General features: G+C 72.7%; 56 protein-coding genes and 1 pseudogene (2 of these 57 only partly in view). 29 read left to right on the top strand and 28 right to left on the bottom strand.

Annotated features, from left to right (window positions below):
* The 3 genes in view from ACIBBA_RS10425 to ACIBBA_RS10415 are tightly spaced (each overlapping or abutting the next) and all read left to right on the top strand, a layout consistent with a single transcriptional unit that may run on beyond the window.
* Positions 1 to 687: the 3' portion of a sugar phosphate isomerase/epimerase family protein gene (locus ACIBBA_RS10425; protein WP_396695788.1), read on the top strand. The gene continues 141 nt to the left of window position 1, outside the view; the window shows 687 of its 828 coding nt (coding positions 142–828); the start codon falls outside the window, past its left edge; its stop codon occupies positions 685 to 687.
* Positions 684 to 1733, top strand: coding sequence for a Gfo/Idh/MocA family protein (locus ACIBBA_RS10420; RefSeq protein WP_396695786.1), 1050 nt, complete (start codon positions 684 to 686; stop codon positions 1731 to 1733). The genes ACIBBA_RS10425 and ACIBBA_RS10420 overlap by 4 nt, the downstream gene beginning before the upstream one ends.
* The gene (locus ACIBBA_RS10415; protein WP_396695783.1) at positions 1730 to 2599 is read left to right on the top strand and encodes a sugar phosphate isomerase/epimerase family protein; all 870 of its coding nucleotides are present in this window, start codon (positions 1730 to 1732) and stop codon (positions 2597 to 2599) included. Before ACIBBA_RS10420 ends, ACIBBA_RS10415 begins: the two co-directional genes overlap by 4 nt.
* A 42-nt stretch (positions 2600 to 2641) precedes the next feature.
* Here the strand turns inward: ACIBBA_RS10415 and ACIBBA_RS10410 are convergent, their stop codons facing one another.
* On the bottom strand, positions 2642 to 3721 hold the full coding sequence (locus ACIBBA_RS10410; protein WP_396695781.1) for a LacI family DNA-binding transcriptional regulator: 1080 nt from the start codon (positions 3719 to 3721) through the stop codon (positions 2642 to 2644).
* A 483-nt stretch (positions 3722 to 4204) separates the two neighbouring features.
* Between ACIBBA_RS10410 and ACIBBA_RS10405 the strand changes: the two genes are divergently transcribed.
* The gene (locus ACIBBA_RS10405; RefSeq protein ID WP_396695779.1) at positions 4205 to 5428 is read left to right on the top strand and encodes a D-alanyl-D-alanine carboxypeptidase family protein; all 1224 of its coding nucleotides are present in this window, start codon (positions 4205 to 4207) and stop codon (positions 5426 to 5428) included.
* 31 nt (positions 5429 to 5459) lie between these two features.
* Here ACIBBA_RS10405 and ACIBBA_RS10400 read toward each other — a convergent pair whose 3' ends face one another.
* Positions 5460 to 6035: a hypothetical protein gene (locus ACIBBA_RS10400; protein ID WP_396695777.1), complete on the bottom strand. Its 576-nt coding sequence runs from the start codon at positions 6033 to 6035 to the stop codon at positions 5460 to 5462.
* A gap of 205 nt (positions 6036 to 6240) precedes the next feature.
* Here ACIBBA_RS10400 and ACIBBA_RS10395 point away from each other — a divergent pair, with 205 nt between their 5' ends.
* On the top strand, positions 6241 to 7296 hold the full coding sequence (locus ACIBBA_RS10395) for a zinc-dependent alcohol dehydrogenase family protein (RefSeq protein WP_396695775.1): 1056 nt from the start codon (positions 6241 to 6243) through the stop codon (positions 7294 to 7296).
* Positions 7297 to 7471: 175 nt separating this feature from the next.
* Here ACIBBA_RS10395 and ACIBBA_RS10390 read toward each other — a convergent pair whose 3' ends face one another.
* On the bottom strand, positions 7472 to 7885 hold the full coding sequence (locus tag ACIBBA_RS10390) for a nuclear transport factor 2 family protein (protein ID WP_396695773.1): 414 nt from the start codon (positions 7883 to 7885) through the stop codon (positions 7472 to 7474).
* Positions 7886 to 7964: 79 nt separating this feature from the next.
* Complete coding sequence (locus ACIBBA_RS10385; protein ID WP_396695771.1) at positions 7965 to 8720, bottom strand: SDR family NAD(P)-dependent oxidoreductase; 756 nt, start codon at positions 8718 to 8720, stop codon at positions 7965 to 7967.
* Positions 8721 to 8847: 127 nt separating this feature from the next.
* On the opposite strand from ACIBBA_RS10385, the gene ACIBBA_RS10380 reads away from it, so the two are divergent.
* On the top strand, positions 8848 to 9282 hold the full coding sequence (locus tag ACIBBA_RS10380; protein ID WP_396695769.1) for an Rrf2 family transcriptional regulator: 435 nt from the start codon (positions 8848 to 8850) through the stop codon (positions 9280 to 9282).
* 118 nt (positions 9283 to 9400) lie between these two features.
* Here the strand turns inward: ACIBBA_RS10380 and ACIBBA_RS10375 are convergent.
* Both ACIBBA_RS10375 and ACIBBA_RS10370 read right to left on the bottom strand, forming a co-directional pair.
* Positions 9401 to 9637 (bottom strand): annotated as a pseudogene (locus tag ACIBBA_RS10375) (transposase); the annotation flags it as partial.
* 102 nt (positions 9638 to 9739) lie between these two features.
* Positions 9740 to 10792 carry a LacI family DNA-binding transcriptional regulator gene (locus ACIBBA_RS10370; RefSeq protein ID WP_396695767.1) on the bottom strand — a complete coding sequence of 351 codons (1053 nt, stop codon included), beginning with the start codon at positions 10790 to 10792 and terminating at the stop codon, positions 9740 to 9742.
* A 267-nt stretch (positions 10793 to 11059) separates the two neighbouring features.
* Here ACIBBA_RS10370 and ACIBBA_RS10365 point away from each other — a divergent pair, with 267 nt between their 5' ends.
* The 5 genes from ACIBBA_RS10365 to ACIBBA_RS10345 all read left to right on the top strand — a co-directional run bounded on the left by ACIBBA_RS10365 (position 11060) and on the right by ACIBBA_RS10345 (position 17652).
* The gene (locus ACIBBA_RS10365) at positions 11060 to 13030 is read left to right on the top strand and encodes a GH32 C-terminal domain-containing protein (protein WP_396695765.1); all 1971 of its coding nucleotides are present in this window, start codon (positions 11060 to 11062) and stop codon (positions 13028 to 13030) included.
* 174 nt (positions 13031 to 13204) lie between these two features.
* Positions 13205 to 14953 carry an ATP-binding cassette domain-containing protein gene (locus ACIBBA_RS10360; protein WP_396695763.1) on the top strand — a complete coding sequence of 583 codons (1749 nt, stop codon included), beginning with the start codon at positions 13205 to 13207 and terminating at the stop codon, positions 14951 to 14953.
* On the top strand, positions 14943 to 15356 hold the full coding sequence (locus tag ACIBBA_RS10355) for a hypothetical protein (RefSeq protein WP_396695761.1): 414 nt from the start codon (positions 14943 to 14945) through the stop codon (positions 15354 to 15356). The genes ACIBBA_RS10360 and ACIBBA_RS10355 overlap by 11 nt, the downstream gene beginning before the upstream one ends.
* Positions 15350 to 16417, top strand: coding sequence for an aminotransferase class V-fold PLP-dependent enzyme (locus ACIBBA_RS10350; RefSeq protein WP_396695759.1), 1068 nt, complete (start codon positions 15350 to 15352; stop codon positions 16415 to 16417). The genes ACIBBA_RS10355 and ACIBBA_RS10350 overlap by 7 nt, the downstream gene beginning before the upstream one ends.
* Before the next feature lie 104 nt (positions 16418 to 16521).
* Positions 16522 to 17652 carry a hypothetical protein gene (locus tag ACIBBA_RS10345; RefSeq protein WP_396695757.1) on the top strand — a complete coding sequence of 377 codons (1131 nt, stop codon included), beginning with the start codon at positions 16522 to 16524 and terminating at the stop codon, positions 17650 to 17652.
* 13 nt (positions 17653 to 17665) lie between these two features.
* Here the strand turns inward: ACIBBA_RS10345 and ACIBBA_RS10340 are convergent, their stop codons facing one another.
* Positions 17666 to 18649, bottom strand: a complete 984-nt coding sequence (locus tag ACIBBA_RS10340; RefSeq protein ID WP_396695755.1) for a TolB family protein — start codon at positions 18647 to 18649, stop codon at positions 17666 to 17668.
* Complete coding sequence (locus tag ACIBBA_RS10335) at positions 18649 to 19932, bottom strand: MFS transporter (RefSeq protein WP_396695753.1); 1284 nt, start codon at positions 19930 to 19932, stop codon at positions 18649 to 18651. Before ACIBBA_RS10335 ends, ACIBBA_RS10340 begins: the two co-directional genes overlap by 1 nt.
* A gap of 252 nt (positions 19933 to 20184) precedes the next feature.
* Between ACIBBA_RS10335 and ACIBBA_RS10330 the strand changes: the two genes are divergently transcribed.
* On the top strand, positions 20185 to 21534 hold the full coding sequence (locus ACIBBA_RS10330) for a DNRLRE domain-containing protein (protein WP_396695751.1): 1350 nt from the start codon (positions 20185 to 20187) through the stop codon (positions 21532 to 21534).
* 94 nt (positions 21535 to 21628) lie between these two features.
* Here ACIBBA_RS10330 and ACIBBA_RS10325 read toward each other — a convergent pair whose 3' ends face one another.
* Positions 21629 to 22912 carry a multidrug effflux MFS transporter gene (locus ACIBBA_RS10325; RefSeq protein WP_396695749.1) on the bottom strand — a complete coding sequence of 428 codons (1284 nt, stop codon included), beginning with the start codon at positions 22910 to 22912 and terminating at the stop codon, positions 21629 to 21631.
* A 215-nt stretch (positions 22913 to 23127) separates the two neighbouring features.
* Entirely contained in the window at positions 23128 to 23538 is a 411-nt protein-coding gene (locus ACIBBA_RS10320; protein WP_396695747.1) for a hypothetical protein, read from the bottom strand.
* A 76-nt stretch (positions 23539 to 23614) separates the two neighbouring features.
* Here ACIBBA_RS10320 and ACIBBA_RS10315 point away from each other — a divergent pair, with 76 nt between their 5' ends.
* The gene (locus ACIBBA_RS10315) at positions 23615 to 23998 is read left to right on the top strand and encodes a hypothetical protein (protein ID WP_396695745.1); all 384 of its coding nucleotides are present in this window, start codon (positions 23615 to 23617) and stop codon (positions 23996 to 23998) included.
* A 58-nt stretch (positions 23999 to 24056) separates the two neighbouring features.
* Here ACIBBA_RS10315 and ACIBBA_RS10310 read toward each other — a convergent pair whose 3' ends face one another.
* The gene (locus tag ACIBBA_RS10310) at positions 24057 to 24521 is read right to left on the bottom strand and encodes an ArsI/CadI family heavy metal resistance metalloenzyme (protein WP_396695743.1); all 465 of its coding nucleotides are present in this window, start codon (positions 24519 to 24521) and stop codon (positions 24057 to 24059) included.
* 125 nt (positions 24522 to 24646) lie between these two features.
* Here ACIBBA_RS10310 and ACIBBA_RS10305 point away from each other — a divergent pair, with 125 nt between their 5' ends.
* From ACIBBA_RS10305 to ACIBBA_RS10290, 4 genes are read left to right on the top strand one after another with little or no spacing between them, the layout of a single operon-like run.
* Complete coding sequence (locus ACIBBA_RS10305; protein WP_396695741.1) at positions 24647 to 25027, top strand: ArsR/SmtB family transcription factor; 381 nt, start codon at positions 24647 to 24649, stop codon at positions 25025 to 25027.
* Complete coding sequence (locus ACIBBA_RS10300; protein WP_396695739.1) at positions 25024 to 25761, top strand: aquaporin; 738 nt, start codon at positions 25024 to 25026, stop codon at positions 25759 to 25761. The genes ACIBBA_RS10305 and ACIBBA_RS10300 overlap by 4 nt, the downstream gene beginning before the upstream one ends.
* A complete protein-coding gene (locus ACIBBA_RS10295) occupies positions 25758 to 26273 on the top strand; it encodes a GNAT family N-acetyltransferase (protein WP_396695737.1) in 516 nt (171 codons plus the stop codon). Before ACIBBA_RS10300 ends, ACIBBA_RS10295 begins: the two co-directional genes overlap by 4 nt.
* Positions 26274 to 26287: 14 nt before the next feature.
* Positions 26288 to 26689, top strand: coding sequence for an arsenate reductase ArsC (locus ACIBBA_RS10290; protein WP_350874842.1), 402 nt, complete (start codon positions 26288 to 26290; stop codon positions 26687 to 26689).
* Positions 26690 to 26719: 30 nt separating this feature from the next.
* Here ACIBBA_RS10290 and ACIBBA_RS10285 read toward each other — a convergent pair whose 3' ends face one another.
* Positions 26720 to 28207, bottom strand: coding sequence for a PLP-dependent aminotransferase family protein (locus ACIBBA_RS10285; RefSeq protein WP_396695735.1), 1488 nt, complete (start codon positions 28205 to 28207; stop codon positions 26720 to 26722).
* A gap of 74 nt (positions 28208 to 28281) precedes the next feature.
* On the opposite strand from ACIBBA_RS10285, the gene ACIBBA_RS10280 reads away from it, so the two are divergent.
* The gene (locus ACIBBA_RS10280; protein ID WP_396695733.1) at positions 28282 to 28893 is read left to right on the top strand and encodes a LysE family translocator; all 612 of its coding nucleotides are present in this window, start codon (positions 28282 to 28284) and stop codon (positions 28891 to 28893) included.
* Between the two features lie 9 nt (positions 28894 to 28902).
* On the top strand, positions 28903 to 29637 hold the full coding sequence (locus tag ACIBBA_RS10275) for a B3/4 domain-containing protein (protein ID WP_396695731.1): 735 nt from the start codon (positions 28903 to 28905) through the stop codon (positions 29635 to 29637).
* Position 29638: 1 nt separating this feature from the next.
* Here ACIBBA_RS10275 and ACIBBA_RS10270 read toward each other — a convergent pair whose 3' ends face one another.
* Positions 29639 to 30241 carry an MBL fold metallo-hydrolase gene (locus ACIBBA_RS10270; protein ID WP_396695729.1) on the bottom strand — a complete coding sequence of 201 codons (603 nt, stop codon included), beginning with the start codon at positions 30239 to 30241 and terminating at the stop codon, positions 29639 to 29641.
* 54 nt (positions 30242 to 30295) lie between these two features.
* Between ACIBBA_RS10270 and ACIBBA_RS10265 the strand changes: the two genes are divergently transcribed.
* Positions 30296 to 30724, top strand: a complete 429-nt coding sequence (locus tag ACIBBA_RS10265) for an archease (protein ID WP_396695727.1) — start codon at positions 30296 to 30298, stop codon at positions 30722 to 30724.
* A 10-nt stretch (positions 30725 to 30734) separates the two neighbouring features.
* Here ACIBBA_RS10265 and ACIBBA_RS10260 read toward each other — a convergent pair whose 3' ends face one another.
* The 4 genes from ACIBBA_RS10260 to ACIBBA_RS10245 all read right to left on the bottom strand — a co-directional run bounded on the left by ACIBBA_RS10260 (position 30735) and on the right by ACIBBA_RS10245 (position 35084).
* Positions 30735 to 32153: an RtcB family protein gene (locus ACIBBA_RS10260; RefSeq protein ID WP_396695725.1), complete on the bottom strand. Its 1419-nt coding sequence runs from the start codon at positions 32151 to 32153 to the stop codon at positions 30735 to 30737.
* A 111-nt stretch (positions 32154 to 32264) separates the two neighbouring features.
* Positions 32265 to 32744 carry a DUF5818 domain-containing protein gene (locus tag ACIBBA_RS10255; protein WP_396695723.1) on the bottom strand — a complete coding sequence of 160 codons (480 nt, stop codon included), beginning with the start codon at positions 32742 to 32744 and terminating at the stop codon, positions 32265 to 32267.
* Between the two features lie 58 nt (positions 32745 to 32802).
* Entirely contained in the window at positions 32803 to 33891 is a 1089-nt protein-coding gene (locus ACIBBA_RS10250) for a winged helix DNA-binding domain-containing protein (RefSeq protein ID WP_396695721.1), read from the bottom strand.
* Positions 33892 to 33965: 74 nt separating this feature from the next.
* On the bottom strand, positions 33966 to 35084 hold the full coding sequence (locus tag ACIBBA_RS10245; RefSeq protein ID WP_396695719.1) for an epoxide hydrolase family protein: 1119 nt from the start codon (positions 35082 to 35084) through the stop codon (positions 33966 to 33968).
* Positions 35085 to 35147: 63 nt separating this feature from the next.
* On the opposite strand from ACIBBA_RS10245, the gene ACIBBA_RS10240 reads away from it, so the two are divergent.
* Positions 35148 to 36143: a helix-turn-helix transcriptional regulator gene (locus tag ACIBBA_RS10240; RefSeq protein ID WP_396695717.1), complete on the top strand. Its 996-nt coding sequence runs from the start codon at positions 35148 to 35150 to the stop codon at positions 36141 to 36143.
* On the opposite strand, the gene ACIBBA_RS10235 is transcribed toward ACIBBA_RS10240, so the two are convergent.
* From ACIBBA_RS10235 to ACIBBA_RS10215, 5 genes are read right to left on the bottom strand one after another with little or no spacing between them, the layout of a single operon-like run.
* On the bottom strand, positions 36131 to 37000 hold the full coding sequence (locus ACIBBA_RS10235) for a carbohydrate ABC transporter permease (protein ID WP_396695945.1): 870 nt from the start codon (positions 36998 to 37000) through the stop codon (positions 36131 to 36133). The two genes, ACIBBA_RS10240 and ACIBBA_RS10235, sit on opposite strands and share 13 nt — an antisense overlap.
* Positions 37001 to 37035: 35 nt before the next feature.
* Positions 37036 to 38076 carry an ABC transporter ATP-binding protein gene (locus ACIBBA_RS10230; RefSeq protein ID WP_396695715.1) on the bottom strand — a complete coding sequence of 347 codons (1041 nt, stop codon included), beginning with the start codon at positions 38074 to 38076 and terminating at the stop codon, positions 37036 to 37038.
* Positions 38073 to 39395, bottom strand: coding sequence for an ABC transporter substrate-binding protein (locus ACIBBA_RS10225; RefSeq protein ID WP_396695713.1), 1323 nt, complete (start codon positions 39393 to 39395; stop codon positions 38073 to 38075). The genes ACIBBA_RS10230 and ACIBBA_RS10225 overlap by 4 nt, the downstream gene beginning before the upstream one ends.
* A complete protein-coding gene (locus ACIBBA_RS10220; protein WP_396695711.1) occupies positions 39392 to 40249 on the bottom strand; it encodes a carbohydrate ABC transporter permease in 858 nt (285 codons plus the stop codon). The genes ACIBBA_RS10225 and ACIBBA_RS10220 overlap by 4 nt, the downstream gene beginning before the upstream one ends.
* A gap of 25 nt (positions 40250 to 40274) precedes the next feature.
* Positions 40275 to 43067: a WD40/YVTN/BNR-like repeat-containing protein gene (locus ACIBBA_RS10215; protein WP_396695709.1), complete on the bottom strand. Its 2793-nt coding sequence runs from the start codon at positions 43065 to 43067 to the stop codon at positions 40275 to 40277.
* 171 nt (positions 43068 to 43238) lie between these two features.
* On the opposite strand from ACIBBA_RS10215, the gene ACIBBA_RS10210 reads away from it, so the two are divergent.
* Entirely contained in the window at positions 43239 to 44054 is an 816-nt protein-coding gene (locus ACIBBA_RS10210; protein WP_396695707.1) for an SDR family oxidoreductase, read from the top strand.
* 114 nt (positions 44055 to 44168) lie between these two features.
* Positions 44169 to 44588, top strand: coding sequence for an SSI family serine proteinase inhibitor (locus tag ACIBBA_RS10205; protein ID WP_396695705.1), 420 nt, complete (start codon positions 44169 to 44171; stop codon positions 44586 to 44588).
* A gap of 71 nt (positions 44589 to 44659) precedes the next feature.
* Here ACIBBA_RS10205 and ACIBBA_RS10200 read toward each other — a convergent pair whose 3' ends face one another.
* On the bottom strand, positions 44660 to 45271 hold the full coding sequence (locus ACIBBA_RS10200) for a hypothetical protein (RefSeq protein WP_396695703.1): 612 nt from the start codon (positions 45269 to 45271) through the stop codon (positions 44660 to 44662).
* Between the two features lie 183 nt (positions 45272 to 45454).
* On the opposite strand from ACIBBA_RS10200, the gene ACIBBA_RS10195 reads away from it, so the two are divergent.
* Together ACIBBA_RS10195 and ACIBBA_RS10190 are read left to right on the top strand one after the other, a co-directional pair.
* Positions 45455 to 46576: a DUF5919 domain-containing protein gene (locus ACIBBA_RS10195; protein ID WP_396695701.1), complete on the top strand. Its 1122-nt coding sequence runs from the start codon at positions 45455 to 45457 to the stop codon at positions 46574 to 46576.
* An 88-nt stretch (positions 46577 to 46664) separates the two neighbouring features.
* Complete coding sequence (locus ACIBBA_RS10190) at positions 46665 to 47564, top strand: pentapeptide repeat-containing protein (protein WP_396695699.1); 900 nt, start codon at positions 46665 to 46667, stop codon at positions 47562 to 47564.
* A gap of 17 nt (positions 47565 to 47581) precedes the next feature.
* On the opposite strand, the gene ACIBBA_RS10185 is transcribed toward ACIBBA_RS10190, so the two are convergent.
* The gene (locus tag ACIBBA_RS10185; protein ID WP_396695697.1) at positions 47582 to 48100 is read right to left on the bottom strand and encodes a MarR family winged helix-turn-helix transcriptional regulator; all 519 of its coding nucleotides are present in this window, start codon (positions 48098 to 48100) and stop codon (positions 47582 to 47584) included.
* A 5-nt stretch (positions 48101 to 48105) separates the two neighbouring features.
* Between ACIBBA_RS10185 and ACIBBA_RS10180 the strand changes: the two genes are divergently transcribed.
* Complete coding sequence (locus tag ACIBBA_RS10180; protein WP_396695695.1) at positions 48106 to 49329, top strand: MFS transporter; 1224 nt, start codon at positions 48106 to 48108, stop codon at positions 49327 to 49329.
* A 66-nt stretch (positions 49330 to 49395) separates the two neighbouring features.
* A complete protein-coding gene (locus ACIBBA_RS10175) occupies positions 49396 to 49632 on the top strand; it encodes a preprotein translocase YidC (RefSeq protein ID WP_357053993.1) in 237 nt (78 codons plus the stop codon).
* A gap of 21 nt (positions 49633 to 49653) precedes the next feature.
* Here ACIBBA_RS10175 and rnhA read toward each other — a convergent pair whose 3' ends face one another.
* Entirely contained in the window at positions 49654 to 50124 is a 471-nt protein-coding gene (gene rnhA / locus ACIBBA_RS10170; RefSeq protein ID WP_357053996.1) for a ribonuclease HI, read from the bottom strand.
* A gap of 9 nt (positions 50125 to 50133) precedes the next feature.
* Complete coding sequence (locus tag ACIBBA_RS10165; RefSeq protein WP_396695693.1) at positions 50134 to 50577, bottom strand: ASCH domain-containing protein; 444 nt, start codon at positions 50575 to 50577, stop codon at positions 50134 to 50136.
* Positions 50578 to 50621: 44 nt separating this feature from the next.
* Here ACIBBA_RS10165 and ACIBBA_RS10160 point away from each other — a divergent pair, with 44 nt between their 5' ends.
* On the top strand, positions 50622 to 51350 hold the full coding sequence (locus ACIBBA_RS10160) for a tyrosine-protein phosphatase (RefSeq protein ID WP_396695691.1): 729 nt from the start codon (positions 50622 to 50624) through the stop codon (positions 51348 to 51350).
* A gap of 90 nt (positions 51351 to 51440) precedes the next feature.
* Here the strand turns inward: ACIBBA_RS10160 and ACIBBA_RS10155 are convergent, their stop codons facing one another.
* On the bottom strand, positions 51441 to 52697 hold the full coding sequence (locus ACIBBA_RS10155; RefSeq protein ID WP_396695689.1) for a lycopene cyclase family protein: 1257 nt from the start codon (positions 52695 to 52697) through the stop codon (positions 51441 to 51443).
* Between the two features lie 62 nt (positions 52698 to 52759).
* The gene (locus ACIBBA_RS10150; RefSeq protein WP_396695687.1) at positions 52760 to 53299 is read right to left on the bottom strand and encodes a DUF1877 family protein; all 540 of its coding nucleotides are present in this window, start codon (positions 53297 to 53299) and stop codon (positions 52760 to 52762) included.
* Positions 53300 to 53554: 255 nt separating this feature from the next.
* On the opposite strand from ACIBBA_RS10150, the gene ACIBBA_RS10145 reads away from it, so the two are divergent.
* Positions 53555 to 55248 carry the 5' end (the start) of a S8 family serine peptidase gene (locus ACIBBA_RS10145; protein ID WP_396695685.1) on the top strand. Its footprint extends 2053 nt past the window's final position, so 1694 of the gene's 3747 nt are visible here — the first part of the coding sequence; the start codon lies at positions 53555 to 53557; its stop codon lies beyond the right edge, outside the window.

The raw sequence follows: 55248 nt of genomic DNA, 5'->3' as shown, positions 1-55248 counted from the left end.
CTCACCCGGATGAAGGAGACCCTGGCGGCGCACGAGCTGAGGGTGTCCAGCATCGGCTCGCCGATCGGCAAGATCTTCATCGACGAGGACTTTCCGCCGCACCTGGCGCGGATGCGTCATGCCGCCGAGGTGGCCCGCTTCTTCGACGCGCCGTACGTCCGGATCTTCTCGTTCTTCCTGCGTCCCGACGCGGATCCGGCCGAGCACCGAGCCGAGGTGATCGACCGGATGCGGGCCCTCGCCCGGGTCGCCGAGAACGCCGACCTGATCCTGCTGCACGAGAACGAGAAGGCGATCTACGGCGACATCCCGGAGCGGTGCCTCGACCTGGTGCGGTCGGTCGGCTCGCCGCACCTGCGGCTCGCCTGGGATCCGGCGAACTTCGTCCAGGTCGGCGTCCGGCCGTACACCGACGGGTACGCCATCCTGCGCAAGCACCTGGAGTACGTGCAGATCAAGGATGCCCTGGCGGCGGACGGCACGGTGGTGCCCGCGGGCCACGGTGACGGGGAGGTGGCCCGCACCCTCCGCGCGCTGCGCCACGACGGCTTCGACGGGTTCTTCTCCCTCGAACCGCACCTGGCAACCGGGCACGCCACCGGCGGATTCTCCGGGCCCGAGCAGTTCCGCCGGGCGTGGCAGGCGTTCACGGACCTTCTGACAACCGAGGGGATTGAGTACGCGTGAGCACACGGACGAAGTTCGCCCTGGTGGGCGCCGGCGTGATCGGCAACCACCACGGCCTGGTGATGAGTCAGCTCGCTGACCGGGTGGAGCTGGTCGCGGTGGCCGACGTCGAGCGGCAGCGCGCGGAGCAGCTCGCCGCGTCGCGCGGCGGCCGACCGTACGGCTCGCTGAGCGCGGCGCTGGCCGCCGAGGAGATCGACGTCGTGGTGGTCTGCACGCCGACCGGCCGGCACGGCGAAGTCGCCGTCGAGGCTCTCGACGCCGGCAAGCACGTCATCGTGGAGAAGCCGGCCGAGATCACCGTGGCGAAGACCGACGAGATCATCGCCGCGCGGCAGAAGGCCGGCACCCTCGTGACGGTGATCTCGCAGCACCGGTTCGACCCGGCCACCGAGACCACGCTCGCGGCGATCGGCCGGGGCGAGCTCGGCCGGCTCACCTCTGGCATCGCCTCGATCGACTGGTGGCGCGGGCAGAGCTACTACGACTCCGGCGACTGGCGGGGCACCTGGGAGCTGGACGGCGGTGGCGCGCTGATGAACCAGGGCGTGCACACGGTCGACCTGCTCGTCGCCGCGCTGGGCCGGCCGGTCGAGGTGTTCGCGTACGCCGGCACGCTGGCACACGAGCGGATCGAGGTGGAGGACGTCGCGGTCGGCGTGGTGCGTTTCGACAGCGGCGCGCTCGGTGTGCTGCACGCGAGCACCGCGGCGTACCCGGGACTGAGCGCGCGGATGCAGGTGCACGGCGATCGGGGCTCGGCGGTCATCGACAACGACCAGCTCGCCTTCTTCCAGGTCACCGCCCGCGGCGCGGACCGGGAGGAGAAGCTGATGGGTACGACGGAGAACCGGGCCGTGCCGACCGCCGGCAGCGATCCGGGGCAACTGTCCGACGCGCACCGGTTGCAGTACCTCAACTTCCTCGGCGCCCTGAACGGCACCGAGAAGCTGCGCGTCGACCTGGAGACCAACCGCCAGTCGATAGCCGTCATCACCGGGGCATACGAGTCGGCCCGGACCGGACGGCCGGTGAGCCTCTCGTGAACCGGATCGCCGCCAACCCCATCCCCTACTGGAGCCGGGCCGGCAAGACGCGGGAGGTCTTCGACGCGGCCTTCCGCGACTTCCAGGAGATCGGCTTCACCGCGGTCAAGGCCGACGTGCCCGAGGACATGGGTCCGGCCGAATACCTGGACTGGATCGGCGGGTACGGCCTGGCACCGTCACTCAGCCTGTTCAACTCCGCCTTCGACGAGACCGTGGACATGGCCGAGGAGGTGGAGCGGGCCAAGCGGTTCGCCGCCACCCAGACAGCCCTGGGTCTCGACCGTACGATGATCTCGTCGATGTCGGTCCCGGCCCGGATCGCGCAACCGGCTGTCGGCGCCGGCTTCGACGCGGGCCGGTTGGCCCGGGCGATCGACAACTGCGGCGCGATCTGCCGGGTGCTGCAGACCGAGGGCCTGCGCCCGCTGCACCACTCGCACGTCGGCGGCGTCTTCGAGACCGCGGACGAGATCATCCGACTGCTCGACGACCTCGGGCCGGACGTGATCGGGTTCGGCCCGGACACCGGCCACCTGACCTGGGCCGGCGTCGACCCCGCGGCGTTCATCGCGCGGTACGCGGACCGCATCGGCGGCATCCACATCAAGGACTGCTTCCCCGACCTGCTCGCCCCGTCGGCGCGCAGCGGCATGGCGTACCACGAGGTGCAGGCGACGAAGCGACTCTGGGCCGAGCCCGGCCTGGGCGTGGTCGACTTCGACGCCGTGCTGGCCGCCATTCCGGACGACTACGACGGCGACTTCATGATCGAGGTGGACGAACCGAGCGTGGCGTCGAAGTTGGAGTCGCACCGCATTTCGTACCACTGGGCCCAGCACGCCGTGGCCGCGCGGGTCGGTTGATGCGCCCGGGTCGGCATCAACCTGCCGGGCGTTGATCCCGGGCTACCGCGACCCGACCCCGAGCGGCGTCGCGGCCTGCGCGGCCGGCCCGGACACCCTGGTCGTCCCGCGCGCCGCGGAGGTGCCCCTGCGCCTGCGCCGCGCGGTCGACTGGCGCACGACCAGGCGGACGGGCAGGACCAGCGGCTGGCCGCTGGTCCGGGCGCCCTGCGCGACCGCGATGCAGTTCTGCACGCCGGTGAGGCCCATCCGGTACAGCGGCGACGCGATGGTGGTCAGCTGCGGCTCGACCAGCTCGTCGAGGATGATGTTGTCGAAGCCCACCACGCTGACGTCCTCGGGTACGCCGATGTCCAGCTTGCGCAGCCCCTTCATGATGCCGATGGCGAGCTGATCGTTGTACGCGAGCACGGCCGTCGCGTCGAGTTCGGCCAGCCGCCGGGCCGCGCCGAAGCCGGCGAGAACGGTGGGCTCGTGCGGGCCGATCCGCTTCGTCTCGAGCTCCCGCTCGGCCGTGGCCTCCCGCAACGCCCGCCAGCGGACCCCGTCGGACCAGCTGGTCTCCGGCCCGGCGACGTAGGTGATCCGGTCGTGGCCGAGCGCCGCGAGGTGCTCCACGGCCCGGTGGATGCCGCGCTCGGCGTCGCTCAGCACGCAGTTCGCCTCGGGGATGATGCGGTTCAGCAGGACGACCGCCTTCTGCTTGGCCACCATCCGCAGCGCCGAGTCGGTCATCCGGGAACTGGCGATGACGATGCCGTCGACCTGGGCCAGTTCGTGCTCGATCGTCGTCCGCTCCACCTCCGGCGACTCGTTGGTGTGGGTGAGGATCAGCTGGTAGCCAGCCTCCCGGGCGGCTTCGTACGCGCCCTTGATGATGTCGCCGTAGAACGGGTTGGTGACGTCGGCGATCACCAGGCCGATCGCCTTCTGCGGCGGCCGGCCGGCCGGCTGCTGGCCGTCGAGCTGGCCGGACCGGTAACCGAGCTGTTCGGCTGCCTGGAACACCTTGCGGGCCGTGTCCGCGTTGACCCGCCCCGGCCGTGAGTAGGCCCGGGACACGGTGGACGCCGCCACGCCCGCCTCGCGCGCGACGTCGTAGATCGTCGGACGCCGATCCATGACCCGCATCCTAGACCCGCGCCGAGTGCGGCGGAGCCCGCCGTTGACGCCAGCAACAAGACAGACCTTCGTAACGCGGCGTAGTACCGGATCCTTGCACCGTTCAACATGATCGTCATTTGCCGCGCTGACGCACCGCCCGTTCCGCGCGGGAAAAGGAATTCGAGGCATTCGAGTGCGGCACCCGGTGCTTCGCTACCGCCGACACCAGCGGCGACGAACCTGGAGCAAGCGATGCGGGGGGCGTCAAAAGGCTCACTGACAGCGTCAGCAGGTACGTGAAATGGGCAAACGGCCCGTGCGGACGCCCGGGATCCGCGGTTCAGCGCGCACTCGTCGCCACCTTCCGACAATGCGTTTCACGTCTGGTTTGTCCGCGCCCGGGGCCGTCGACCGAGCTGAGTCGCGACTCCGATGCGTCACCGTGCCGCGCTTTCTGTAATCGGGCCGCACCGGCCGCGCCGACGATTACCGTTCGTTAACGTGACCACCTCAAGGGTTACCGCCGCAACGCTCAGCGTCATTCTGTCCTCAGCCGTGGTGGGCGTCGGGCCACCGACGCGGGCGGCGGCCGCGCCGCAGCTGCGGTGCCCGGCCGTGAAGGCGCCCGAGCCGCCGCCGGCTCTTCCGTCGCCGCCACCGGTCGACCCCGCGGCGGCGGCGGTCGGCGGGCCGGCGCTGGCGACGGCGGGGTTGGCCATTCCGCCGGGTGCGCCGATGGCGCCGGCGGTGACCGCCACCTCCTGGCTGGTGGCGGACCTCAACAGCGGCGAGGTGCTGGGTGGCTGCGGGCCGCACGAGCACCGGACGCCGGCCAGCGTGCAGAAGCTGCTGCTGGCGGCGGCGTTGATGCCCCGCCTCGACCCGACCCAGATGGTGGAGGTGTCCCGGGCGGATCTGCGCGACCTCGATCCGGCCAGCTCGCTGATGGGGGTGAGCGTCGGCGGCCGTTACTCGGTCGAGAGCCTGTGGCTGGGGCTCTTGCTCAGGTCAGGCAACGACGCGGCCAACGTGCTAGCCCGCGTCGGCGGCGGAGCCGACGGGCGGCCGGGCGGCGTGCGGGCGATGAACGACGAGGCCCACCGGCTGCGGGCCAACCAGACCCACGCGGCCACACCCTCCGGGCTGGACGGACCCGGTCAGTACACCAGCGCCTACGACCTCGCGCTGATCGCGCGGGCCACCTTCGCCCGCGAGGACTTCCGGCGCTACATCGCCACCACGGTGGCCCAGATACCGGCGCAGCCGGGCACGCCCGGGTTCGCGATCACCCACGACACCACGCTGCTCGGCCGCTACCCGGGCACGCTTGGCGGGAAGACCGGCTTCACCGACCTCGCCCGGCAGACGTACGTCGGGGTGGCCGAACGCGACGGTCGACGCCTGGCGGTGACGCTGCTCGGCGCGGAGACCGCGCCGTTGGGCAGCCTGGGCGAGGCGAGCGCCCTGCTCAACTGGGGTTTCGCGCTGCGGCCCGGCGCGTCGGTCGGCCACCTGGTCGCGCCCGAGGAGAAGAAGTACGACCGTCCGGTGGTGCCGGTCAAGGGCGAGCGTTCGGAACCGGTCGAGGAGTCGGCGTCGATGGTGCTGCCCGTCGGGCTCGGCCTCGGCGCCGTCCTGATCCTCGTCGTCCTGATCCTCCTGGCCCCCTTCTGGCGTCGCGGTACCCGGCGCGGTCCCGGCCGGTCGCACGACGGGAAGCCCTGAGGCGAGCCCAGTCGGCGTCCGGGGGCGGTGGTCAGGGCCGACCGGCGCGGTCGAACGCGCGCGCCAGCCCGGCGGTCGAAGCCGGTGTCGGTTCGGCTGGGAATCCGAGACCCTCCACGCCGAGCGGGCGGTCCTCGGGCTGGGTGACCTCGATGTCGGGCTCCGCCTCGGCCACCGCGGGCGTGGGCCATTGCCGCCACCTGCCGACGCTGGCGATGCCGACCAGTAGCATCGCGCCGAGCAGCAGCGCGCCGCCGGTACGCAGCGGCATCGTCGGGTCGACGCTGCGACCGGCGAGGGACAGGCTCTTCGGGAAGAGGCCCAGGACCGCGTCCGGGTCCACCAGCAGGGCCAGGTAGCTGGCCGTGTAGACGAGCCCGGTGAGCACGGCGCCGAGCGGAGACACCCGCAGCGTGGCGATCAGGCCCAGCAGCAGCCCCGCGGCGGCCAGGCACACCGCCGGCCAGACGAACGCCCCGGTGGCGAGCGCTCCGGTGCTCTCCCCGTTGGCGAAGGCCTGCAGGGTCCGGTCCTGCCCGTACGCGAGCAACAACCACGCCAGCGGCGCGACGACAATGGCGGTGATCATGGTCCAGACGTGACGCATGCGGGACACCGTAGCCATGGCGGCGCCGGGCAGCACCGGGCGAATGCCTGCTGAACGGCGGAAATTCGCGAAACATGAGGAAACTACCCCGGCCGCGAAACGGATCGTCAGTGTCGAGCGCTGGATCATTCGGGCGGGGGTGCAAGCCCGGCCCGGTCGCCAACGGGGTAGGCCCACCCGGGTGGCGTATGTGAGGATCGCGCACATGCGAGCCGTGATCTTCGACGAGTTCGGCGTCCGACCCGAGGTCCGCGACGTCGCGGACCCGGTCCCGCCGCCCGGGGGCGCGGTCATCCGCGTCGAGGCGACCGGGTTGTGCCGCAGCGACTGGCACGGCTGGCAGGGACACGACCCGGACATCCGCCCGCCCCACGTCCCGGGTCACGAGTTCGCCGGGGTAGTCACGGCGGTCGGCGCCGACGTACGCGGCTGGCGGCCCGGAGACCGGGTCACCGCGCCCTTCGTCTGCGCGTGTGGCCGGTGCCCCGCCTGCCTCGCGGGCGACCAGCAGGTGTGCGAGCGGCAGACGCAGCCGGGCTTCACCGGGTGGGGGTCGTTCGCCGAGTACGTGGCGGTGCGGAACGCGGACGTCAACCTGGTCCGGCTCCCCGACGAGTTGGACTACCCGGCGGCGGCGGCGCTCGGCTGCCGCTTCGCCACGGCGTTCCGGGCGGTGGTCGCCCAGGGGCGGGTGGCCGCCGGCGAGTGGGTCGCGGTGCACGGCTGCGGCGGGGTCGGGCTCTCCGCGGTGATGATCGCGGCGACGTGCGGCGCGCGGGTGGTCGCGGTCGACGTCGCCCCCGGCGCGCTCGCGCTCGCGCGGCGCTTCGGCGCCACGGTCTGCCTGGACGGCCGCGCCCTCACGGCGCCGGGCGCGGTTGCCGCGGCTGTCCGGGAGGCGACCGGTGGTGGCGCTCACCTCTCCCTCGACGCGTTGGGCAGTCACGCCACCTGCACCGCCTCCATCGAGAGCCTGCGGCGGCGCGGCCGGCACGTGCAGGTCGGGCTGCTCCCCGCCGCCCAGGGCCGCCCGGCGCTGCCGATGGAGCTCGTCATCGCCTACGAGTTGGAGCTGCGGGGCAGTCACGGCATGGCCGCGCACGCCTACCCGGAGCTGCTCGGGCTGGTCGCCGCGGGCGTCCTGCGTCCCGCCGAGCTGGTCACCAGAACCATCGACCTCGCCGAGACGCCCGACGCGCTGGCCACGATGGACCGGCCCGGTCCCGGCGGCATGTGCCTCATCCGGCCCGGTGGCGCCTAGGCAGTGTCTCGAAGTGCGTGTAGCCACTCGTTGATCACGGTGACGTGGATGGGGGCTTCGTAGCGGACGGCCACCGGCCCACGCGACGCCCACGGTGCCACGGACGGCGAACGATTTCAGGTGAAGCGATGACGCCGAGGCATGTTGTTATCGCCTCGCGTCGGGATCGCGTGGCTCACGCCTGGAAGGCCTGGCTCACGGTGTGTGTGTCCTCGTAGAGGTGCATACGCACGATCTTGCCGTCGGAGATGGTGAGATGCAGTGCGACCGGCGTCTCGAACCGCTTGCCCGTGGAGACGACGGTGTGCGAGAACGTCCCGAGGATGACGGCATCGTCGCCGTCGACGACCACCGCGCCCGGGAGCGCGGTGGTCTGGCCCGCGACGAAAGCCTTCCACATTGTGCGGAAGTAGACGGGGACGTGTTCGCGTCTTGACCGGCGCCCGGTCCACGGCAGTTCCTCGCTACCGGGGACGTTCCAATCGATCTCGTCGGCGAACAGTTCGCCGAGGCCCTCCGCGTCTTGCTTGGCCAGACGCTCCATGAACTGGTTCACCATGGCCTTGGTGACATTGGTCGAGCTGGTCATTATGGTGTTCCTCCGAGTTGTCGCTCACTGGATCACTTGGGATCGTTGTTGTCGCCGACCGAGGCCGTCACCCGGTCATTCAGGCGTTGTAGCCGCCGTGAGCGTCCAGCACCGCGCCGGTGACGTACGACGCGGCGGGGCTCGCCAGGAAGGCGATCGCCGCGGCGATCTCGTCGGGGTGGCCCATGCGCTGCAGGGACAGTGAGCTGAGCAGGGTCTTGAGGGTCTCGGGGTCCGGCGGTTCCAGCCCGCTCTCCATCAGTCCGGCTTCCACGACGTTGGCCGTGATGCCCCGGCGTCCGAGGTCCCGCGCGACGCCCATGGTGTACCTCTCGATTCCCGACTTGGTCGCCGAGTAGTCGGCAAGACCGGGGACGCCGACCCGGGTGCCCAGTCCGGAGCTCACGGTGATGATTCGCCCGTCCGCGCGCAGCACTCGGGAGGCGGCCCGGATGATGGCGATCACGCCGAGGTAGTTGGTGGCATGCATCCGGTCCAGCGCCGCGTGGTCGGCCTCCGGGTCGTCCACCGTCCGGCCCTGCTCCGGCGAGATCGCCGCGTTGTTGACCAGGATGTCCAGGCCGCCGAAGTAGGCGACCACGTCGTCGATGAGCGCCGACGCCCGGCTCATGTCCGCCTGGTCGGACTTGAAGGCGACGGCCTTCACGCCCTTGCCGCGCACCTCGTCGACGACGGCCTGCGCCTGCTTCTCAGAGCTGACATAGGTGAACGCGACGTCCGCGCCCTGCTCGGCCAGCAGTCGTACGGTCGCGGCTCCCAGCCCGCGGGACCCCCCGGTGACCAGGGCGATCTTGCCCGTTAGCGGCTTGTTCATTCTTTCCACCTCGCTGATTGATCCTCCAGGAAGTCGTAACGCTATTAGTTACAACAACGTAGTCGCAACATTTGTTGTTACGACGTGACGGTCGTAACATGGAGCGTTACGGCAGAGAGGAGGCTTCGTGAGCGCCAACAGCAGGCTGACGATCGCCGCCCACGCGCTGGCCTGGATCAGCCTCTACCAGCGCCGGGGCAACCCGGTCGCCACCTCCGAGCAGATCGCGACCAGCGCCAACACCAACCCGGTGGTGATCAGGAGGCTGCTCGGCGAGCTGCGCAGGGCAGGGCTCGTGGAGTCCCGGCGGGGCGCAGGAGCGGGCTGGTCGATGACACGCGAGCTGGAGTCCATAACCCTGCTCGACGTGTACGAGGCGGTGGAACCCGGCCCGCTCTTCGCGATGCACCGCGCCACCCCGGACCAGGAGTGCGTGGTCGGCTACGGCATCCAACCGGCGATGCAGGGCATCTACGCGGGCATCGAGGAGACCTTGAGACGCGAGTTGGCCCGCGTCACGCTCGAGGACGTACTCCGGGACATCCTCGCGGCACCTCGCTAGCTGCCCCTCTCGTGAACACCAGGACCAGACACCCCCCCACCCACCCCCTTTCACGGGAGTAGTTCCATCCTGTTTGTGCTGGTGGGTGGGGCTTGACGGTGGGGTTGGTGGGGGTGACCCCAGCCCGCTGCCAACGTCGGAACAACGCGTAGATCGCCTGCCAGCAGCCGTAACACGCCGGCACATCCCGCCACGGCGCAACGACCCGCACCCGCCACCGGATGCCGTCAATGATCTGCCGCTTGCTCCACCGCGACGGTCGGCCCGGCCGCTTACCCGCAGGCAGCAGCGACTCCAACACCCTCCACTGGGCGTCGGTCAGGTCGTGCCGCCTCGTCACCGCCATGGTGGCCACGAGGTCTCCGGTGTTCAGGTTCTTCCTGGTCGATGAACCCTCTACCGGAGACCTCGCTATCTATCGACCACCGACACGCCGCACCCGACTTCGAAACACTGCCTAGGGCGACGCGGGTGGGATCTCGCCGGAACCGCGCAGGATCGTCGTCGTCGGCAGCACCATCCGCCGGGGCGCGTCGCGGTCGCCGTCGAGCCGCTGGAAGAGCAGCTGCGCGGCAACCCGGCCCATCTGGAACGGGTCCTGGGCGATGACGCTCACCCGCGGTTTGAGCAGGTCGGCCATCGGGAAGTCGTCGAAGCCGACGAGCGCCACGGTGTCCTCGAGGCCGAGCTGTTGCAGCGCGGTGATGGCGCCGATGGTCACCAGGTTCTGACTGGCGAAGAGCGCCGTGGGTGGCTCGTCGGAGCGCAGCAGCCTGGTCGTCGCCGTTGCCGCCTCGTCGATGGTGTGCAGGTCGTGCACGTGGTGGGCCGGGTTCCACGGCAGGCCGCGCTCGAGGCTCGCGCGTTGGTATCCGGCGAACCGCTGCTGCGCGGTGGGGACGATCTGCAGGTCGCCGAGGTAGGCGATCCGGCGGTGGCCGGTGTCGGCGAGGTGGTGCACGGCCGCCCGGGCGCCGCCCTCGTTGTCGGAGAGGACGCAGTCGGCGGGCAGGCCCTGGGGCAGGCGGTCGACGAAGACGAGCGGCGTGCCGGCCTCCAGCTCGGCGCGCAGATATCCCTGGTCCTCGCCGACCGGCGCGATGATCAGCCCGTCCACCCGTCGCTCGCTGAACGCGCGGACCAGGCTGCGCTCCCGCTCCTGGTCCTCGTCGACGCTTCCGGCGAGGATCAGCACCTGCCGGCTGTTGGCGGCGTCCTCGACCGCGCGCAGCAGGGCGCTGGAGAACGGGTTGGCGAGATCTTCGAGCACCATGCCGATGGCCGCCGTTCGGCCGCTGGCCCGCCGTAGCGCGCTGGCCGAGACGTTCGGCCGGTAGTCCAGCTGAAGGACCGCTCGGCGGACCGCCGCGACTTTGGCCGGCGTCACACCGTTCTCGCCGTTGACCACGCGGGAGGCGGTCTTGATGCTGACGCCGGCCATGGCGGCGACGTCGTGCAGGGTCGGCCGCGGTCGGTAGGGCGTGGCGACCGGATCGCCGTTTCGGCTCATCTTCCCTCTGTTTCGGCAGCGTGCGGCCCGCCTCGGACTACGTCGTCGGCACGAGGTGACAGCGTACCCGGTGCCGGCCCACGGCTTTGACAACCTTGTCGTGACGACGGTGCAGGTGAGAGCGCGCTGGCTTAACAATGCTGAATGGAAGTATTGACACGCATTTAACGGCCGCCCAGACTCTCTCGACAAGGTTGTCAAGGCGCGACTCCGGCGCCGGGACCGACCTGCTCCGTTCTGACCACCACCGACTGGGAGCTGGGACGTATGCGTGTGAGAGCTCGGTACGCGGCGATGACGATGACGGCGGTTCTGGCGGCCGCCGTGGGCCTCGCCGGCGTGATGGCCCCGGGGGCGTCCGCCGGAACACAACAGGACTACCCGGAGTTCCCCTACCCCGCCACCAACTACCAGGAGGACAACCGGGGGCAGTACCACTTCAGCGCCCGCGGCGGGTGGATCAACGACGTCAACGCGCCGCTCTACTACGACGGCGTCTACCACCTGTACTACCAGCACAACCCGCACGGCCTGCAGTGGGACACCATGCACTGGGGACACGCGACCAGCACGGACCTGGTGCACTGGAAGCAGAAGCCGATCGCGCTCGAGCCGGGCGTGCACCCCGGCGACCTCTTCTCCGGCGGCGGCGTCGTCGACGCGAAGAACGTCAGCGGCCTCAAGGCCGGCGACGAGGATCCGATCATCGTCTACTCCGGCACCAACGGCGTGACGGTCTTCTACTCCAACGACGGCGGGAACACCTTCAAGACGTACGACGGCGGTCGGCGGGTGGCGGTGCCGCAGGGCACCAGCCGTGACCCGAAGGTCTTCTGGGACGAGGCGTCCGGGCACTGGGGCATGGTCGTCTGGTCCGACCACGGCGGCAACGGCGTCGACTTCTACACCTCCGACAACCTGCTCGACTGGACCTTCGCGTCGCGCTACAAGGCCGACTGGCTCTTCGAGTGCCCGGACATGGTGGCGATGCCGCTCGACGGCAACCGGTCGAAGATGAAGTGGGTGCTCAGCGACGCCAGCGGCGAGTACGTGGTCGGCGCCTTCGACGGCACCACTTTCCGCACCGACTGGACGTCTCCGCAGCGGGTCAACCACGGTGGAACCCATGCCGGTGGCAGCTACTACGCCGGTCTGACCTTCGGCAACATGCCGGACAACCGGATCGTGTCGATGGCGTGGCAGGGCGAGAACGCCGGCCCCACCTGGACCGGCAACCTCACCTTCCCGGTGGAGATGCGCCTGACCACGGTGGACGGCGCGCCGCGGGTGCTCAGCACCCCGATCGCCGAGATCGACCGGCTGCGCACGTCCACCCGGACGTGGCAGGGCCGCACGCTCAACAGCGGCCAGGCCGGCGCGCTGCTCGACGGGATCGAGGCCGACACCTACGAGATCGAGGCCGAGTTCCGGGTCGCCGACCGCAAGCAGTCCCGCTTCGGCTTCCGGATCGGGACCGGCGAGAACGGCTGGTACGACCACGAGGTCGGCTACGACACCGCGGCGAAGACACTCGGCGGTGTGCCGATGTCGCCGATCGGCGACCGGGTGAAGGTGCGGCTGCTGGTCGACCGCGGCCAGCTGGAGATCTTCGGCAATGACGGACGCGTCTACCAGAGCCTCAACGTCAACTTCGACAGCCTGCCCGGCAAGGACGACGTCGAGCTCTTCGTCGACGGCCAGGTCCGCCTGGAACGGCTGACCTACCACGACCTCGGGTCGATCTGGGGCGGGGAATCCATGCTCGTGGACAACCTGGGCGGGCAGTGGTACGCGGACTCGGGAGTCTGGTCCGACGCCTCGGGCGGCAAGAAGGGCAGCAGCGGCGGCGACGCCTTCTACCTGAACACCCGCTCCGGCCAGAACTTCAGCTACGAGGCCGACGTGCGGCTGGACTCCGGCATCGCCGCGGCGCTCACCTTCCGCGCCAACCGCGACGCCACCCGGCACTACACCGCGAACATCGACTCGGCGGCGAAGGTCGTCAAGCTCTGGCGGCCCGGTCGCGACATCGCCAGCGCCCCGCTCGACGTCAAACTGGGCCGTACCTACCACCTGAAGGTGGTCGCTGACGGACCCCGACTGCGCGTCTACCTCGACGGCGCGGCCACCCCGGTGATCGACGCGGTGGACGACACCATCTCCAGCGGCCAGTTCGGGCTGAACGTCTTCAACGGTGTCGGCGTCATCCAGAACGTCCGGGTCGGACCGGTGAGCTGACCCTCGTCCCGCGGTAACCGGTCCGCACCACGCCGGTCCGTCGCCCACCACGACGGGCCGGCGTGGTGTCAACATCCCGCCACATTTGACCCACCGTCGTAACAGTCACGTCGTGCGATATTCGGCAGGCCCGGGTCGAGCACCCGACCCACCGACGGGATTGGCCGCACCCGCATGACGACCGAGAAGCTCGCGCCACCCACACACACCGGCGTACGTATCGCGGCGAACGGCCTGGGCCAGCGCGTCCGCGACGGTCGCCGGATTCTGGACGACATCTCGCTGACGATCGACCCCGGCGAGGTCGTCGCCATTCTCGGCGCCAGCGGCGCCGGAAAGACCACGCTGCTGGAGACCCTGGCCCGCGTCCGGCGTGCGTCCACCGGCACGGTGCGGCACGACGGCGGCGGTCCGGCGGACGCGATCGGCTTCGTACCGCAGGACGACATCATCCACCGCGAGCTGCCCCTGGAGCGGACCCTGCGCTACGCGGCCCGGCTGCGCCTGCCACCGGGAACCACACCGGCGGAGGTGACCCGGCGGGTCGCCGAGGTGCTCGGCGAGCTGGGGTTGAGCGACCGGGCCGGCCTGCCGGTCGGCCGGCTCAGCGGCGGGGAGCGCAAGCGGGCCAGCATAGCGGTGGAGCTGCTGACCCGGCCGGGCGTCTTCTTCCTCGACGAACCCACGTCCGGGCTGGATCCGGCGATCGCCGTGGATCTGCTGCGGGTACTGCGCACGCTCGCCGACGCGGGGGCGACCGTCGTGCTCACCACCCATCAGGTCACCGACGTGGAGCTGTGCGACCGGGTCGTCGTACTCACCCGTGCGGGCCGGCTGGCCTTCGCCGGACCGCCGGCCGCCGCCCGGGAGTTCTTCGGCGTACGGTCGCTCGCCGAGGTCTACCTGCGGCTCGACGAGGCCGACGATCCGGCAACCTGGCCGGGCCGCTTCGCCGCCCGGCGCGACAACGATCCGGATCGGCCGGACAACGATCCGGAGCGGCCGGACAGCGGCCCGGATCGGCGGGGCAGCGACCCGCAGCGGTCGGCCGGCGCGCCGGCCGTTGGCGTCGCCGGGTCGGGGCGGTCGCAGGGGCGGTGGCGGCAGTGGGCGGTGCTCACCGCCCGCAACACCGAGATCGTCGCCCGCAACCGGCTCACCCTGGCGATCCTGCTCGGCTCACCGCTGCTGGTGCTCGGCATGTTCGCCCTGCTCTTCCGCCCCGGCGCGTTCGACCCGGCGCGGCCCAGCCCCAACGTGACCGTGATGATCCTGTTCTGGATCGCGTTCGGCGGGTTCTTCTTCGGGCTGACGTACGGGCTGCTGCAGATCTGCACGGAGCTGCCGATCCTGCGCCGCGAGCGGCTGGCCGGGGTGCGGTTCGGGCCGTACCTGCTGGCGAAGGTCGCGGTGCTGCTTCCGCTGCTGGCCCTGGTGGACCTGGCCCTGCTCGGGGTGCTGCGCGGCAGCGACCGATTGCCGCCGGTCGGCGGCGCCGACTTCGCGGCGCTGTACGCGACGCTGCTGCTCTCCTCCGCCGCCGCGCTCGCCCTCGGGCTGCTCTGCTCCGCCGCCGTCTCCGACGCCGCCCAGGCGACGCTCATGCTGCCCATGCTCTGCTTTCCGCAGGTCCTCTTCGTCGGCGCGATCCTGCCGGTGCCGGCGATGGCCACCGGCGGCCAGTGGCTCAGCTACGCGATGTCCAACCGGTGGGCGTTCGAGGGACTCGGCCACACCGCCGACGTGCCGCGGCTCTGGCGCGACGGCGGTTCCCCGCTCGGCCCGCCGCTGCTCGCCACGTACGGCGACAGCTTCTCCCGCCCGGTCTGGGTGAACTGGCTGATCCTCGGCGGGTTCGTGCTGCTCTTCCTCGGCGCGACCTGGGCGGTGCTGGTCCGGGCCGAGTCCCGCCGTGCGGTCTGACCCGAGCCGCGATCCGGCGCGTCCGGTCGCGGCCGGCGGCCCGAGCACGGCCCCCGGGTACGCCAGCACCGCCCGGATCGACGAGCTGCGCGCCACCGAGTACCGGCACCTCGACCGGGACGGTCACGTCTACCTCGACTACGCCGGCGCCGGGGTGGCCGCGCGGGCGCAGCTCACCGCCCACCACGAGCGGCTGCTCTCGGGCCTGTACGGCAATCCGCACTCGGAGAACCCCACCTCGGCGGCGGCCGGGGCGCTGGTCGAGTCGGCCCGCCGGGCGGTGCTCGACTTCTTCCGCGCCGACCCGGCCGAGTACGCGGTCATCTTCACCCCGAACGCCAGTGGCGCCTGCGGCTGGTCGGCGAGGCGTACGCCTTCGGGCCGGCCAGCCCGCTGGTGCTGACCTGGGACAACCACAACTCGGTCAACGGCATCCGGGAGTACGCCCGGGCCGCCGGCGCACCGGTCCGCTACGTGCCGCTGACCGGGCCGCAGCTGCGGGTCGCCGAATCCGACCTGCTCGCCACGCTGGCCGCGGGCCGGTCCCGACGGTGGCGACGGTCGACCGGTCCGGGGCTCTTCGCCTACCCCGCGCAGAGCAACTTCACCGGCGTGCAGCACCCGCTGGGCTGGGTGGAGCTTGCCCAGCGGTACGGCTACGACGTGCTGCTCGACGCCGCGGCTTTCGCCCCGACGAACCGGCTGGACCTCAGCGTCGTACGGCCTGTGTTCGTCTGCCTCAGCTGGTACAAACTCTTCGGCTACCCCACCGGCGTCGGCGCGCTGCTGGCCCGACGCGACGCGCTGGCCCGGCTCCGGCGGCCCTGGTTCGCCGGCGGCACGATCCGGGCGGTCAGCGTGCAGGGCGACTGGCACCGGCCGCTGGACGACGAGTCGGGGTTCGAGGACGGCACCCTCAACTTCCTCAGCATCCCCGACGTGGAGTTCGGGGTGCGCTGGCTCGACTCGATCGGCGTCGACCTCGTACACACCCGGGTCGGCCTGCTCACCGGGTGGTTGCTGGAGCGGCTGACCGCGCTGCGGCACCGCACCGGCCGACCGCTGGTCCAGGTCTACGGCCCGCCGACGGGCGAGGGCGGCGGCACCGTGGCGTTCAACCTCCGCCACCCGGACGGCGCCCTCGTCGACGAGCGGCTCGTCGCGCGGGAGTCGTCGGCCGCCGGCTTCTCCCTGCGTACCGGCTGCTTCTGCAACCCGGGGGCGGGCGAGGGCGCGTTCGGGATCACCCCGGAGGCGCTGCGTCGTACGCTGCCGCGCCAGGTCGAGTCCATCGACCAGTACCTCGACGCGCTGCGGCTGCCGACCGGCGGCGCGGTACGCGTCTCCTTCGGGCTGGCCTCCAACGCGGCCGACGCGCAACGCTTCCTCGATTTCGCCGAGTCGACCTATCTGGACCGCGCCGCCCCGGCCGATACCCGGCTGGCTCCCCGCGACCGCTGCTGAGCGGCGAACGCGAACGCCGCCCGGGCCGGTTCCCCGCCGATTCGCCCGAAGAGGCCGTACCGGACACATTGCGCACGATCGCCGCCGGGTGCAAAGCTGGTTCGATGGGCTGGTGGAATCCGTTCCGACGCCGATCGCGTCACCCGCTGCGCCGGCCGTCGCGGGGCGAGCTGCCGGCGCCCTGGCCACCCGGCCTGCTGGGCCTGATCGGGGACCAGTCATCGGCCGGATCGGAGCGCCAGGCCGAGCTGCTGGCCCTGCTGCGGCGACTGGCGTCGGCGACGTCCACGCACACACCCGAACCGGTTCAGGCCGTCGGCGAGATAGTTCGGCGGCACGCGCCGCTGACCGACGACGCGACACCCGCGGCCTGGGCAGTCTGGCGCGCTGTGCCGGAGCTGGAACTGATGGCGAACGCCCGTCAACGCTGCCAACACGCCGAAAGCCTGCTCCGCACGCTGCGCGACAGGGTGCTGGACGGCCCCACGGACCCGACGTTGGAGATCGGTGACCCGGACACCACCATCGCCGACGCGCTCCGGCTCGAGGCGGAGCGCATCGGCCACGCGCCGGTGACCGGCGAGGGCGAACACCAGGTCGGCTACCGGGCCGCGTACGCCGGGTTCGTCAAGCAGATGGCGCAGCGGGCGAGAGATCTCGAGGGAACGCCGGAGCGCAACCCCCGCCGAGGCGTCATGGCCGCGGTTGCTCCGTCCTCAGAGCCGGCCGACCGGCCCACCCCGGTACTGGCCGCGCTACGCGACAGCGTGGCAGCGCTCCCCCGCCAGCGGGACGCTCGGCACGAGCAGTGGACGGCGCGGGTGACCGGCGCCCTCGAGCCGTTCCACTCCACCGGTCCGGGCCTGGACCGCGCCGCCCTCGGGCGGGCGATCGTGACCGACCTGCCCGAGCTCGACCGTCTCGACGAGACTTTGGACCGTCTCGAACGGATGGAGGAGCAACTGGCCGAGGCGCAGCGCCGGGTGGCGACTCAGCGGGCGCACCTGACCAAGGAGGTGATCCGCTGGCGCAACACGCTCGCCCGAGAGCTGCGCCAGCAGGCGGATCACCACGTGGCCGCCACCGGCATCTCCCTCGACGCCGGCTTCACGGCCGGCTTCACCCTGGCCAGTGACCAGATCGCCGGGCACCTGCGCGAGCGGGCCGACCGGCTCGCCGTGCCGGAACTACCCGAACCCGCCTTCCCGCTGACCCGAGCCAGAGACGACACCTGACCGCGGACCACCGTCAGATCAGTGGCGACGGGGACTCGGCACCGGGCACCAGCAGCCTCGGCGCGCCTGTCGCGTCCGCCGGGACCGCCCACACGTCCGGCCGGCCGTCGCTCTGGCGCAGCGTGTACGCCAGCGTCGCGTCGTCGAGCCACGCCGGCTGGTCGTCGACGCTGGCGGTCTCGGCGGTCGCGGTCACCCGCATCGTGGCCAGGTCGAGCACCGACAGGCGCCAGCCCTTCGCCGGGTCGGCGTCGATCGCCTCCTTGAACGCGATCCGCCGGCCGTCCGGTGACAGCGACGGACACTCGACGTTCTCCTTCACCGTCTCGACCGTCCGGGCGGCGAAGTCACCCCGCACCAGGTAGCGCTTCCCACCGGTCGACATGGTCGCGTAGAAGAGGTTGTCGTCGGCGGCGAAGGTGACGCCCCAGTAGTTGACGTCGGCGCTGCGGTAGGGCCTGCCGTCGCGGGTGACGGCGAAGTGTTCCAGCGACATCACCGGGACGCCGGTGCGGGTGTCGAGGATGCCGGTGCGGGTGGAGAAGCCGCTGGAGGTGTAGGAGTCGCCACCGACGAACGTGGTCCAGGAGACCATCCGGCCGGAGGCCGACACGCGGGCCCGGTTGGGCAGACCGGGAATGGCGAAGGTGCGCGTGGCGCCGAGCGCGGCGTCGAGCACCACGAGCTGGTACGACCAGGCGGTCTCCGGCCCCAGGCAGACGCCGATGCCGCCCGCGGCGTACACCCGCAGACACTCCCGGGTCGAGACGGTGCGCGGCCCGGACGGGTCGGCCAGGGAGACCGAGGAGACGCGCCTGTCGGTGACGGTGAGCAGGCGCGGGCCCGGTTCCAGGGTGACCGCGGCGGCCCCGGCCGCGGTGGTCGGCGGCGGGGTCGGTTCGGCGGCGACGGCGGCGTAGCCGGCCGCCACGGCCCCCAGCAGCACGGCCGAGGCGGTCGCCACGACGAGCTTGGCTCGGGTCGACAGCGCGGTCATCAGGACACCTTCCGGGTGACGAGGCGGAAACCAGGGGCCAGCAGGAACACCGTGACGAGCAGGATGGCCGCGACGGTCGCGGCCGCGACCTGGATAGCGGTCTGCGGCCCCCACGCCTGCCAGGCCAGCCCGAACAGGACCGAGGAGCCGAGGTACGCCACCGCCTGCCCGGTCTGGACCAGGGCGATGCCCGTGGTTCGCAGCCGGGCCGGGAGCACCGGCCCGGCGAGGGCGATGAGCACGCCGTCGGTGGCGGCGTAGAAGAGGCCGTAGAGGCCGAGCGCCAGCGCGAGCAGTGGCCAGCCGCCGACCGGGCCGGCGAGCAGCAGGTACGTGGCGCCGAGGGCGGCGTATCCGCCCACCACCACCGGCAGCCGTCCGACCCGGTCGGCGAGCATGCCGATCGGGGCCGCCAGCACGAGGTACGCGAGGCTGGTCCCGACCGCCAGCAGCGGGAACCATCTGAGATCCAGGTCCTCCCGGCGTTGCAGCAGCAGGTAGACGAAGCCGTCGCCGATGGTGGCCAGCCCGAGCAGGCCGGCGGCGAGCACGATCCGGCGGGTCGACCGCTCGCGCAGCAGGCCGAGAGCCTCGCGGACGCTTACCCGCACCTGGTCGCTGTCGTCGGTCGCCGTGCCCGGTGGACGCTCGCGGACGAAGAGCACGAGCACGACGACGGCCAGGGCGGCGATGCAGAAGCTGGCGACGAAGACCGCGTCGTAGGACTGGCCGACGGCCAGCAGGACCGCGAGCGCCACCAGCGGCCCGAGGAACGCGCCGACGCTGTCCATCATCCTGTGCACCCCGAACGCCCGGCCCAGCGACTCCGGCGGCGTCGACAGGGTGATGAGGGCGTCTCGCGGCGCGCTGCGTACGCCCTTGCCGAGCCGGTCGATCGCGATGACGGCACCGATCGCCGGCACCGACCGGCCGGCGAGCAGCAGGCCGAGCTTGGCGACCGCGGAGAGCGCGTAGCCGACGCCGGCGACCAGTTTGCGGCGCCGGAGCCGGTCGGCGACGAAGCCGCCGACGACCCGCAGCAGCGCCGTCGCACCGGTGTAGACGCCGTCGATGACCCCGAAGGCCAGCGGGCTGAGCTGCAGGCCCAGCACCAGGTAGAGCGGCAGGATCGCGGTGACCATCTCGGCGGAGACGTCGGTGATCAGGCTGACCGTGCCCAGGGCGATGACGTTGCCGCTGACCAGGGCGATCCGCCGTCCGGGCCGGGCCGGGCCGGGATCGGGCGGATCCGTCGCCGGGCGGGAGACGGTCGACAGGTACACAAGCGTGCCCTTCGGTTCGCGGTTGACGGTCAGCCATCGTGCGTCCTGGCCGAATCGGCCACAACGGACCGCGCGTGCCGCTTGGGCGTGCGCCAGTTGAACATCTCGGCAACTCCGAGCTGTTCTCCTATTTGGACTCGGTGTTCACCCGACCGTCGCCGTCCGGCCCATCGACCTCCCTACATTCCATCCGCTCTCTACACACCCCCAGAGAAGGGCTCTTGGATGGGTATTCGATTCCCCCGTCCGCCGGTGACGTTGGGGACGGTCGCGGTGCTGCTCGCCGCCACCGCCGCCGTCGTCGTGACCGGCGCGACCTCGGCCTCGGCGGCCACCGTCACCGTCAAGCCGGTCGCCGACACCTACGTCCAGGCTGATGCCGCGTCCACCAACTACGGCACGTCGAGCCAGATCACGGTCGACAACTCGCCGGTGCGGCGGATGTTCCTGCGCTTCACCGTGAGCGGGGTCAGCGGCACGGTCACCAGCGCCAAGCTGCGGCTGCGCACGATCAGCGGCAACGACGGCAGCAACAACGGCGGCACGTTCCGGGCGATGTCGAACACGACCTGGTCGGAGACCGGCACGACCTGGAACAACCAGCCGACGATCGACGGCGCGACGCTGGGCTCGATCGGCTCGGTCACCGCCGACGGCTGGTACGAGGTCGACGTGACGTCGCAGGTCAAGGGCAACGGCACGGTCAGCTTCGGTGCGAGCTCGTCCAGCACCGACGGCGCCTACTACGACTCGCGGGAGAGCGGTGCAGACGCGCCGCAGCTGGTCGTCACGACCGGGACCACGACGCCCCCGTCAGGCGACCCGGTCCTCGTCGGCGCCGGGGACATCTCCGACTCCGGCTCCGGTGACACCGCCACCGCCGCGCTGCTGGACAACATCTCCGGCACGGTCTTCACCACCGGCGACAACGTCTACAGCAACGGCACCGCGTCCGAGTTTAACAGCTACTACGCCCCCACCTGGGGTCGGCACAAGGCGCGTACCCGCCCGTCGCCGGGCAACCACGACTACAACACGTCGGGGGCGACCGGCTACTACAACTACTTCGGGACGCAGGCCGGCCCGAGTGGGCGCGGCTACTACTCCTTCGACCTCGGCAACTGGCACGTGGTGTCGCTGAACTCGAACGTCAGCATGTCCGCCGGCTCGGCGCAGGAGCAGTGGCTGCGGTCCGACCTGGCGGCCAGCACGAAGCCGTGCACGCTGGCCTACTGGCACCACCCGCTCTTCACGTCCAGCTCCAACCACGCGCCGTCGACCTCGACGCGCCCGCTCTACCAGGCGCTCTACGACTACAACGCCGATGTCGCCGTGTGGGGTCACAACCACGTCTACGAGCGGTTCGGCCCGATGAACCCGAACGGTGGCGCCGACGCCGCGCGCGGTCTGCGCAGCTTCGTCGCCGGGATGGGCGGTGCCGGGCACTACAGCTTCGGCACCATCCAGCCCAACAGCGAGGCCCGCAACAGCTCGGCGTACGGGGTACTGAAGTTCACCCTGCACGCCAACAGCTACGACTGGCAGTTCGTGCCGGTGGCGGGGCAGAGCTACAGCGACAGCGGTACCGGCAACTGCCACTGACCGCGGCGCGACGCTCGCCTGATCCGGTGCTGCCAGCCGGGTCGTGAGGTCTCCGGTGCCGGTTGTCGCCAACCGGCACCGGAGGCTCTCGTCGTCAGTGCGCCGCCACCGCGACCGCGCCCGGCTCGATGTCGCCGAGCTGGCCGGGCCGGACCACCAGGACCAGGACGATCATCGACGCCACCATGCCGCCGGCCACCACCACGGCCATCGCCACACTTCCGGTGCCGAGCACGCCCACCAGCGGCGCGGCCAGCGCGCCGACGGCGAACTGCACCGCGCCGAGGAGCGCCGCGGCGGTGCCCGCCGCCTCGCCGTGCCGGGACAACGCCAGCGCGGGAGCGTTCGGCAGGGCGAGCCCCACCGCGGCGAGCACGGCCCAGAGCGACACGAGGACGGTCGCCAGGCCACCCGCTCCGGTGGCGGCGAACAGGAGCAGGGCGAGCCCGGCGACGGTGCCCGCGCCGAGCGCGCTGACCAGGATCCGCTGCGGCGAGTACCGCCGCAGCAGCCGTACGTTGAGCTGGGTGGCCGTGATCAGACCGACGGCGCCGGCGCCGAAGACGATGCCGAACTCCTGCTCGTCGAGTCCGTAGTGCTCCTGGAAGACGAACGACGACCCGGACACGTACGCGAAGAGCGCGGCCATCGCCAGGCCGGCGACCAGCACGAGCCCGACGAAGATGCGGTCGCGCAGCAGCCCGCCGTAGACGCGCAGGGTGGCACCGACGCCGCCGCGCTGACGCCGGGCCGCCGGCAGGGTCTCGGGAAGCCCGACGGCCGCGACGACGAGCAGCACCAGGCCGAGCACGGCGAGGGCCACGAAGACGCCCCGCCACTGCGACCAGCGCAGCAGTTGGCTGCCGAGGGTGGGCGCGAGGATCGGCGCCACACCCATCACCAGCATCAGGCGGGAGAAGAGCTTGGCGAAGGCGGCGCCGCTGAACAGGTCGCGTACGACCGCCATCGCCACCACCGACGCGGCGGCGGCGCCCAGGCCCTGCAGCACCCGCAGCGTCCCGATCAGCCCGATGTTCGGCGCGACGACGCAGAGCACCGACGCCAGGATGTGCAGCGCGGTGCCGACGAGCAACGGCTTGCGCCGCCCCACCGCGTCGGAGAGTGGGCCGATGAGCAGTTGCCCGAAGGCGAGCCCCGCCAGCGTCCCGGTGAGCGTCAGCTGCACGGCCGCCGACGTGGTGTGCAGGTCGGCGGCGATGGTCGGCAGCGCCGGCAGGTACATGTCGATGGTCAGCGGCCCGATCGCGATCAGGGAGCCGAGCACGAGGACGAGTCGCAGCCGCTGGCGGGAGGTCATGAGGTCGCCGGGCATCCGCGGCGACGAGTCCGCCTCGGTCGTTTCGGCAGTGGCGGTCATCGGGCCGCCTCCGGTCGGTCGGGGTGGGCCCCGGTAAGGGGCGGTGCTGCGATCACACCTGGCTGCAAATCCTCACCGGCCGATCTCATTCCCGCCCGGGCCGGAGGTAAGCCAGCTCACACCCGCCCGACCGGGCTTTGTTCACCCCTGGACGGTTCCGACCCGGATCCGGTTGCCGTCGGGGTCGTCATCGGGCAATGTTCACCGGCCAGCCCTCACCGGCCGGCGTGTGGCGAACCCGCATGGGTCACCGACCGCCAGGCGGCGAAGGCCCACGCCGTGTCTGCGGTGTCGGCGCTGACGAACACGGTCTCCAGGCCCTCGCCATCGGTGAAGTTGTAGCCGTGGAGGGTGTAGTGCGCGTCGCCGGTGTCGCGGTAGAGCCACGCGGCCCGGGCGCCGACACCGCCGCTGCCGCCCTCCCCCACCTTGCCCGCCGGATCGGCAGGCAGTTCGAGGTCGATCGAGGCGATGATGTCGGCGGCGCTCGCACAGCGCCAGACGACGCCGCCGACCCGCAGGCTCCGGCCGGGGGCCCGCCACGTGGTCAGCCCGGCCACCGGACGCTCCCGCTGCCACGCGCCGGTCAGGTCGATGGACCAGGCGTCGTCGAGCTTCCTGCGCACGTGCGCAGTCTAGGAACGGCGCATACCGCTCGCGCGGGTGAGGCAGGGCGTTGTGACGCGTGGATACCCTGACCCAATGGGCCCCCGGCACCTGCGCCGACAGTTTGCTTCGGCCGTCCTCCTGGTGCTGGCCGGGTTGTTGGTGTTGGTGGTCCCGGCCAGCCTTGAAGGACCGGTCAAAGTGCCCATCAGTGCGGGGCACGGCCTGTCTGTCCTGGACTTCGTCGGCGCCGTCGCGCTGACTCTTGGCGGCACGTGGCTGGAAGTTCTCGTGGTGTGGCGCCTGCCGACCCTGCGTCTGCCACCCCGCGCACTGTTCGGCCTCGGTGCGCTGGCCGGGCTCGGAACAGGTCTGGTGCTGGCCTCGGCCTTCTCCGGCTTCTTCTGGTGGTGGGCAGTCGGCGCCGCGGCGGTCGGTGTGGCCGCGGTTGTGCTCATTCCGCTCGCCGCCCTTCGTTGACGGCAGGACCGGTTGGGCGCGCTGGCCGCCAGAGCGCGGCCAGCGCGCACACCTCGCGTCAGCAGCAGCTCGACGTGGCTCCACTGGTCACCGGCGTCTTCTCGCCGTCCGGGGTGCCGCAGACGCACTCCCCTTCCACGGCCTTGTTCAGCTGCCCGGAGTCGGCCTTGACGGTGTAGACCTCCCAGGGCTCGTTGCCGGGGCCGCGTACCCAGACCTTGTCCTGCAGGGCGTAGCAGCACTCGGTGTCGTTCTCCTCAAGGGTGATCAGGCCGGCGTCGGTGAGCCGCCTGGTGGCGGCGTTGACCTCGTCGGTGTCGAACACCTCGACGCCCAGGTGGTCCATGACCGTGGGATGGTCGGGCTCGCCTTCGAGCAGGACGAGCTTCAGCGGCGGGTTCTCGACGGCGAAGTTGGCGTAACCGGGGCGGCGCTTGGCCGGGTCGACGCCGAAGAGCTTGGCGTAGAAGGCAACGGAACCTTCGAGGTCGGACACGCGCAGGGCGAGCTGGACACGGGACATGGGGCTTCCTCCGGTCAGGAGAGGTTCAGCGGGCGGGGCGAGGTGATCACCACGCCTCTTGCCTAGATGGATATCTAAGCAAGCCCACTGTTGCAGCCTGTTTCGAGATCTGTCAAGGTAGAGGAATGTCAAAGCAAGACCTTGCGGTGATGGACCTGCGAGCGGTCGCCTGCTGTGCCCCGATCGCGGTCCGCCCGATGGACGCCGAGCAGGCAGTGCTGGTCGCGCCCATGTTCAAGGCCCTCGGCGACCCGGTCCGGCTGCGGCTGATGTCGATGATCGCCTCGGTCCCGGAGATCTGCGTCTGCGACCTGACGCCCGCGTTCGACCTCTCCGGGCCGACCATCTCCCACCACCTGAAGGTGCTGCGCGAGGCGGGCCTGGTCGACTCCGACCGCCGGGGCACCTGGGTCTGGTACAAGGTCAGGCCGGAGGCGTTCCGACAGCTCGGCGCGCTGCTCGAACTCTCCCCCGCGGACGCCCCGGCCGACCCGGCAGCCCGGTGAGCCGCACCCTGGGGCGGCGCGCGTCCGCCGAGTTCGCCGGCACGGCCATGCTGGTCGCCGCGGTCGTCGGCTCCGGGATCGCCGCCGCCCGGCTCTCCCCGAACGACGTCGGGCTCCAGCTGCTGGAGAACGCGATCGCCACCGCGCTGGCCCTGGGCGCGCTGATCCTGACGTTCGGGCCGGTCTCCGGCGCGCACTTCAACCCGGTGGTCTCCGCGGTGGACTGGTGGCTCGGTCGGCGTGCCGCGACCGGCCTGACCGGCCGCGAGCTTGCCGGCTACGTGCCGGCCCAGATCGGCGGCGCGGTCACCGGCGCCGTCCTGGCCGACCTCATGTTCGGGCTACCGGCCGTCGCCTGGTCGCGGACCGACCGGACCGGGGGCAACCTGTGGCTGGCCGAGGTGGTGGCCACCGCCGGCCTGATCGTCCTCATCTTCGCGCTCGCCCGCAGCGGGCGGGGCACCGCGGCGCCGGCTGCCGTCGGCGCCTACATCGGCGCCGCCTACTGGTTCACCTCGTCGACCTCGTTCGCCAACCCCGCCGTGACCATCGGGCGAGCGTTCACCGACACGTTCGCCGGCATCGCCCCGACGTCCGTGCCCGGCTTCGTCGCCGCCCAGCTCGTCGGCGCCCTGGTCGCGGTCGCCGCGCTCGCCGCCTGGTATCCCGACGCCGAGCAGACCGCCGGCGTGGTTGTCGTGCCCCAGTTGCCGGAGGAGGCGAACCGGCGATGAACCCGGAAACCAACCCGGCCGCCGTCACGGTCGTGCCCATGGGCGACCAGCACGCCGACGCGGTCCTGGACATCTATCGGCTCGGCATCGCCACCGGCCACGCCACCTTCGAGACCGAGCCGCCCAGCTGGGCGAGCTTCACCGCCAGCCGGTTGGCCGGTCATCGATGGGTGGCCGTCGATCGGCCCGGCCGCGCGCTCGGTTGGATCGCCTGCTCGGCGGTGTCCGACCGGTGTGTCTACGCCGGAGTCGTCGAGCACTCGGTCTACGTCCACCCCGAGGCGAGCGGCCGGGGAGTCGGACGAGCCCTGCTGCACGCTCTGATCGACTCCACCGAGCGGGCGGGCATCTGGACGATCCAGTCCGGCGTCTTCCCCGAGAACGCCGCCAGCCTCGCCCTGCACGCCGCCTGCGGCTTTCGCACCGTCGGCACCCGGCAGCGGGTCGGACGCCACCGTGGCGTCTGGCGCGACGTCATCCTCATCGAACGCCGCAGTCCCACCATCGTCTGACAGGAAAGACCACGATGCGCGACAAGCCCACCGTTCTCTTCGTCTGCGTCCACAACGCCGGCCGCTCCCAGATGGCCGCCGGCTGGCTACGCCACCTCGCCGGCGACAGCGTCGAGGTCCGCTCCGCCGGCTCCGAGCCCGCGGACCAGATCAACCCGGTCGCCGTGCAGGCCATGCGGGAGGCCGGCATCGACATCACCGACCAGACGCCGGCCCGGCTCAGCTGGGACGCCGCCGAGGCCAGCGACGTCATCGTCACCATGGGCTGCGGGGACGCCTGCCCCGTCTTCCCCGGCAAGCGCTACGAGGACTGGCAGCTCACCGACCCCGCCGGCCAGCCCATCGACGTCGTACGCGAGGTCCGCGACGAGATCCGGTCCCGGGTGCAGACGCTGCTCGACGAGCTTCGCCAGTGAGCACCCGAATGACGACGGCCTGACGGGCGGTCAGGACGACAGCCGGCGCAGGGCGGCGGCGATCGTGGCGATGCCGTCCTCGATGTCGGTCGGGGTGTTCGCCGCGTAGCCGAGGACCAGGCCCGGCCGGTAGGGCCGCTGGCAGTGCCAGGAGAGCGGCTGCACCTTCACCCCGCCGGCCAACGCCGCCGCCGCCAGCTCGGTGTCCCGTACGTCGCCGTCGAAGGTGACCATGAGGTGCAGCCCGGCCGCCGCGCCGTGCACGGTCGCGGCGGGCAGTTGACGCCGCAGCGCGGCGACCATCGCGTCGCGGCGGCGGACGTGCCGGCGGCGGAGCAGCCGCAGCTGGCGCTCCAGCGCACCGGAGGTCATCAGTTCGGCGAGCACCAGCTGCGGCAGCACCGAGTTGCCGAGGTCGGCGTTGCGTTTGGCGGCGACCACGGCGTCCCGGTGGCGTGCCGGGACCAGCAGCCAGCCGACCCGCAGCGCGGGGGCGAGCAGTTTGGAGACGCTGCCGGCGTAGCAGACCTGGTCGGGCAGGAGGGCACGCAGCGCGGGCACGGGCGGCCGGTCGTAGCGGTGTTCGGCGTCGTAGTCGTCCTCGATGATCAGCCCGCCGGCTCGTGCCCAGGCGACGAGCCGCCGGCGGCGCTCGCCGTCGAGCACCACGCCGGTCGGGAACTGGTGGGCCGGAGTGAGCATCACCGCGCCCGCCCCGCTGGCCGCCAGCTCGTCGACCCGCAGGCCGGCGGCGTCCACGGCGACCGGCGGGGTGGCCAGGCCCCAGTTGTTCAGGTGCTGCCGGACGCCGAGCGAACCCGGCTCCTCCACCGCCACCCGATCGATCCCGTGCGGGCGCAGCACCTGGGCGAGCAGGCCGAGCGCCTGGGAGACCCCGGCGGTGACGAGCACATCGGCGGGGTCGACCGCGATGCCCCGGTTGCGGGCCAGCCAGCCGGCGACGGCCCGCCGTAGCGTGGGCGCCCCGCGCGGATCGCCGTAGCCGAAGTCGGCCGCGGCGAGGTGGCGCAGCACGCTCCGTTCGGCGCGCAGCCAGTCCGCGCGGGGAAAGGCGGCCAGATCCGGTACGCCCGGGGTCAGATCGATCCGCGCGGGCGCGGTGCGTACCGCGTCGAAGATGTCGCTGCTCGGCGCGGACGGGAAGAGCGTGGCCGGCGCGGGCGCGGCGGCCGGGCCGGGCGGCGGTGCGGGCGGGGCCGGCGGGGCGGCGACGACCACGGTGCCGGCGCGCCCGCGGCCGGCCACCCGACCCTCCTCCACCAGCCGCTGGTACGCCTCGGTGACCACGCCCCGGGAGACGCCGAGGTCGCCGGCGAGCACCCGGGACGAGGGCAGCCGCTCCCCCACCGGGATCCGACCGTCGGCGATGGCCGCGCGCAGCCGGGCGGCGAGCCAGTCGGCGCGGCCACCGGGCGGCGCGTCGGCGACGTCCAGGTGCAGGAAGTCCGACCCGGCAGTTATGGACCTCTCGGGAAGCGACGGTTTGGCTCTGCTCATCGGACCATCCTGCCATCAGAGTGGGAGGGGGTGAGCCCGCCAGGGTGTCGCCGCCGTCGCACCGGAGGGTCATCGTGAGCATCGCGTTCCTGATCACCACGCTCGTCGTGGTCGTCACCCCGGGCACCGGGGTGGTCTACACAATCTCGGCCGGGCTGTCCCGAGGCGCCCGGGCCGGCGTGGTCGCCGCCGTCGGCTGCACGCTGGGCACCGTGCCGCACCTCCTCGCGTCGGTCACCGGGCTGGCCGCCCTGCTCTCGGCCAGCCCCACCGCCTTCCGGGCGGTCACCTACGTCGGCGTCGGCTACCTGCTCTACCTGGCCTGGTCGACCATCCGGGACCGCAGCGCGTTCACCCCGGCGGCCGACGCGACGCCACACTCGGCGCTGCGGGTGATCGTCAAGGCGGTGCTGATCAACCTGCTCAACCCGAAGCCGACGCTCTTCTTCGTCGCGTTCCTGCCGCAGTTCGTCGACCCGGCCGGCGCCGGCGCCACCCGGGGCATGCTCGCGGCCGGTGCGGTGTTCATGCTGCTCACCCTCGTGGTATTCAGCGGCTACGGGATGGCCGCCGCCCTGGTCCGGGACCGGGTGCTGGCTCGACCCCGGGTCACCGCCTGGCTGCGCCGCAGCGTCGCCGGCACGTTCGTCGCACTCGGCATCTCGCTCGCCCTCTCCGGCCGTTAGGAGCATCCCGTGCGGTTCCAGCATTCCGCGCCGGTCCGGGCGGCGTACCCGCACCTCGTCGCCGGGGTCGTGGCCGTCACCGGCATCACCCCGCACGTCGACGTGTCGGCCCGGGTCGAGAAGTTCACCGCTCGCGCGCGGGCCCGACTGGCCACCGGCCCGGAGGGCGGGTTTCCGGAGATCCAGGCGTGGCGGCGCGCCTTCGCCGCGATGGGTCTGAAGCCCACCCAGTACCGGTGCGCGGCCGAGGCCCTGCTGCGGCGGCTGCGGCTCGACGACGCCCTGCCCCGGCTGCACCCGCTGGTCGACCTCTGCAACGCGATCTCGGTCGGGTACGGCATCCCGGTCGCCGCGCTGGACACCGACCGGATCAGCGGTGACCTGACGGTGCGGCCCGCCCGCGGTGACGAGGAGTACGTCACCTTCGCCGGCGGCACCGAGCGGCCGGAGCCCGGCGAGGTGATCTTCGCCGACGCGGCGGGACGGGCGCACGCGCGGCGCTGGACCAACCGGCAGAGCGGCCTGTCGGCGGTCCGGGCGGAGACCGCCCGGGTGCTGATCGTGGCGGAGGCGCTGCACGCCACGGCCGCCGCGGACATCGCCCACCTGCTCGACGAACTGCTGGCGGAGTTGGCCGCGACCTGGTCCGTGCCGACCGGGCACGCGGTGCTGACCGGGCCGGCACCGGCGTACGACGTGCCGGGCACCCCGGCCGGGGCGGCCGACCCGTCGCCGCGCGGGTGAGTCAGGCGGTCTCGCCCGGGGTGAGGTGGCGGTAGCCGGGGATGGTCTCCTCGAACCACCCGGTCACGCTGGCCAGGCCGCGCTCGTTGATCTGCGCGTCGTGGATGGTGTACGCCTGGCTCGGGCCGATCCGCCGGGCGAAGTCGATCGCCTCACCGAGCCGCATCCAGGAGCCTTGACCCGGGATCAGCAGGGTCTGCACCGGCTCGTCCGGCACGTGCAGCGCGTCACCCGGGTGGTAGAGGCCGTCGCCGACCAGGTAGCCGAGGTTGGCGCAGTCCGGCTGGCCATCGTGGATGACCGCGTGCCGGCCGCCGACCGCGGTGACCGGGAACCCGGCGGCGGTGAACCGCTGCCCCGCCCGGACCTGCGTCACCGGCAGCGGGGCCAGGTCGGACAGGCGGGCGCCCTGCGGGGCGTACACCGGCACGCCGAGGGCGGCCAGCCGCAGCACGTCGACGTGGTCGGCGTGCTCGTGGGTGACCAGCACGGCGTCCGCGCCGGCCAGCGCGCTCGGCTCGCTCCAGGTCCCCGGGTCGATGACGAGCACCCCGCCGTCGTGCTCCACCCGGACGCAGGAGTGGGTGAACTTGGTGATTCGCATTCGCCGACCGTAGACCAGCCACCCGGTGACTCCGCCGTGGCGGATGATCGGGGCATGGAGCAGCCAGCGCGGCGCGGGCACCGGCGCGTACCGCACACCGCCGACGTGCGGATCGAGGCGTGGGCGCCGACCCGGGCGGCGTGCGTGGCCGAGGCGGTCACCGGGCTGGTCGAGACCTTCGCCGACACCGCCGGGGCGCGGCCCGGGCCCGAACGGGACTACCAGGTGCCCGCCGCGGACGACGAGGACCTGCTGGTGAGCGTCCTCGATGAAATGATCTACCGGATGGAGACGGCGGACGAGCTGCCGCTCACCACCGAGGTGGCCGACGACCCGGCGGGCGGTCTGCTGGTGCGCTGGCGGATGACGCAGACCGACGCGGTGGAACTCATCGGCGCGGTGCCGAAGGCGGTCGCCCTGCACGAGCTGCGCTTCGGCCCGGACGGCGCCGGCTGGTCGTGCGCGGTGACTGTGGACGTCTGACCTTGCCCGATCAGCCCTTGACCACGCCGATCGGCACCAGCCGGGCGACCTTTCGGCACAGCCCGGCGCCCTCGGCCGACTCGACCACGGCCGAGACGTCCTTGTACGCCGCCGGCATCTCCTCGGCCAGACCACGGCGGGACGCGCCCCGTACCGCGATGTCCTGTGCCTCCAGTTGCTGGCGCGGATCGGCGCCCCGCTCGGCCTTGACCGCCTGCTTGCGGCTCTGCACCCGGCCGGCGCCGTGACAGGTGGAGGCGAAGGCGGGTGAGCCGGGCACGCCGGTGAGCACGTACGAGCCGGTGCCCATCGAACCGGGGATCAGCACCGGCTGCCCCACCGCGCGCAGGTCGGCGGGGAGGTCCTCGTGTCCCGGTGCCAGCGCCCGGGTGGCGCCCTTGCGGTGCACGCAGAGGGTGCGCCGGACGCCGTCGACGTCATGGCTCTCGATCTTCGCGAGGTTGTGTGAGATGTCGTACACCAGGTCGAGGTCGCGCCCGGTCTGGCGGGTGAAGACCTTGCGGGCGGCGTCGGTCAGCAGCTGCCGGTTGGCCCGCGCGTAGTTGGCCGCCGCGGCCATCGCGCCGAGGTAGGCGCGGCCCTCGTGGGACGAGACCGGCGCGCAGGCCAGCTGCCGGTCCGGCACCTCGATGCCGTAGCGGGCCATCACCTTCTCCATGCCCCGCACGTAGTCGGTGCAGATCTGGTGGCCGAGCCCGCGCGAGCCGCAGTGGATCATCACGCAGAGCTGGCCGGGGTGCAGCCCGAACGCGGCGGCGACGGTGTCGTCGTAGACCTCCGCGACGGCCTGCACCTCCAGGAAGTGGTTGCCGGAGCCGAGGCTGCCGACCTGGCGGGCACCCCGCTCCACCGCCCGCTCGCTGACCTGCGCGGGGTTGGCGTCGTCCACCGCGCCGTAGTCCTCGCAGCGCTCCAGGTCCCGCTCGACGCCGAAGCCGCGCTGCACCGCGTACCGCGAGCCGCCGCGCAGCACGCCGTCCAGCTCCGCCCGATCCGACAGGTGCCAGACCGCGCCCTTGCCCATCCCGCGCGGTGTCGACTCGGCCAGCCCGTCCATCAGCGCGTCCAGCCGGGGTCCCAGCTCGTCGCGGTCCAGGTCGGCGGCGAGCAGGCGTACGCCGCAGGAGATGTCGAAGCCCACCCCGCCCGGGGACACCACGCCGCCGTGCTCGACGTCGGTGGCGGCGACGCCGCCGATCGGGAACCCGTAGCCCCAGTGCACGTCGGGCATGGCGTAGGAGGCGTCGACGATGCCGGGCAGGGTGGCCACGTTCGCCACCTGCTCCAGGGACTTGTCCGCGCCCGAGTCGGGCAGCAGGTCCCGGGTCGCGAAGACCACGCCCGGCACCCGCATCGGGTCGTGCCGGTCGATCCGGAAGCGGTACGGCGACTCCTCCACCAGCTGCATCCCCGGCGGCTACCCGGCAGGCCCGCGCCTACACCTACCTGCCGCGGGTTCGCCCGCGATCGAAGCTTTCACCGGGCCGACGGTGGGCGCCGCTCGCGCGGAGATCCGGCGTCAGGCCGGTTCGACCCGGTTGACGGCCACCGCGCGGGGCAGAGCCCGCTCGCCGCAGGCCGCCGATCGGTTGGAGACGTTGCCGTGCACGGTGACCCGGTCGCCGGGCCGCAGGTCGGCCGCCGCCGCACCGGTCAGCGCCCAGCGATCCTCTCCGACCAGCAGCATCGTGCACTCGCCGGCGCGTTCGACGGTGCCGGTCAGGGTCCGCCCACCCCAGGGCAGGGCCCCTGGCACATCCCCGCCCGAGGACGGCGGTGGGGTGGCCGACCGACTCGGCGCGGGCCGAGCCGTGGTCGGCGGCGGGGGCGGTGTCGCCCGGGCCGGCGGTGACGGGCTCGCGGCCGGTGGCGGCGTGGCCCCGGCCGGTGCCGTGGACCCGGCCGGCGGCTGGCCCGCCGCGGGCAGGTCGGACGACGCGCAGGCGGTCACCCAGCACACCAGACCGACGGCGGTCAGCAGGAGCCCGGCTCGACGCATCGAACGACACCTCCATGAGTTGGACGTTGGCCCCGGCTGGACGGTTCCGGGGCGGCGGTCAGGCATGTGGACCGACGTTGACCGTACCGATGGTCAACGACGGCCTGCCTTCCAGGATTTCGCCGATCCGCTCGACCTGCTCGTCCAACGCCCGGCGCCGGCGGGCGTTCAGGGCCGCGAACGGCTCCACCGTCACGGTGATCATGCGACCGGAGCGCCGTTGGTGCCACACCCCGCTCACCGTCCCGTCCACGAGCAGCACCGGGTAGTTGCCGGCCTGGCCACGGGCGAGGGCCCGCTCGGTGGCCTTGCCGGGAAAGAGCAGCTCCCGCGGGTGGCACCCGACGGCGTACGCGTCGAAGTAGGGCAGCAGCCGCACTCCCGACGACCGCTCATCGGGGAAGTCGGTGTCGCCGGCCGTTACCCACGCCTGCACACCCTCGACCGTGACCGACGCCAGGTCGAGCGACGCGAAGAGCTTCGTCGCCCACGGCTTGGGCACGGCGAGCCACTGGGCGAAGTGCGCCGGGGTGGCCGGCCCGTACGCGTACAGGTAGCGCCGGACGATCTCGGCCAGGGCCTGCGGGCCGCTCATCGGCGTGAAGCCGGGCAGCCAACGCGCCGGGCTGGTGTAGGTGGTGTGGCGACCCCGGTTCGGGCCGAAGCACAGGACACCGCCCCGCATCGCCGCCGCCATCGCGACAATCCAACGCGGCCACTTGTCCTGGAAGGCCTCCATGACCCGGTCCCCGGCCCAGGGACCGGTGCGGGCGACGACCTGCTCGGTCAGCTCCGCGGTGGTCAGCTCGTCGTCGCGCAGCGCGTCCGCGATGGCCGCCAGCACCTGCTCGGTCTGCTCGGGGGTGAGCAGACCGTGGCCCTGCTCGTTCGGCGGGGGTGGTGTCGCGGCCAGCGCGCCGGTCCACATCGGCAGGTCCGCTGCCGCGAGCAGGTGCACGGTGCCCCGGGGCCCCCGGGTCTTGACCAGCGTCCGATCCGTCCAGAGCGCCTGGCGCACGTGGGTGCGGGTGGCGGCCGGGACGCGTAGCCCGACGGACAGCTCGGCGGCGGAGGCGACCTGGGCGTGCGCGCCGCACATGGCGGACACCACGGCGGCGACCGGGTCGGCACCCGGCTCAGAACCCACCGGGGCGGACGCCGGCGCTGAGAGCGCATGCCGCTCAAGGCGCCGGGCGCACACCTGTGACCAGGTCAGCCGGGTCACCGCAAGGCCCCGAAGAAGGCCCGGATGTCCGCGGCGTGCGCCTTGGGCTCCTCCATCGCCACGAAGTGGCCGCCGGGGTTCCCCGCCGGCCAGTGGACGATCTTGTTGTGCCGTTCGGCGAGGCGGCGGAACAGCGGCGGGCCGCCGCTGTAGACGCCGCTGGGCACCAGCGCCTGCCCCCGCGGCCAGGCGAAGTGCGTGCTGTCGTACATGAACCAGGACGAGGTACCGGCGGTGGCGGTCAGCCAGTAGAGCGTCACATTCGTCAGTATCTGATCCCGGGCGATCGCCCGCTCCGGCGTCGGCGCCGTGATGGTGAACTCCTTGAACTTCTGCGTCATCCAGGCCAGCAGCCCGACGGGCGAGTCGTTCCAGGCGTACGAGAAGGTCTGCGGCGCGGCCCGCAACAGCGAGTGGTGATCCACCCCGCCGCTCATCCACTGCTGCATCTCCGCGTAGACCGCACGCTCCTGCTCGTCCATGTCCGGCACGTCGGCCTCGGTCGGGAAGCCGAACCCACCGTCGACGTGCACGCCGATCACGTGCTCCGGCGCGATCCTGGCCACCTCCGGCGCCACGTACGCCCCGAGGTCGCCGCCCTGGGTGCCGTAGCGGTCATAGCCGAGGCGGCGCATCAACTCCACCCACATCCGGGCGACCCGGTTGACCGTCCAGCCGGTGTCGGGCGGCGCCTGTGAGAACCCGAAGCCGGGTACCGAGGGCACCACGACGTGGAAGGCGTGCGCCGGATCGCCGCCGTGGGCCCGCGGGTCGGTCAGCGGCCCGATCAACTCGGTGAACTCGACGACGGAGTTCGGCCAGCCGTGCGTCAGGATCAACGGCAGCGCGCCGGGCTCCGCCGAGCGCACGTGCAGGAAATGCACGTCCAGCCCGTCGATCTCCGTGACGAACTGGGGAAACTCGTTCAACCGGGCCTCGTGCACCCGCCAGTCGTAACCGCTCGCCCAGTAGTCGGCCAGGTCGCGCAGGTAGTCCAGCGGCACCCCACGGCTCCACCCGGCCCCGGGCAACTGGCGGGGCCACCGCGTCCGGGCGAGCCGGGCGCGCAGGTCGTCGAGGTCCGTTTGAGCGATGTCGATGCGGAATGGCTGCATGCCGAGCACGCTACGACCGATGTAGGTCGGTTCCTGGCACACATCGGTGGCATCCTGAGCTCCATGTCCCACACCGCCGCCCGCTTGCTCAGCCTGCTGTCGCTGTTGCAGACCCCACGCGAGTGGCCCGGCAGCGAACTGGCCGGCCGGCTGGGCGTGAGCCTGCGCACCGTCCGGCGGGACGTGGAGCGCCTGCGCGACCTCGGCTACCCGGTGCAGGCGACGATGGGCACGCTCGGCGGCTACCGCCTCGTCGCCGGCAAGGCCATGCCGCCGCTGCTGCTCGACGACGAGGAGGCGGTGGCGATCGCCGTGGGACTGCGTACCGCGGCCCGGCACGCGGTCGCCGGGATCGAGGACGCCTCCGTACGGGCGCTGGCGAAGGTCGAGCAGGTGCTGCCGTCCCGGCTGCGCCACCGGGTCGGCGCGCTGGGCGGGGCCACCGTGCCCCTGCTCACCTGGGAGCAGCCGACGGTGGAGCCCGAGCACCTGACCTCGCTGGCCGCCGCCGTCACCGCCCGCGAACAACTGCGGTTCAACTACCGGCGGCAGGACGGCGCCGACAGCGAGCGGCTGGTCGAGCCGCACAAGCTGGTGTCGGCGGGCCGCCGTTGGTACCTGGTCGGCTACGACAACGACCGTGCCGACTGGCGGATCTTCCGCGTCGACCGGATCAGCGGGCAGCGGCCGACCGGGCGACGCGGCACGCCCCGTACGCTGCCGGCCCCGGACGCCGCCGAGTACGTGGCCGGCAGGCTGGTCGAACGAAGCCCCGTCTACCGAGCGGTGGCGACCCTGCACGCACCGGTCGAGCGGGTCGCCGGCCGGCTCGGCGACGCGCCCACCGACCTGGAGCCGATCGACGCGGACAGCTGCCGGCTGCACAGCCACAGCGACACCCTGGAGTGGTTGGCGTGGCGCCTGCTGACGCTCGGCTGCGCGTTCGAGGTGCACGAGCCGCCGGAACTTGTCGACTACCTCCGTGAGCTCGGCGCTCGGGCCACCGGCGCGGCGGACCCGCCGCCCGGGCAGACCGCGACCGTTGCTCACAGCCGGTAGAAGGCACGGTAGCGCCGGATCAGCCGCCACTGCACCAGCACCGCCGCCACGGTCAGCAGGATCATCAGCAGGGTGGCCGCCGCCGCGTAGCCGTAACGCAGGTACTCGAACGCGTTGCGGTAGACGAAGAGCGACAGGTAGGTGGTGGCGTACGGGGGTGGACCCCCGTCGGTCACCACGAACGCCGGCACGAAGGTGAAGTGCAGGCTCTGGATGGCGTCGCGTACCGCCAGCAGCCCGAGCACCGGCGCCATCAGCGGAAGGGTGACCCGGCGGAACACGTCCCAGCCGGTGGCGTCCTCCAGGGCGGCCATCTCGTACACGTCCCGGGGCAGCGCCCGGCGCGCCGCCAGCAGCACCACGAAGGTCTCCCCCACGGTGAACAGGCTCATCCCGATGATCGCCGCCCGGGCGTCGGTGGGATCGGTGAGCCACTGCGGCGGGGTCCGGCCCAGCGCGGTCAGCCCGTTCTGCCCGCCGGTTCGCAGCAGCTGGTTGATCGGGCCGTAGAGCGGGTTGAGCAGCCAGAGCCAGAGCAGCCCGTAGGCGATCTCCGGTACGGCGGTGGGCAGCACCGCCGCGGTGCGGGCGGTGCCGACGCCGGGTGCCCGGCGGTACAGCAGCAGCGCCAGGCCGAGCGCGATGAGCAGCCGCAGCGGTACGGCGACCACCGCGAAGACCAGCGAGTTGATCGCCGCGACCCGGAACACCGGGTCGTCGAGCAGGGCGGTGAAGTTGGCCAGGCCCACCCAGGTCGGCGGGCGCAGCAGGTCGTACTCGGTGAAGGCGAGCGCCAGGGTGATCAGGGCGGGCAGCAGGACCAGCCCGACCAGGCCGACCAGGTACGGCGCCAGCATCAACGCCAACTGCCGGCGGGAGCGGGTGTCCGGCCTCATGCCGGCCGGTACCGGCGTCCCGAGCCGGCGTGGAACAGGTGCACGTCGGCCCAGCGCACGCCGACGCGTACCGGCGCGCCCCGGGCCGGCCGGCGGGCGGCCGGCACCCGCGCGACCACCGCGCCGCCGTCGGCGAGGGTGAGGTACGCGTAGGCGTCCTCGCCGACCACCTCGACCCGGTCCACGCTGGCCGCCGCCCCCTCGACGTCGTCGAGCCGGGTCGCCTCCGGCCGGAACCCGACCTGCAGGTCCTCGTCGGCAGGCAGCGGGGGCGCGTCGCCGCTGGGCAGCACCGACCCGGCGGGCAGCAGGTTCATCGCCGGGGAGCCGACGAAGCGGGCCACGAAGGTGCTCGCCGGGGCGTGCCAGATCTCCTCCGGCGTGCCGACCTGCTCGATCCGCCCGGCGCGCAGCACCGCGATCCGGTCGGCCAGCACCAGCGCCTCGGTCTGGTCGTGCGTGACGTGCACCATCGTGGCGCCCAGCCGGTCGTGCAGCGCGCGCAGCTCGGCGCGCATCTCCACGCGCAGCCCGAGGTCCAGGTTGGAGAGCGGTTCGTCGAGCAGGAAGACGTCCGGTTCGCGGACCAGCGCTCGGGCCAGGGCGACGCGCTGCCGCTCGCCGCCGGAGAGCTGCCCGGGCCGACGGTCGAGCAGGGTGGCACAGCCGACCGACTCGGCGGCCGCCCGGGACCGCTCCCCGGCGACCGCCCGGGGAGTGTCCCGCACCTCCAGGCCGAAGGCGATGTTCTCGGCGACCGTCAAATGCGGAAAGAGCGCGTAGGACTGGAACACCATCGACACGTTGCGCAGGCCGGGCCGGGCGGCGGTGACGTCCCGACCGGCGATGTGGACCCGGCCGGCGGTGACCGGCTCCAGGCCGGCCACCACCCGCAGCACGGTCGACTTGCCGGCCCCGGACGGGCCGAGCACCACCAGCAGCTCACCACGGGCCACGCTCAGGTCGACCTCGTGCAGCACCGTCGCACCCCGGTAGGCCGCGCTCACCCCGTCCAGGAGCAGTCCCGGCCCGCTCACCCGTGCTCGCCCCGGGCGAAGAGGGGCCGCGTCTGCTGGTCGAGGTCCCGGATCACGTCGTCGAGGCGGTCGCCCCGGTGCACGGCGTTCTCCAGGATCCCGTACGTGACGTCCTCGATCTCCGGCCAGGTGGAGACGGTGGGCAGCGCCCGGACCGTGGGGATCGCGTCGAGGAAGACCTTCGCGCTGCGCGGCGGCTGGGCCGGCCCGAGGAACGCCGGGGACTGCGACACCGCGATGTGCGACGGCACGGTGCGCCCGGTGGCGGCGATGATCTCCTGCCCCTCGCGGGCCACGGCGAACTCCAGGAACCGCCAGGCCGCCTCCTTGTTCCGCGCGCCCCGCGTCATGCAGTACGCGTCCGAGTGCAGCACCCCGACCTGCTGCCGGTAGACCGGCAGCGGGGCGACGTCCCACTCGAAGCCGGTGATCGAGCGGAAGGTGGTGGTGGAGCGCCGGGAGCTCATCAGCATGGCGAGGCGACCGTTGGCGAACCGCGACTCGTCGTCCTCGGCCTCCACCTCCTCGTCGGTCGGCACCACCCCGTACGCCAGCCGCAGGTCGACCAGGTTCTTCAGTGCCTCCCGGGCGGCCGGGTTGTCCAGGGTGAGCCGGGTCGGCCGAGCCGGGTCGTCGACGATCTCGCCGCCGGCTGACCAGACGAACGGGGCGAGCCGGATGATCGACGGCTCGACGCCGAGGCCGTGCACGGCGGGACGCAGCGCCGCACCCTCGCTCTCGGTGGCCTTGACCACCTGGCCGCGGGAGTCGCGGGTCATCACGGTGGCGGTGCCGACCAGGTCGTTCCAGGTCCAGCCGGCCTTCGGTTCGGCCACGCCGTACTTCTGAAAGAGCGTGCGGTTGTAGTAGACGGCCAGGCTGGAGACGTTCTGCGGCAGGCAGAGCTGCTTGCCGCCCCACTTGAAGGCGTCCATCGCGACGGGGTAGTAGTCGGCCGGGTCGATGGCGTCGGAGGCCGCGATCCGGTCATCCAGCGGCTCGACCACGTCCTTGGCCGCGAACTGGCCGTAGAAGCGGTAGTTCATCAGGAACAGGTCCGGTGGCGCGCCGCCGGCCACCGAGGTGGCCAGTCGGGCGAGCAGGTCCTTGCGGTCGCTGGCTTCGATCAGCTGCACGTCGGTACCGGCTCGCGTCTTCTCGTACGCCTCGATGAGGGTGCGGTAGGCGGCCAGTTCCTCGGGGGCGCCGAAGACCAGCAGCCGGACCGGGCCCCCGGGTGACGAGCCGGACCCGGAGCCGCAGCCGGCGGCCAGCAGCACGGCGGTCAACAGCAGGGCGAGCAGCGCCTTGGGCTTCATCGTTCCCGTCCCGTCGGGTCGTCGTGGTGAAGGAAGCGGCGCTGGGCCAGCACGAACACCAGCAGCGCCGGGACCGTGGCCAGCACCGCCCCGGCCAGGAACACCGGGAAGTTCGTCGGGTCCAGCACGGACAGCGAGCGCAGCGCCACCGGCAGGGTGAACAGGTCACGGTCGTAGACGTAGATCAGCGGGTCGAGGAAGTTCGACCAGGTGAGCACGAAGGTGAGCGCGGTGAGCGCGGCGGTGACCGGGCGGACCAGCGGCAGGGCCATCCGCCACCAGGTGCGCACCGGCGAGAGGTCGGCCACCAGGCAGGCGTCGTAGAGATCGGCGGGCAGCGCCCGGAAGGCCAGGTAGTAGACCAGGACGTAGAGCGGCGAGGTGCCCAGCAACGCCGGGGCGATCAACGGCACCAGGGTGTCGGTGAGCCCGAGGGCCCGGAAGATCGCGAACCGGGGCACCAGCAGCGCGGTCGCCGGCACCATCAGCGCGAGCAGCGACGCCGCCACGACGACCCCGGTGGTGCGCGGCGCGAGCCGGGCCAGCGCGAAGCCGGCGAGCGAGGCGACGAGCACACTCAGCGGTACGGCGACGACCGCGACCAGCACCGAGTTGAGGCTGGCACGCAGCAGCCCTCCGATCTCGACGGCCTGTCGGTAGCCGGTGGTGGAGACCGGGTCGGGCATCAGCTGCGGCGTCGGTGGCGGCGGCAGCCCCGGCTCGGTGAACGAGCCGGAGACCAGCAGCAGCAGCGGTGGCACGAAGACCACGATGACGAAGACCGCGCCGAGGGTGCGCCAGACTCGTCCGGCCGCCTCGGGCAGCGGTGAGGGGCCGCGGGAGCGGCCCCTCACCCGGGTGGTGTCGATGCTCGCCTACCTATCTCAGGGTGAGCTGCCAGGCGCTGAGGCCGTGGGAGGCGGCGTAGAGGATCCGTTTGCCCGGGACGACGGTGAGCCCGGCGACCTCCACGTTCGGCATGCCGCCACCCGCCTTGACCCAGCTCGTGGCCCCCTTGGCCAGCCGCAGGACGCCGAAGTCGGTGGCCGCGTAGAGGTCACCGGTGACGTCGTCGCGGACCAGGTCGGTGATCGGTTGGTCGCCGAAGTCGTACGACCGGTCGGCCCAGGTCGCGCCGGCGCCGGCCAGCCTCACCTCGAACGCGTGCCCCAGCGTGGTCGGGGTGTTCGAGTTGAACCCGCTGTAGGAGATCCACGCCCGGGCCGGGTCGGCCGGGTCGACGTGGATGCTGGTGACGAAGCGGTTCGGGGTGCTGGCGTTGTCGATCCGGGTCCAGGTCACCGCGGCGGCCGGCTCGGCGTCGACGTTGCGGGTGACGAAGACCCGACCGGTGCTGGTCGCCGCCCAGGCGGTGGACGAGTCGCTGCCGACCCGCTGGACCACCGAGACGGCGCCGCCGGCCCGGTCACCCCAGGCGGCGTCGGTCAGCGGGACCGCCCCGAGCTGCGCCCAGTCGCCGCACTGGGCCTCGAAGGTGCCGGTCCAGCTGTTGCAGATCCGGTTGGCCTCGGCCAGCGTCCGGTCACCCAGGCCGAAGGTCTTGGTGCGGTAGACGGATCGGCCGGTGCCTGCGAACATCGTGCCGCTGACCTTGGGATCGGTGATCACCGGGGCGTAGAAGAGGTTGCCGGCCTGACCGAACACCCCGTCGTAGACGGAGATCCAGCTGCCGATGTCGCCGCCCGAGAAATTCACCTCCGGGGTCACGTCGTAGAAGGTGTGGAACCGGAACTCCGGCTTGCCGACGTCGAAGCCGGAGGCGCCGCCGTCACCGATCATCGTGTTGACCCAGCGCGAGCGCTGGCCCTTGTTCTCCCAGGTGCCGTTGTCCTGGGTGCCGCCCTGGAGCAGGTTGTGGTCGTGCGGACTCACCGACAGGCTGATGAACTGCAGGGTGTTCATGCCCTTGTTGATCCCCTCCAGCTTGGACGGGATCTTCGACAGCATCTGCCTGCAGCGCTCCTTCTGCGCCGCGGTGGTCAGGTTGCGGTCCGGGTTGTCACACCAGGCGGAGCGGTCCACGAACTGGCCGCTGGAGCGCATCAGGCCACCGTCGCTGGCCTCGAAGAACTGGAACGGGTTGCGGGGGTTGGTGACCAGCGCGTGCTGGTCGGGGTGCAGGCCGTTGGGGTGCAACTCGTCGGTGCCGTCGTAGGTCATGTCGGTGCCGCTGACCCCGGCGTCGGTGGAGAGGACCACCGCGCGCTTGTGCGCGATCGTCTCGCCGTAGACGTAGGAGCCGCCGGTGTAGACGATGTCCGGGTGCCCGGCGGGGGTGTGCACGAACACGTCGTACCAGCACTGGCCGGTGCACTGGTTGTAGGTGGCGAAGCCCGGGTCCGCCGGGTTGGCGCTGGTCAGGTCGGTGAAGGTCGCAGCCCCGGCGGCCACGTCGTCGCTGCGGAACAGCCGCGAGTAGGGGGTGCCGGTGTTGCCCTCGTAGACGTACATCCGGGTCTTGCCGCCGGGCAGGGCGGTGACGTCGATCGCCGCGCGGGTCTGCGGCATCGTCGCGTTCAGCGACGCCTTGATCTGCGTCCAGGTCGCGCCCGCGTCGGCGGAGCGCCACACCCCCCGGGCGTACGAGGAGGCGTAGAGGACGCTCGTGTTCCTCGGATCGATCTTGACGTAACGGACGCCGCGCGGCGAGCAGGCCGCGGTGTTGTTGTACTCGGCGGCGCTGCCGGTGCACTCGGTGGCGTCGGCCGACCCGTTGTGGATGAACTTCCAGCTCTTACCGGCGTCGGTGGACTTGTACAGGCCCCACTTCGCGGCGTCCGGCACCGGGCGGGTGACGCCGGTGCAGCACGAGCTGGACATGCCGCGCAACGCGGTGGTGGTGGCGACGTAGAGCGTCCTCGGGTCGCCGGGTTTGACGGTGATCTCGCCGATCCCCTTGCCGGCCAGCACGTCCTTGCCGAGCGGACCCTGCCAGGTCACGCCCCCGTTGGTGGACTTGTAGAGGCCCACGCCCGCCACGCAGCCGGAGGCGCAGGTGTTCGCCTCGCCGGTGCCGACGTAGATGGTCAGGCCTCTCCGGTCGTTGCGGTCGATGCGCACCGAGCCGGCGGCGTTGATGCCGAGTGGGCCGCCCAGGTAGAACCACTTCGGCTGGGCCGCGAGCGCGTTGAGGGTGCCCCAGACGCCGCCGCCGGCCGGGGTGGCGTACGCCCGGCAGAGCAGCGGGTTGCAGTCCGGGCTGATGTCGATCGAGGTGACCCGGCCGCCGGCCACGTACTCGTTGGGCACGTAGTTGTAGGCGTCGCGGAACTCGGTGAACGGGTAGAGCGCCTCGCTCGGACCGACGTTGGTCCACCGCTGGGCGCCCCGGAAGCGCTTGTCCGCGGCGGCGTAGGCGGCCTTGGACCGGTCGGTCTGCGCGATCGTGATGGCGTTCGCCGGGTAGGCCCGCTCCAGGAACTCCTGCTGAGCCGCGCCGCCCGGCCCTTCGGGCGACATCCCGTCGCTGCCCGGCACCGTCTGCCAGAGCCGTTCGAGGTGGGCGCCGGTGGCGCCCGGCATCTCGCCGTCACCCACCGCCGCTGTGGCCGGCACCTCGGCGCCGGTGAGATGGATGCCCGCGGCACCCGTCGTCGCCACGAGGGCGCCGACCGCTAGTCCTACGAGGAGATGGCGACGTCTGCGCTTCACGAGGGTCCCTCCCGGAATGAAGGCGTCGCCGCAGCGCGGCACCCACGGATTGGCGACCGTCGCTGGCAGCGTCCAGCAGGACGATCGCAGAGCGAACCGGTGCCGACAATCCCCCGCATGGACGGATGTCAACGTATGGTTGCATTCGCATGGAACGGGTAACGGGCCGGCATGCCTGAGCGATTCGAGCGTTATCCGCGCACCGCGATCGTCACCGGCGCGGACTCCGGTATCGGCAAGGCCTGTGCGGTGGCGCTCGCCCAGGCCGGCTTCGACATCGGCATCACCTGGTACGGCGACGCCCCGGGCGCGCAACGCACCGCGGGCGAGGTGCGCGCCGCCGGACGGCGCTGCGAGCTGGCCGAGATGGACCTGACCCGGCTGCCGGCGGCCGCCGACGTGGTCGACCAGTTGGCGGACCGGCTGGCTGGTCTCGGGGTCCTGGTCAACAACGCCGGGATCGGGACGGCGGTGCCCTTCGTCGACACCGACTGGGAGCAGTGGCGGGAGGTGCTCGCGGTCGACCTCGACGGGCCGTTCCTCTGCGGGCAGCGCGCCGCCCGACGGATGCGGGCCGCCGGGACGGGCGGGCGGATCATCAACATCACCAGCGTGCACGAGCACGCCCCACGGGTCGGATCGGCCGCGTACTGCGCGGCGAAGGGCGGGCTCGGGCTGCTGACCAAGGTGATGGCGCAGGAGTTGGCCCCGGACGGGATCACCGTCAACGCGGTCGCCCCCGGCGAGATCTCCACCCCGATGACCGGGCAGGAGGACGTCGACCCGTTCGACCAGGAGCGACCGGGCATACCGGTCGGGCGGCCGGGCGACGCGCGGGAGGTGGCGGCGGTGGTCGCGCTGCTCGCCTCCCCCGCCGCCAGCTACGTCACCGGAGCCTCCTGGCCGGTCGACGGCGGCATGCTGCTGATGGGCCCGCAGGCGGTGGCGCTGACCTCGCACGACTGGCGACGGGTCGAGCCGACGTAACAGTCGGTGACGCTCGACGTTCACAGTGTCTACTTAGGGTGGTCGATGGCCCGCCGCACGACGGCCGGGCCGCCGACCGGCCCCACACCCGGGGCCCCGACGGAAGGACACACCATGCCCTTCGCCCAGCGGATCGTCGCGCTCGTCGCGGCCACCCTCCTCGCCGCCGGCGGGCTGACCGCCGAAGCGGCGGCGCACCCCCGCGCCGCGCACGCCGCCGACCTCGACCAGCCGGCCTCGGTGCTGCTGCTGACCGTGCAGCCGCACAGCGCAACGCCCCGGACCCGGGTACTGCTCTGCGGCCCGAGCGGCGGCGACCACCCGGCGGCCGCGACCGCCTGCCGCACCGTCGCCGGCGTCGACGGTGACCTCGCCACGCTCACCCTCGACCCCGACACCCTCTGCACGCTGGAGTACGCGCCGGTCACCGTCCGCGCCTTCGGCTTCTGGGGCGACCGGCCGGTGACGCACACCCGGACGTTCGACAACCGCTGCGGGCTGCTGCGCGAGACCGGCGACCTGTTCGCCTTCTGACCCCGCCCCGCACGGCGCCCGCGCAGCCGCGGGCGCCGTGCCCGGGTGGCGGGCCGATGGCCCGAGGACGGCTACTGGCCGGGATCGGCGATCGACTGGCGGTTGATGTAGACGACCTCGGCGGCGAAGGCCAGCAACGCCACCACCGCGCCGAGGCCGATCGCGAGACCGGACGACAGCCCGGCGAGCCCGAGCAGCAGCGTCACGCTGAGCCCCACCAGCAGCGCGTTCACCGCGCCCACCAACGCGGCGGCGGTGAGCAGCAGTTGCACCCGGCCGGGCGTGTTACCGACGGCCGACCAGGTCGACCGCTTGGTGCCCTCGCCCAGCACCGCGTCGGCGAAGAAGTCGTGCTCCGCGGCCAGCTTGCGGTGGTAGTACGCCCGGATCCGCTGGATCCGCTCGAGATCCAGCTCGTTCTCCACCATGTTCTGCACCAGCCGCAGGAAGGTGAGCGTTCCGGTGATCACCAGCGTCGGCAGCACCGCGGCGAGATACGGCTTGACCAGGGCAGCGGTGCTGGACACGAAACCGAGGCCGATCAGCCCGGCGGACAGCAGGGACAGGAAGACGGTCGCCCGACCCACCGACTCGGCGACCGTCGCGCTGCGCGAGGTCTGCAGCACGAAGTGCTCGGTGGTCAGCGCGGTGAGCAGCGCCTGCTCGCGTTCACCGTCGTCCATGCACCTCACCCTCCGTGGTCAATCGGCACGGTCACCGTCACCATACGAGGGGCGGGGGCGCGCGGATCGGTGAACGCCGGGGTCGCGAACGGGACAGCGGACGGCAAAGCGGGCACGTATCCTCGTCTGCCGGGGTGATCACGGGCCGCCGGGCGGGCCGGTCGAGGCCGGGAGGGGACCGGGATGCCGCGGTCGGGCAGTTGGCGACGGGGTCGTACGGCTCGGCAGCGCCGGGCGTTCGTGGTCGGCGGGGCGCTGCTCGGCGTGGCCACCGCCATGCTGCTGGCCGCATGGCGCAGCACCGGGTTCCTCAGCGACCTGCTGCTCAACCTGGGCGCCAGCGTGGTGCTCGCGGCGATCTCGTACGTCATCTTCGACCCGCTCTTCGAAGAGGCCCGCAAGGCCCGGGTGCAGGAGCACCTGAGCTTCGACCAGCAGGCGTTCGTGGCCCGACTGCACCGCAGCGGCCGGCGGGTGCGCATCCTCGACACCTGGACGATCCTGCTGGAGCAGCAGCACCGGGCGGCGACCCTGGCGGCGGTGGAGGCGGCGCTGCGCAGCGGCGCGCAGGTGCAGCTGCTCCTGCTCGACCCCGACTGCACCGCCGCCCAGCAGCGCTCCGAGGAGCTGGAGCGGCAGCGGGTGAACGTGCCCAAGCAGATCCGGGCCAACCTGCGGCACCTCGCCGCCCTTCAGGAGAAGCTGGACCGGGAGGACAAGGGGCTGCGGCCCCGGTTGCAGGTCCGCATCTACGACGCCTCGCCCTCGATCCAGCTCTACCAGTGGGACGGGCAGGCGCTGATCTCGTTCTTCCCGATCGGCAAACTCTCGTTCAACGTCCCCCAGCTCGAGGTGGACATGGACAGCCCGTGGGGTGGCTTCGTGCACGCCCGCTTCGAGGAGCTGTGGGAGCACGAGCAGGCCACCCTCTCGCTGGAGCGCTACTGGTCGGCCGCCGTGACACTGAGCCACGACGGCTTCGACGCGGTCGAGGTGCAGGTGCCCTACGTCTCGGTGGACGGGCAGCACTACATCGACTGCCGGCAGTTCCGGTTGAACCCGCTGCTGACCGTCCGGGCCCAGCTGCCGCCGCGTACCACCGGCTCCTCGGCGGGGGTGTTCGCGCTGGCCGAACCGGCCGACGGCGACCGCACCGCGGCGACGTCGGTGGCCCGGCTGTTCGACCAGAAGTACGGACCGGGCGGCGGCCAGCGGACCATCGTGCGACTGGTGCCGCAGGACTCCGTCGACGGCCGTACGCCCAACCCGCGCTCCCCCACCGGCGCCGACCCGCACGGACGGTGACCCCGCCGGGCCGCCGGACCGCCGACCGGCGGAGAATGGCGAGGGCCCGGCCCGGGCACACCTTGGAATCGGCGGGAGAACGGTAGGCGTGTCGGACAGCCCACGATCGGCGACGCCGACGTCACCGCGCCGGGACGACCTGCGCGCCGACTGCACCCGCTGCTTCGCGCTCTGCTGCGTGGCACCGGCCTTCGCCGCCTCCGCCGACTTCGCCATCGACAAGCCCGCCCGGCAGCCCTGCCCCAACCTGCGCCCGGACCACCGCTGCGGGATCCACACCGAGCTGCGCGACCGGGGCTTTCCCGGCTGCACGGTCTTCGACTGCTTCGGCGCCGGGCAGCAGGTCGCGCAGGTGACCTTCGGCGGGCGGGACTGGCGGACGGCACCGGAGACCGCGGCCGTCATGTTCGACACGTTCACGGTGATGCGCCCGCTGCACGAGCTGCTCTGGTATCTGACCGAGGCGCTGGCGCTGCACCCACCGGCCGCGCTGCGCGGCGAGCTGGACCGGGCCCGCGACGAGACCGTGCGGCTCACCGCGGGCAGCGCCGAGGAGTTGCTCGCCCTCGACGTGCCCGCCCATCGCGAGCGGGTCAACGTGCTGCTCTCCCGCGCCGGCGCGGCGGCCCGGGGGCAGGGTGGCGCCGATCGCCGCGGCGCCCGGCTCTTCGGCGCGGACCTGCGCGGCGCCGACCTGCGCCGGGCCAATCTGCGCGGGGCGCTGCTGATCGGGGCCGACCTGCGCGGGGTCGACCTGCACCTGGCCGACCTCACCGGGGCCGACCTGCGCGGCGCCGACCTGCGCGGGGCGGATCTCACCGGCAGCCTCTTCCTGCACCAGTCCCAGCTCGACGCCGCCCGTGGCGACGCCCGCACCGGTCTGCCGGCCCGGCTCACCCGGCCGGCGCACTGGACGTCGCTGCCGCTGACCCCGGTGCGCCGACCGTCCGGGTCGGCCCCGCCGGCTAGGCGCGGCCGCCGCCGGTGAGGGCGGTACGACGCCGGTCAGCCCCCGCTCTCCTGCAATCCGGCGTACACCGGGCAGGCCGGGCAGCGCGCGCGGTCGCAGAGCCGGCACAGGTACGCCAGGGTGCGTTCGTCGGACACCTCGTCGCGGAGCAGGGTCCGGGCGATCTCGGCCAGTTGACCGCGCTGCTCGGCGGTCAGTGGTGCCAGCAGCGCGGTCAGCACCTCCTCGCGGGCTTGCAGGACGCGCGCGGCCGCGTCGGCGCCCTGGGGGGTCAGGTGCAGCGCCCGGCTGCGCGCGTCCGCGCCCGCCCGGCGCTCCACCCAGCCCTGATCGCGCAGACGGCGGACCAGGTGGGCGGCCCCCGGCTGGGTCAGACCGAGGACCTGGCGGAGCCACTCCGCGGTCACCCCGGGCTGGTCCTTCAGCACGATGAGCGACTCGGCCAGGACTCCGCCGGCCCCGGCCGGCCCGGTGACCGCCGCCCGCATCCGGGACCCGACCAGCAGGGCCAGCGCGCCGACCAGGTTTGTCGCACCACCTTCGGGTAGATACATAAGTCATGAATGTACCTGGCCGGGCGGTCGGCCTCATCACCCTGATGAACCTCGCCTACCTGCCGATCGCGATGCGGCAACTGCTCATCGTGCTGCTCGGCCACGACAGCACCGGAAGCTTCGCCACCGCCGGGGCGGCCAGCGCGGCCTGCGGGATCGGCCTCGCCAGCACCGCGCCGCTCACCGGTCGCCTGCTGTCCCGGCTCGGCGACCGGCCGGTGCTGCTCGTCACCGGCCTCGGTCACCTGCTCTGCCTGCTCGGCCTCGCGGTCGTGACCGAGCCGGCCGCCTTCGTGGCCCTGGCCGCCGCGGCCGGGCTCAGCACCCCGCCCGTGCTGGGCAGCGGACGGGCCCGACTCGCCGTCCTCGTCCCCGCACCCGCCCTGGCCCGCGCCTACGCGGTCAACGCGGTCGGGCAGGAGCTGATCTACGTGGGCGGTCCGCTGACGGTGACCCTGAGCCTGATGCTGACCGGCCCCGGCGGGGCGCTGCTCGCCTTCGCCGCGCTCGGCACCGCCGCGCTGGTCGGCACCGCGCTGGTGATGCCCCGTCCGATCCCGGACGGCCGCCCCGCGGCGGAGCCGGTGTTCCGGTCGGGTCGCGCCACCGTCGCGACGCTGCTCGGCACCCACCTCGGCTACACCGCCTGCATCGGCGCGATGTGGGTGCTCGTGCCGGCGTTCGCCACCGCGGTCGGGCAGCCCGACCAGGCCGGGCTGCTGGTCGCCGTCTGGTCCGCCGGCAGCCTGGTCGGAGGCCTGCTCCTCGCCCGCCGGGGTCGGCCGGGCAGCCCCGGCGGGGCCTATCTGGCCTTTCTCGGCACACTGACCGTCACGTCGCTCGTGCTGCCGCTGCCGCGCACCGTGCCGCAGATGGCCCTCGCCCTGGCCGTCTTCGGGCTCGGGCTCGCGCCCTGGCTGGCGGTCACCGACGAGATCCTGGCCCGGGCCATCCCCGCGCCGCGCCTGGCCGAGGCGTACGGCTGGCTGTTGACCGCCGGGCAGCTCGGCATCGCCCTCGGCGCGGCGACCAGCGGCGCGGTCAACGAACGGCTCGGCAACGACGCCGCGTTCCTGGTGGTGGGCGCGGCGCTGGTACTCGCCCTGGCCACGGCGCTCCTGCGACGCCGCACCCTGCGGGTGAGCGCTGCGGCGCCCCGCCCGGTGGACCCGACGCCCGCCCCCAGCCGTACGCCGGGTCCGGTTGCCCGGAGTGGACCGGTGGGCTGACGTTTCGCCGGTTTGCCCGCCGGGTAGCCAGCGCCGACCGGGACAGGGCACGGACGGGAGACGACCGTGGGGTACAGAGCGCGGCAAGGTAAGCAGCCGGTCGACCCGGAGCACGCCGAGGACGAAGCAGGCCAGGCCAGGCTGGTCCAGGTCGAGGCGGACACCGAGGTCCCCGCCCCGGACGACACCGACGTACGGCCGGACCTGGTCACCGAGGACAACGGGTCGGGCGTCGCGGGCGGTTCGTCCGGCAGCAGCGGCGGCGGCTCCAGCATGCCGGGGCACCCCGACGCGACCCGCTGAGGAGCGGCTGGCGCGGTCAGCTCACCGCGCGGCGACAGCTGCGGTGCGTGCCTCGGTCATGCCGCGGTTGGCCAGCGCGTCGGCGCGCTCGTTCTCCGGGTGCCCGTTGTGCCCCTTGACCCAGAGCCAGGTGACCTCGTGCCGGGCGCACGCGGCCTCCAGCCGCTGCCACAGGTCCGCGTTCTTCACCGGCTGCTTCGCCGCGGTGCGCCAGCCGTTGCGCTTCCACGACGCCAACCAACTGGTGATGCCGTTGCGCACGTAGGTGCTGTCGGTGGTCAGCTCGACCCCGACCGGCCGGGTGAGGCTCTCCAGCGCCTGGATGGCGGCCATCAGCTCCATCCGGTTGTTGGTGGTCGGGGTCGCCTCACCGCCGCAGAGTTCCCGCTCGTGGTCGCCGTAGCGCAGCAGCGCGCCCCAGCCACCCGGGCCCGGGTTGCCGCTGCACGCGCCGTCGGTCCAGATCCGCACCACCCTGCCGGCGTCCACCATGCCGGCAACCTACCCGGCCGGTCGGGGCGCCGGTTCGACCACCTCCACCACCCGGAAGCGCTGGGTCAGCACCAGGGTGTCGTCGTCCACCGTGAAGTCGGGGTCGCCGAGCTCGTCGCGCACCTCCGGACCGTGCCAGAACTCCTCGTGCCCGGCCCGCCACTGGGCCACCGACTCGTCGCCCTCGCCCTCGTCCAGGACGTGCCGCAGGTCGACCTCGGCGAGCCGGAGCACCCGCACCTCGGTCGACTCGATCACCGCGACCGGCCGGCCCGCCGAATCCACCACCACCGACCGTCCGCCCACCCGCGGCAGCGGCTCGCCCAGGACGTCGTAGCCGAGCATCAGCGCGGTGGTCGAGGTCTTCGTTCCGGCGAGGATGGCGGTGACCAGCCGGTCCCGCAGCGGCCCGGGAAACCCGAACTCGGCCAACGGGAGATCATCAAGGTCCACCCGGCCGAGGATACCGGCGGGAGTGGGTCGGTTAGGGTCGGCCGGTGGAGCGGCACATCGCCTTCGAACACCTGTACAACTTCCGGGACCTGGGCGGCTACCGCACCGGGGACGGTCGCGAGGTCCACTGGGGACTGATCTACCGGTCGGACTCGCTGGGCAAGCTCGCCGGCGCGGACCTGGCGCGCTTCCGCGCGCTGGGCGTGCGTACGGTGATCGACCTGCGCTACCCGTGGGAGATCGCGGCCCGCGGCCGGGCGCCGGAGCTGGACGGGTTGGCCTGGCACAACCTGAGCGTCGAGCACCGCCCCTACGACCAGGCCACCATCGACCCCCGGCTGGACCCGTGGCGCTACCTCGCCGACCGCTACGCCGAGGTGGCCGCGGACGGCGTGCCGGAGCTGCGCCGGGCGCTGGAGGTGATCGCGGCGGCGGACGGCCCGCTGGTGTTCCACTGCGCGTCGGGCAAGGACCGCACCGGCCTGCTGGCCGCGCTGCTGCTGGCCCTGCTCGGCGTCGACGACGACCAGATCGCTGCCGACTTCGCGCTGACCGAGCTGGCGACCGAACAGCTGATCGCGCACTGGCACGCCCTGCACCCGGGCCGGACGTTGGCCTGGCCCGGCTACGGCCGGGCGCCGGAGAAGATCATCCGGCTCTTCCTGGCCGACCTGGTGGCCGCGCACGGCTCCGTTCGCGGCTACGCGGTCGACCGGCTCGGGGTGGACGACGACCTCGTCGGGCGACTGCGCGACCGGCTGCTGACCCGGTAGCTGATCCACGAGCGGTTGCGGCGGACCGGACGACCGGGTGATCGACGAGGAGCGGAGTGCCGCCGGCCGGTGCTGACCCGGCCGGCACGTTCAGCGCTCGGCGTCCGGCGCGGCCGCGGGCAGGCCGTCGCGCACCGCGGCCGGCACCGGGGGCGCCGGGCGGCGCGGACGGAGCCGGTCGCGGAGGCGGTGCGCCGCGTCCCCGGCGGTGGCCGCCACCATCGGCAGCAGCCGGGTGGAGCTCATCACCGCGAACTCCTCGGCCGGCGTGGTGGTGCCGTCGAGGAATCGCAGCACCCGCTCGGGCGGATTGCGGTCGAAGAGCCGGTCGAAGAACTCCGGCCCGCCGACGGAGCCGCGGTCCAGCGCGCGCAGGGCGACCGCGTCCATCCAGCGGTGCCGGCCGGGGTACGCGGGCGCGGGCACCGGCGGACGGCCGGCGGCCAGGGCGCGGGCCACCTGGTCGGCCTGGCGGTACATGGCGGAGAAGGTGAACCCGGTGGAGGGCCGGGTCGCGCCGCCGGCGGTGCCGAGGCGCACCACGCGCGGCGACGGTCGGGCGACGAACGGGCCGTCGGTCATCGGGATCACCCCGTTCTCCACCTCCCGCACCGTCAGCCGGGCCGGGTCGAGCCCGAGCCGGTCCCGGTAGCCGGCCAGCGCGGCGTCGTAGCCGGCGCCGGTGAGCAGGGCCGGTGAGAACTCGGTGTACTCGACCAGGGCGTACCGGTCGCTGACCGGCAGCAGATAGCCGAAGGAGACGCCTCGGGCCGGCTGCGGGGTGCGGAAGTCCATCAGCACCGCCCGGTCGGGGTCGAAGACGGCGGTCTCCGCCGCGAGCCACCAGCCGCGGAAGTGTTGCAGCCAGTTGGTGCGGCCGGAACGCGCCGGCGGGCACGGCCGGGAGTCGAGCGCCCAGCCGGCCCGCACGACCGGGCCTTCGTCGGCGGTGCGGATCAGCACCCGGTCGCCGTCGTCGTGCACGGCGTCCACGGCAGCGCGAACCCGGGTCACGCCGAGGCGCTTCTCGGCCTCGGCCGCCTGCTCGTAGACCGGGCCGGAGCGGAGCATCGCGTAGCGCAGCGGGGCGAGGTCGAGCACCCGGCGCGCGGCGGGGGTGACCACCTCGACCTGCTGCCAGCTCGCGCTGAGCAGCGGGTCGAGGTCGCTGCCGGGGTGGCCCCAGAACGCCCAGGTGCGGTCCTGGCCGCGCCGGCGGACCGGGTCGACGACGGCGACCCGCAGACCACGCACGCCGTGCCGGTCGAATGCGGCCAGCACGAGGGAGGCGGCGCCGCCGCCACCGACCAGGGCGAGGTCCACGTCGACCGGTGCGGAGCTGGGCATCCGTCCACGCTGTCACACCCGGCCGGCCGCCGCCGCGCCGGCCACCTCGCCGCCGGACGCGGTCAGGCGATCCAGCAGATGACCGCGTCGCCGTTCTTGGCCGCGGCGGTGAAGTAGTCGCGCACGCCGGGCAGGAAGTGCGCCACCCAGGCCAGCTCCCCAGGCCGGTCCCACACCGCCGGATAGACCTCGGCCCGCTGCAGCTCCGCCTGGTCGACCCCGCCGATCAGGTCCTCCTCGGTGAGGTCGGCGAGCGCCGCGGCGGCCTCGGCCACCTGCTCTGCAGTCAGGTAGCCGGGCGGGCCGTAGCCCCAGTCGGCCCCCGACGCCTCGATGACCTCCAGCGCTGCCTCCCGGTCGTCGGGCAGCTCCACGAACCACTCCTCGCCGGAGACGATCGAGATCGGGAAGTCGCACCGGTCGAGCAGGAAGTGCAGCGCGTGCCAGGCCTTGTCGGTGCCGGAGCAGCGGGGATCAGCCGGCGGATCGTCGTCTTCGGCGTCGCCAATCCGCCTGGCCAGGCCGTAGGCCCAGTCGAGATCGTCCCTGGCCCGTGCCAGCTCACCCGCGGAGACTCGCAGCCAGCTCCCGTACATGCCCATGGCGGGACCCTAGCCAGCCGGTCCGACATCTCGCCGGGCGCTGCTGATCGGGCGCGCCTCCGGCACCACCACCGTGCAGTACCAGCGCCACGAAAGGTTTTCCTATTCGGAATGATCTTCCAGGCGTAGCGTCTCGTCTGGTCCTCCGACGGACACATGTTGGCCCACGGTCCCACCTTCCGGGCCGGCGTCCGAGGACGCTGCCGGCACCGTCGCCGGCGGCTGGCGAGCAGACGAGACAAGGGACGGCATCACTTGAACCTCTCGCGTACCCGTGGAGCCTGGCTAGCCGCCACGGTCTCCGCGGTCCTGGCGGCGGTCGGCGGCTCACCAGCCGTGGCCGCCGAGCCTGGGCCGACCGCCACCCCGGGCTCGACCACCGGGACACCGACCGGCCTGCCCACCCCGCCCGGTACCCATTCGGTCACCCTGATCACCGGCGACGTGGTCACCACCCGCCAGACCGCGAACGGCGGCACCGTCGAGGTACGACGCCCGGGTGGCGCCCCGGCGCAGGTGCGGGTGGTGGAGTCCGGCAGCGAGCTGTACGTCTACCCGCAGTCCGTGCTGCCCTACCTGGCCGCCGACACGGTGGACAGGCGGCTGTTCAACGTGACCCGCCTGATCGCCGACGGGTACGACGACGCGTCGGTGGACCACCTGCCGCTGATCGTGTCGTACACCGACGCGGCGGCCGGCCTGCGCGCCAGGACCGCGCCCACCGGCGCGACGCGCACCCGCACGCTGAGCAGCATCAACGGCGCGGCGCTGACCGAGGACCGCGACCGGGCCGCCGACTTCTGGGCGGCGATCACCGCCGCGTCGCCCGCCGCGAAGTCAGCCGCCGGCACCACGAGCGCCGACGCGGCGGGACGCTTCGGCGGCGGGATCGCCAAGATCTGGTTGGACGGGCGGGTCCGGGCCGACCTCGCCGACACCACCGCGCAGATCGGCGCACCGCAGGTGTGGGCCGGTGGCGACACCGGCGCGGGCGTACGGGTGGCCGTGCTGGACACCGGCATCGACGCCACCCACCCGGACCTGACCGACCGGATCGCCGAGTCGGCCGTGTTCGTACCCGGCGAGGAGATCACCGACCGGGTCGGGCACGGCACCCACGTCGCCTCCACCATCGCCGGCACCGGCGCCGCCTCCGGCGGGCGCGAGCGGGGCGTCGCCCCGGACGCCCGACTCGCCATCGGCAAGGTGCTCAGCGACCAGGGTTCCGGGATGGACTCCTGGATCCTCGCCGGCATGGAGTGGGCGGCCCGGGAGGCCGACGCCACGGTCATCAACATGAGCCTGGGTTCGAACCAGCCGAGCGACGGGACCGACCCGATCAGCCAGTCGGTCAACTCGCTCAGCGCCGAGACCGGCGCGCTGTTCGTCGTCTCCGCAGGCAACGCCGGCGCCCCGGGCACCGTCGCCGCCCCGGGTGCGGCGGACGCGGCGTTGACCGTCGGCGCGGTCGACGGCGACGACCAGCTCGCCTCCTTCTCCAGCCAGGGGCCACGGATCAGCGACGAGGCCATCAAGCCGGAGCTGACCGCGCCCGGCGTGGGGGTGCTCGCGGCCCGGTCGCGGTACGCGTCCGGCGAGGGCGCCTACCAGAGCATGGACGGCACCTCGATGGCCGCGCCGCATGTGGCCGGCGCCGCCGCCCTGCTCGCGGTGAAGCACCCGGACTGGACCGGCCAGCAACTCAAGGACGCCCTGGTCAGCACGGTCAAGGCCACCCCGCAGTACGACGCGTACCAGGCCGGCACCGGCCGGGTCGACGCCGCCGCGGCGGTACGGGCCCCGATCGTGGCGACCGGCACCGTCCACACCAGCGTGCGCCGCGAGACCGCGACCACGCCCGGCGGCAAGCCGGTGACGTACACCAACACCACCGGCCAGCCGATCACCCTGGACCTGGCGGTTGACGCCACGACCGCCCCGACCGGCCT

The organism is Micromonospora sp. NPDC051006, assembly GCF_044456245.1.
Classification (GTDB): domain Bacteria; phylum Actinomycetota; class Actinomycetes; order Mycobacteriales; family Micromonosporaceae; genus Micromonospora.
This window is presented reverse-complemented; position numbering and strand designations above follow the sequence as displayed.

Coding starts and splice junctions, on each gene's coding strand:
- ACIBBA_RS10410 (WP_396695781.1), bottom strand. CDS start 3,721: ATGGATCGGCGTCCGACGATCTACGACGTCGCGCGCGAGGCGGGCGTG.
- ACIBBA_RS10400 (WP_396695777.1), bottom strand. CDS start 6,035: ATGCGTCACGTCTGGACCATGATCACCGCCATTGTCGTCGCGCCGCTG.
- ACIBBA_RS10395 (WP_396695775.1), top strand. CDS start 6,241: ATGCGAGCCGTGATCTTCGACGAGTTCGGCGTCCGACCCGAGGTCCGC.
- ACIBBA_RS10390 (WP_396695773.1), bottom strand. CDS start 7,885: ATGACCAGCTCGACCAATGTCACCAAGGCCATGGTGAACCAGTTCATG.
- ACIBBA_RS10385 (WP_396695771.1), bottom strand. CDS start 8,720: ATGAACAAGCCGCTAACGGGCAAGATCGCCCTGGTCACCGGGGGGTCC.
- ACIBBA_RS10370 (WP_396695767.1), bottom strand. CDS start 10,792: ATGAGCCGAAACGGCGATCCGGTCGCCACGCCCTACCGACCGCGGCCG.
- ACIBBA_RS10365 (WP_396695765.1), top strand. CDS start 11,060: ATGCGTGTGAGAGCTCGGTACGCGGCGATGACGATGACGGCGGTTCTG.
- ACIBBA_RS10360 (WP_396695763.1), top strand. CDS start 13,205: ATGACGACCGAGAAGCTCGCGCCACCCACACACACCGGCGTACGTATC.
- ACIBBA_RS10345 (WP_396695757.1), top strand. CDS start 16,522: ATGGGCTGGTGGAATCCGTTCCGACGCCGATCGCGTCACCCGCTGCGC.
- ACIBBA_RS10340 (WP_396695755.1), bottom strand. CDS start 18,649: ATGACCGCGCTGTCGACCCGAGCCAAGCTCGTCGTGGCGACCGCCTCG.
- ACIBBA_RS10325 (WP_396695749.1), bottom strand. CDS start 22,912: ATGACCGCCACTGCCGAAACGACCGAGGCGGACTCGTCGCCGCGGATG.
- ACIBBA_RS10315 (WP_396695745.1), top strand. CDS start 23,615: ATGGGCCCCCGGCACCTGCGCCGACAGTTTGCTTCGGCCGTCCTCCTG.
- ACIBBA_RS10310 (WP_396695743.1), bottom strand. CDS start 24,521: ATGTCCCGTGTCCAGCTCGCCCTGCGCGTGTCCGACCTCGAAGGTTCC.
- ACIBBA_RS10305 (WP_396695741.1), top strand. CDS start 24,647: ATGTCAAAGCAAGACCTTGCGGTGATGGACCTGCGAGCGGTCGCCTGC.
- ACIBBA_RS10295 (WP_396695737.1), top strand. CDS start 25,758: ATGAACCCGGAAACCAACCCGGCCGCCGTCACGGTCGTGCCCATGGGC.
- ACIBBA_RS10290 (WP_350874842.1), top strand. CDS start 26,288: ATGCGCGACAAGCCCACCGTTCTCTTCGTCTGCGTCCACAACGCCGGC.
- ACIBBA_RS10285 (WP_396695735.1), bottom strand. CDS start 28,207: ATGAGCAGAGCCAAACCGTCGCTTCCCGAGAGGTCCATAACTGCCGGG.
- ACIBBA_RS10270 (WP_396695729.1), bottom strand. CDS start 30,241: ATGCGAATCACCAAGTTCACCCACTCCTGCGTCCGGGTGGAGCACGAC.
- ACIBBA_RS10265 (WP_396695727.1), top strand. CDS start 30,296: ATGGAGCAGCCAGCGCGGCGCGGGCACCGGCGCGTACCGCACACCGCC.
- ACIBBA_RS10260 (WP_396695725.1), bottom strand. CDS start 32,153: ATGCAGCTGGTGGAGGAGTCGCCGTACCGCTTCCGGATCGACCGGCAC.
- ACIBBA_RS10255 (WP_396695723.1), bottom strand. CDS start 32,744: ATGCGTCGAGCCGGGCTCCTGCTGACCGCCGTCGGTCTGGTGTGCTGG.
- ACIBBA_RS10245 (WP_396695719.1), bottom strand. CDS start 35,084: ATGCAGCCATTCCGCATCGACATCGCTCAAACGGACCTCGACGACCTG.
- ACIBBA_RS10240 (WP_396695717.1), top strand. CDS start 35,148: ATGTCCCACACCGCCGCCCGCTTGCTCAGCCTGCTGTCGCTGTTGCAG.
- ACIBBA_RS10235 (WP_396695945.1), bottom strand. CDS start 37,000: ATGCTGGCGCCGTACCTGGTCGGCCTGGTCGGGCTGGTCCTGCTGCCC.
- ACIBBA_RS10225 (WP_396695713.1), bottom strand. CDS start 39,395: ATGAAGCCCAAGGCGCTGCTCGCCCTGCTGTTGACCGCCGTGCTGCTG.
- ACIBBA_RS10210 (WP_396695707.1), top strand. CDS start 43,239: ATGCCTGAGCGATTCGAGCGTTATCCGCGCACCGCGATCGTCACCGGC.
- ACIBBA_RS10205 (WP_396695705.1), top strand. CDS start 44,169: ATGCCCTTCGCCCAGCGGATCGTCGCGCTCGTCGCGGCCACCCTCCTC.
- ACIBBA_RS10200 (WP_396695703.1), bottom strand. CDS start 45,271: ATGGACGACGGTGAACGCGAGCAGGCGCTGCTCACCGCGCTGACCACC.
- ACIBBA_RS10195 (WP_396695701.1), top strand. CDS start 45,455: ATGCCGCGGTCGGGCAGTTGGCGACGGGGTCGTACGGCTCGGCAGCGC.
- ACIBBA_RS10185 (WP_396695697.1), bottom strand. CDS start 48,100: ATGTATCTACCCGAAGGTGGTGCGACAAACCTGGTCGGCGCGCTGGCC.
- ACIBBA_RS10180 (WP_396695695.1), top strand. CDS start 48,106: ATGAATGTACCTGGCCGGGCGGTCGGCCTCATCACCCTGATGAACCTC.
- rnhA (WP_357053996.1), bottom strand. CDS start 50,124: ATGGTGGACGCCGGCAGGGTGGTGCGGATCTGGACCGACGGCGCGTGC.
- ACIBBA_RS10155 (WP_396695689.1), bottom strand. CDS start 52,697: ATGCCCAGCTCCGCACCGGTCGACGTGGACCTCGCCCTGGTCGGTGGC.
- ACIBBA_RS10150 (WP_396695687.1), bottom strand. CDS start 53,299: ATGGGCATGTACGGGAGCTGGCTGCGAGTCTCCGCGGGTGAGCTGGCA.